This window comes from Pseudomonas sp. YL2 (assembly GCF_023063025.1).
In the GTDB taxonomy this organism is placed as follows: Bacteria; Pseudomonadota; Gammaproteobacteria; order Pseudomonadales; family Pseudomonadaceae; genus Aquipseudomonas; species Aquipseudomonas putida_A.
The window spans coordinates 1-41,784 of the sequence record NZ_JAJSLU010000017.1 but is presented as its reverse complement, the minus strand read 5'-3'; the positions used below and the strand labels follow the sequence as shown (position 1 = coordinate 41,784).

The window sequence follows — 41,784 nt, the reverse complement described above, 5'->3', positions numbered from 1 at the left end:
GGGCGTCCGCGGGGGGGCGTGTGGCGACGCCATTCTTTTAATTTCCCCCCCCCAGCTTCTCCCCGGCATATCCCTCTCCCACAGGGATATAGGTTTTGGTTCAATTACCGCGCTTGCTGTTGATTTGCCGCAGGCGATTGCCTTCAAAGCGCAGGTATTGATACATGCCGTTGCTCGGGCCGTATGTCCATTCCTCGACCTGAAATTCTTCGCGGCGGTTGGCGCTGCGCTTGTAGCCGAGGACATCGCGGCTCACCGGTTCGCCACACTTCTGCAGTACTTCGCTGGCGCGGTCACCGAGGCTGACCAACTGACTGCCACAACGCAGCGTGTCAGAGGCCAGAGCCGGGCTGGCGGCGAGCACCAGCATCAGCGCAAGCAGCCACTTGTGGTTCATCATTCGGCGTCCAGGTGCATTTGCGTCACCACTCGGCCATCGCTCTCGGCTTCGCCCAGATTGGCATCGATGAAGTACACCCGATCATCGGCCAGTTGACCTTTGTCGACCAGATAGTCCTTGATGCTGCTGGCGCGTTCCTGACCCAGCTGCCGCAGCAGTACATCGCTGGAACTCCAGAACTTGATCACGCCATCACGCATTTTCGCCGTGCGTTCTTCCTTGCCCAGATCCTTCCATTCGGACGGTGGCTGGGTTTTCAGACGGGTGCGGTAGATGCCTTCGAGCAGCGGGCCTTTCTCGCTGTCCGGCACTTGCAGCAGTGAAGCCTGGGCCGGCACCTTGTCGCCACGGCGCTGGAGCATCTTGTAGTAGTTGTACTGGTATTCGCGTTCCAGACGCTGCTCGGCAATCAACGGGCCGTCGCTGCTCTGTGCGGCAGTGCCTTCGATTTCCAGGCGCAGGGCTGGACGTTCCTTAAGGGCTTGGGACAGTTTATCCAGCGCTGCTTCGGCATCCTTGCTCAAATCGCTTGAGCCCGCAGCAAAGGACACGGTACCGAGGTCTTCGGAGCCGCCACCGTTGATCAGCCCGCCAATCATCTTGAACGGTGCGGCGGCGGCCTTGACGATCAGGTTGCGCAGGGTCTGCCAGACAATCGGCATCACGCTGAACTGCGGGTTGTTGAGGTCGCCGGTCACTGGCAGTTCGATGGAGATCTTGCCGTCTACGTCCTTGAGCAGGGCAATCGCCAGTTTCAGCGGCAGGCTCACGGCATCCGGGCTGTCGACTTTTTCACCGAGTTGCAGTTGCTCGACCACCACTTTGTTTTCAGCCTTCAACTGGCCCTTGGTGATCAGGTAATGCAGGTCGAGGTTGAGCCGGCCCTTGCGGATGCGGTAACCGGCGAACTTGCCGGAATACGGGGTCAGGGTAGTCAGCTCGACGCGTTTGAAACTGGTGGCGATGTCGAGGCTGGCCATCGGGTCGAATGGATTGACCGCGCCTTTGATGGTCACCGGGGCATAGCGGTCGACCTTGCCCTTGATGTCGACGCTGGCCGGTTTCGCCTGACGACTGTCGATGGTGCCGATCTGGCCGTTGAGCTGTTGGACCGCCGTAGCGAAATTCGGCGTCAGGCTGAAGTCGGCGAAGTTGGCCGAGCCGTCGTTGATCGCAATCGCGCCGATGTGAATGCCCAGTGGTTTGTCTTTACTGGCCGGTTTCGCCGCTGCGGTTTTCGCACCATTGTCGACGGGCTGCGGGATCAGCAGATCGTCGATGTTGGTGGTGCGGTCGTCGTTGATCATGAACCGCGCGTACGGCTGGAACAGGTTGACCTTGTCGATCGACAGGCTGTCACCGTGTTGATAGTTGATGCCTTCAACCACCACTTGCTGCCACTTGAGGAAGTCGCGGGTTTTCAGGGTGTCGAGAGTGTGCAGTTGATCGATCTGCGCGCGCCCGGTCACGCCGAGTGCGAGCGGTTCGGTGCTCTTGAGGTTGACCTTGAGGTCGCTGCCGAGCATGCCGCTGCGCAGCTCAAGGCGAATGAACGGATTGATGTAGGACTGTGCAACGCGCAGGTCGATGTCCTGGGTTTTCACATTGAGCTGGGCGGTGACCGGCGCGAGGTTGACCACCCCGTCAGCGTTGATCTTGCCTTGTTTGCCCAAGCCGCTGTCGAGCCTGACCTTGAAGGGCGAACCGTTGAGGCTGTCGAAATCCTGCAGATCAATGTTCAGCGGCGTTACATCCAGCGCCACCGGCGGGTTGGCCGAACGGTCGGCGAGATGCACGGTGTAGTTGCGTAACTGGACGTCTTTGAGCAGCACTTGCCAGGGCTTGCTCGGCGCGGCCGGCTCTTTCGGCGAGTCGGCGGCGGCCGGAGTGGTCTTGGGTTCGGCGGCGGCCTTGGCGGCAGGTTTCGATGGCTGGCTGGCGAACAGCTTCTGCCAGTCGAGCTGGCCGTCGGCTTCGAGCGCGGCCCAGGTTTCCAGTTTGTTGCTGCGGATCTTGCCGACCACTACTTGCTGTTTGGCCAGGTCCAGTGAGGTCTCGCTGACGTCGAGACGTTCAAGTTTCGCCAATGGGCGTCCGTCCGGCGCCTTGATCGCGAATGGCGCAATGCTCACCGCGACGTTGTTCAACAGCAGTTCGGTTTCTTTCGACAGATTCAGTTTGTACTCGGTGCTGAGATTCAGCACGCCGTCTTCGAGTACTAGCGGCAGCGCGTCACGCACGTAAGGCCAGAATGATTTCATCTTGCCGTCGGTGACTTTCAAGGTGCCTTCGGAGGTGAACGGGATCAGGCTGAAGTTGCCTTTCCAGTCGATCTGCCCACCGGCGGGCCCGGCGGCCACCAGCGTCATGTCGGCATTGTCTTCGGGCAGAGTGCTGAGGTTTTTCAGCTCGAAATCGAGCTTGTCGTAGAGAAACTCGATGGGTTCGCTCGGCCGGGCGTCCTGGAAATGTACGTTGCCACCGGCCAGCTGGATGCGATCGATGCGCAGCGGGAACGGCTTGGCATTCGGATCGGCCGGGGTCGGTTCGCTGGCGGGAATCTTGAACAGGCCCAGCAGATTGAGCTGGCCGTCCTTGGCGAAGAGGATTTCGGTCTTGGGCTTGTCCAGCTCGATATCGGCCAGGTGCAGCGCTTTGGTCCACAGGCTGTCGAGTTGCAGGTTGGCGTACAGCCGCTCGAAGCCGACTTGCTCCTTGCCCGGCTCACCGACGACCAGCCCCCACAGGGTGACTTCAAGGCTGAACGGATTGAGTTCGATGCGCTGGATATGCGCGGGCACCGTGGCGTAGTTCGCCAGTTGCTGGTTGGCGATGCGCAGGGCGATGCCCGGCAAAATCAGAAACCCCAGCAGGCTGTAGAGAGCCAGAGCAGTCAACAAGGCGCCAATCGCGCGAATCAATCCTTTGGGCATGTGCGGCGTCATCTCTGAATCGGAGTGCCTTGGAGTATGGCACGCGATTCTGGTTCCGAAGTACCTCGTGGGGGGCAGGATTGTTCAGATTGTTCTGCAGCAACACAAAACCCTGTGGGAGCGAGCCTGCTCGCGAAGGCGTTCTATCAGTCACCCTATCTGGTGGCTGATACACCGCTTTCGCGAGCAGGCTCGCTCCCACAGTGGGCAGCTGTCAGCCGCAGAGGAGGGTTACAACTGCAGGATCAGGGTTTTCAGCGGTGGCTGTTGATCCAGCGACGGGAAGTCCGCGCCCGGGGTCATCACGCTCCATTCGCGGACCGGTCGCCCGGCTTTCTCGGCGCAACGCAGAACCTGTTCGCGCCAGTCGTCCATGCTGACTTTTGCCAGGTTGTTGCAGCAGATCAGCACGCCGTTGTCAGCGGTGGTCAGCAGCGCCGGCTTGAGCAGGCTCTGATAGTCGCGCAGCAGGTCGACGGTGCCGAAGGCGCTCTTGGCCCAAGCGGGCGGGTCGAGCAGCACCAGATCGTATTGGCGCTGTTCGAGGCGCTGATAGCTCGGCAGTTTCTGCCCGCGCCGCTGGCTGATCGGCAGGCCGGCGAGCTGACGGATCGCCGGGAAGTAATCGGACTGGATGAATTGCATCTCGGGCAATTGCGGGTTGAGCAGGCCGTTTTCTCGGCCGACTGCCAGATTGCCTTCGGCGAAGTCGAGGTTACACACCTCACGCGCACCACCGGCAGCGGCGCTCAGGCCGACGCCACAGGTGTAGGCAAACAGGTTGAGCACGCTTTTGCCCTTGGCGTGGTCCTTGACCCAGCCACGGGTGTTGCGCAGGTCGAGGAACAGCAGCGGATCCTGCCCGGCATGCCGCCCGCGCACGCGATAGTTCAGGCCCCATTCGTGGCCGACCAGATCCGCCAGCGCGGCGTCGTCGGCCTTGTAGACGCTGTCTTCGCGATCGATGCGCGAGTTGCCGCGGGAGCGGTCGTTGTAGACCAGCAGAGTTTCAAAGCCCAGGGTCTGATTGACCATGGTGTGCAGTTGCAGCAGGTCGTCACGCTCCAGGGTCTGGTGAAAACTCTGCACCAGCAATTGCGGGCCGTAGCGGTCAACGGTCAGGCCACCGGCGCCTTCCTGGCTGCCGTGGAACAGCCGATAGCAATCGGTGCCCTGGCTGTGCAGCTCAGCGAGCAGGTTCTGGCGTTTATCGAGGGCGGCGCGCAGCGCCTGATTCAAGGAAGACATGCGTGCGCCTTGCTGGTGAGAATGGGGGCGCGGGAGTTTAGCAGTTTGGCGGGCAACCGAGTTAAGCCCTTCGCGAGCAAGCCCGCTCCCACAAGGGGGCTGATTTACACCATGGATTCCCTGTGGGAGCGGGCTTGCTCGCGAAGCTTTTCAGGTCAGCACTCCCATCCGCCGCTTGGCCCGCTGCACCGAACCGTTGCGCATCGCCCAGCGCAGCATCGGCGCGCTGCGCTTGACGCTGGCACGGATCAACTGGCGTTGCAGTGGGTTCTGCCGTATGCCGAACATGGCGCTGGCCCACTCCGGCAACAGGTCGATGCCGGCCTTCATCATCAGGTCGCCAAACGGCCGCGCGAGAACGCTCGGAGCCGGGGCGTCGAGCAGCAGGCGCAGAACTTCGCGGCTGCGTTCATCACAGAGCAATTGCGGGCGCATGCGTTGCAGATAGTCGGCCACGGCCTGCCGCGATTTCGGCACGTCCCGCGCACCCAGGCGCTCGGCGACCACGGCGATTTCCGCGTAGTAACGATCCTGATCCGCCGCTGACAAATGCGGGTTGCGGTAACGCAGATGCGCGGCAAGAAAGTGACTGACCTCGGCCACATGCACCCAGGTCAGCAGGTCCGGATCGCTGGCGGCATACGGCCGGCCATCCGGTGCGGTACCGACCACTTGCAGGTGAATGGTGCGCACTTTGTCGATCAGCCATTCGGCGTCGCGGCGCGAGCCGAAGGTGGTGCCGGAGACAAACTGACTGGTGCGGCGCAAACGTCCGAGCATGTCCTGACGAAAATTCGAATGGTCCCAGACCCCGGCCAGCGCCAGCGGATGCAGGGCTTGCAGCAACAACGCGCTGATGCCGCCGATCAGCATGCTGCTGAAATCGCCATGCACTTGCCAACTGACCGAGTTCGGCCCGAACAGCCCGGGATCGCCCTTGGGATTTTCCAGGTCGAGCTGACCGAGGGACAGCCCGGTCAGGCTCATGAGTTGGTTTTCGATGCGGCTGCGGATGAATTCCATGACAACTCATTGGTGGTGGACGGGCGCGGCCGGTTGACCGCGCCACGAATGTTACTGATTCAGGCGCTTGTCGATCAGGCCCTGGACTACGCTCGGGTCGGCCAGGGTCGAGGTGTCGCCGAGGCTGTCGAGTTCGTTGCAGGCGATCTTGCGCAAGATGCGGCGCATGATCTTGCCTGAACGGGTTTTCGGCAAGGCCGGCGCCCACTGGATCAGGTCCGGTTTGGCGAAGCTGCCGATTTCCTTGCTGACGTGGGCCAGCAGTTCTTTCTTCAGCTCATCGCTCGGTTCGACGCCGTTCATGGGGGTGACGAAGGCGTAGATGCCCTGGCCTTTGACGTCGTGCGGGTAACCGACCACGGCGGCTTCGGCGATGCTGTCGTGCAGCACCAGCGCGCTTTCCACTTCGGCGGTGCCGATGCGGTGGCCGGAGACGTTGATCACGTCGTCGATGCGCCCGGTGATCCAGTAATCGCCGTCCTCGTCGCGGCGTGCGCCGTCACCGGTGAAATAATAGCCGGGGTAGGGTTTGAAATAGGTGTCAACCATTCTTTGCGGATCGCCGTAGACGCTGCGGATTTGCGCCGGCCAACTCGACTTGATCGCCAGCACGCCGCTGCCGGCGCCTTTGATTTCCTTGCCGTGCTCGTCGAGCAGCACTGGTTGCACACCGAACATCGGCTGCGTGGCGCAACCCGGCTTGATTCGTTGCGCACTGACCAGCGGGCTGAGCATGATGCCGCCGGTTTCGGTCTGCCACCAGGTATCGACAATCGGGCAGCGCTGTTCGCCGACCACATTGAAATACCATTCCCACGCTTCCGGGTTGATTGGCTCACCGACACTGCCGAGTAATCTGAGGCTTTGGCGCGACGTTTCCTGCAGCGGCCCGGCACCTTCGCGCATCAGCGCACGCAGGGCGGTCGGTGCGGTGTAGAAGATGTTCACTTTGTGTTTGTCGATCACCTGCCAAAAGCGCGAAGTGCTCGGATAACTTGGCACGCCTTCGAAGATCAGCGTGGTCGCGCCGTTGGCCAGCGGGCCGTAGACGATGTAGCTGTGGCCGGTCACCCAGCCGACGTCGGCGGTGCACCAGAACACTTCGCCATCGCGGTAATCGAGCACGTATTTGAAGGTCATCGCCGCCTGCAGCAGGTAGCCGCCGGTGGTGTGCAGCACGCCTTTGGGTTTGCCGGTGCTGCCGGAGGTGTAGAGGATGAACAGCGGATCTTCGGCGTCCATCGGCTCCGGTGGGCAGTCATCATTGACGTCACGCACGGCCTGGTGATACCAGAGGTCACGGCCTTCGACCCAATCGACTTTGCCTTGGCTGCGCTCGACTACGACGACGGTGCTGACGTCCGGACAACTTTGCAGGGCCTTGTCGACGTTGTGCTTGAGCGGCACGAACTTGCCGCCGCGTACGCCTTCATCGGCGGTGATCACCGTGCGGCAGTCGGCGTCGAGAATGCGGTCACGCAATGAGTCCGGGGAGAAGCCGCCAAAAACCACCGAGTGAATCGCGCCGATTCGCGCGCAGGCGAGCATGGCGTAGGCCGCCTCGGGGATCATCGGCATGTAGATGCACACCCGGTCGCCTTTTTTCACTCCACGGCTTTTCAGCACATTGGCCAGGCGGCAGACATGATGGTGAAGTTTTTTGTAAGTGATCTGTGCCGATTCGGCAGGGTCGTCGCCTTCCCAGAGAATCGCGGTCTGCTCACCGCGCTGGGCAAGGTGGCGGTCGATGCAGTTGTAACTGACGTTCAGTTGGCCGCCGGTAAACCAGGACGCTTCACCGGTTTTCAGGTCGTAGCGCTGGACGGTCTGCCACGGGGTGCTCCAGTCGAGGAAGCGCGTGGCCTGTTCGGCCCAGAAGGTGCTGGGGTGTTCAATCGATTCGCGGTACAGGCGCTTATAGTCGTCCTGACTCAACTGCGCAGCCCGGCGGACGGCATCGGCTTTGGGGAACGTGCTGATATCGAACATGACGGTTCCTTATTCTTGTTGTGCGAAGAATAAAGATGCGCCGAGAGGGCCAAGGGTTCAAGCCGCATCAGGAATCTGATGGCTGGTATTGAATTCAGGTGTACCCAAAACAACTGTAGGAGTGAGCCTGCTCGCGGTAGCGGGGTGTCAGTCAACATCAATGCTTAAAGACATACCGCTATCGCGAGCAGGCTCACTCCTACAAGGGAATTTGCTTGCCCACAGGATTCTGGTTGATCCAAATCCTGTGGGTTTTGCTTTCAAATCACCCGCGGTGACGACCGCGGAAGTAGTTGATCAGGCCCTGGGTAGAAGCATCGTCAGCAACGGTTTCATCGCTGCCGACCAGACGGTTGTAAACGCCTTTGCCCAGTTCCTTGCCCAGTTCCACGCCCCACTGGTCGAAGGCGTTGATGCCCCAGACCACGCTTTGCACGAACACTTTGTGCTCATACATGGCGACCAGCGCGCCCAGACGACGCGGGCTGATGCGCTCGACCACAATGGTGTTGCTCGGACGGTTGCCCGGGATCACCTTGTGCGGTGCGAGTTTGTGCACCTGTTCTTCGCTCATGCCTTTGTCGCGCAGTTCGGCTTCGGCTTCCGGCAGGGTCTTGCCGAGCATCAGCGCCTGGCTTTGCGACAGGCAGTTGGCGTACAGCCACTGATGGTGATCGGAGACCGGGTTGAAGCTGACGATCGGCACGATGAAATCGGCCGGGATCAGTTGGGTGCCCTGGTGCAGCAACTGGTGATACGCATGTTGACCGTTGCAGCCGACGCCACCCCAGATCACCGGGCCGGTATCGGTCGACACCGAGGTGCCGTCCTGACGCACGCTCTTGCCGTTGGATTCCATGTCCAGCTGTTGCAAGTGCTTGGTGATGTTACGCAGGTAGTGGTCGTACGGCAGGATCGCGTGGCTTTGCGCACCCCAGAAGTTGCCGTACCAGACGCCGAGCAGGGCCAGCAGCACCGGCATGTTCTGTTCGAACGGCGCGCTCTGGAAATGCTGGTCCATGGTGTAGGCACCGGACAGCAGTTCCTTGAAGTTGGACATGCCGATGGCCAGGGCAATCGGCAGACCGATGGCCGACCACAGCGAGTAACGACCGCCTACCCAGTCCCACATCGGGAAGATGTTTTCTTCACGGATGCCGAACGCGACGGCCGCAGCATTGTTGCTCGATACCGCGATGAAGTGGCGATACAGCTCGGCTTCCGAACCACCCTGAGCCAGATACCAGGCGCGGGCGGCCTGAGCGTTCTTCAGGGTTTCGAGGGTGTTGAAGGATTTCGACGAAACAATGAACAGTGTGGTTTCGGCGCGCAACTTTTGCGTCAGTTCGTGGAACTCACTGCCGTCGATGTTCGCCAGGTAGTGGCAACGCACGCCTTTCTGCGCGTAGGACAACAGCGCTTCGGAGACCAGCTCCGGGCCGAGGAAAGAGCCACCGATGCCGATGTTGACCACGTCAGTGATCGGCTTCTCGGTGTAACCGCGCCACAGGCCATCGTGGATACGGCCGACCAGATCCGTGATCTGGTTCAGCACCTTGTGCACTTCCGGCATCACGTTGACGCCGTTGACCGATAGCTTGTCGCCCACCGGGCGGCGCAGAGCGGTGTGCAGCGCCGGGCGGCCTTCGGAGGCGTTGACGATTTCGCCGTCGAACAGCGCTTTGATCGCGCTTTTCAGATCGACTTCATTGGCCAGACCCACCAGCAGATTGCGGGTCTCGGCGTTGATCAGGTTCTTCGAATAATCGAGAAACAGTCCGCAGCTGCTGAGCGTGAATTGATTGAAGCGCTGCGGATCGGCGTTGAAGGCTTCGCGCATGCTGAAATCCTGCATGGCTTGGCGGTGATCTTTCAACGCTTGCCAGGCAGGCAGAGCGGTAACGTCATGAGGAGTGCGGTAGTACGCCATCGCTGCGGTTTTCCTTTTTACTTGAACGGCCTTTTGAACACAGAACAGACCGATACGCCATGTTTGGGCGAGGGTCAAATGCGTCGACACGATTTTTCAACGCAGGGCGAATACAGTAAACCTCGCGCTGCGATCTGTCTTGACTTCTTCTGACCTGTTCCCTGTACTTTTTTAACATCAATACCGGGAACGGGCCGACCAACGGAAGGGGAGTGACGCGTCGAAGCGGCTCAGGCCACCTGAACCGGAATGGCGTTGCTGGTGTGGCTGAGCTCATTGCCCGGTGCCATGTACAGCATGCGCGGCTTGAAATTGAGCAGTTCCGCTTCGCTGTAATGGGCGTAGGCGCAAATGATCACGCGGTCGCCGACCTTGGCTTTGTGCGCGGCTGCGCCATTGACCGAAATCATCCGCGAACCTTCTTCGCCACGAATCGCGTAGGTGGTGAAGCGCTCGCCGTTGTCGACGTTGTAAATCTGGATCTGCTCGTACTCACGGATGCCGGACAAGTCCAGCCACTCGCCATCAATGGCGCAGGAACCTTCGTAATCGAGTACCGCGTGAGTGACTTCGGCGCGGTGCAGTTTGGCCTTGAGCATGATGGCGTGCATGAGGGATTTCCCGGGTTGGAAGCAAACGGCGGGCAGTGTGCCCGAAGGCTTTGGGGGCGGCAATATGGCTTGAAATGCAAATTTCAGAACACTGAAAAACACTGTAGGAGTGAGCCTGCTCGCGATAGCGGACTGTCATTCAACAAAGGTGTCGAAAGTCAGGCCCTCATCGCGAGCAGGCTCACTCCTACAGGGGTATTGCGCTGTTTTTTAAGCCGGGGTATCGAGGTTCAGGTGCAGGTTGTCGATCAACCGTGTGGTGCCGAGGAACGCGGCCACCAGAATCACCAGATCGCGGTCTTCAGCCGTTGCCGGACGCAAGGTCAGGGCATGACGGATTTCCAGGTAATCCGGACGCAGGCCGGCGGCTTCCAGCTGTTGCACCTGAGCGGCGATCAGCGCCGGAAAATCACGCTTGCCTTGTTTGATCGACTCGGCAATCGCGCTCAGGGTGCGATAGACCACCGGGGCCACGGCACGTTGATCTTCGCTGAGGAAGCCATTACGCGACGACAGCGCCAGGCCGTCGGCCGCACGCACGGTGGGTTCGCCGATGATCTGGATTGGCATGTTCAGGTCATGCACCAGCGCGCGGATTACCGCCAGTTGCTGGAAGTCTTTCTGACCGAAGATCGCCAGATCCGGCTGAACCATATTGAACAGCTTGCTGACCACCGTCGCCACACCTTCGAAGTGCCCCGGACGGCTGGCGCCACACAGGCCTTCAGACAGTTGCGGAACGCTGACCCGGGTCTGCCCGGCCATGCCGTCGGGGTACATTTCTTCGACGGTCGGGGCGAACAGCAAATGACAGCCGGCTTGCAGCAGTTTCTCCTGATCTGCCGCCAGGGTGCGCGGGTACTTGTCGAGGTCTTCGCCGGCGCCGAACTGCAGCGGGTTGACGAAAATGCTCGCGACTACGAAATCCACGCGCTGGGTGGCCTTGGTGATCAGCGCGATATGGCCGCTGTGCAGGTTGCCCATGGTCGGCACGAAGCCGATGCGCTTGCCTTCACTGCGGGCGCGCGCCACGGCAGCGCGCAATTCGCGTACGGTTTTGACAGTGTTCATGCAGAGAATCCGTGTTCGATCCCAGGGAAAGTAACGCCTTTGACTTCGTTGACGTAGGCCTTCAGTGCGGACTGGATGCTGTCCTGACCCTGCATGAAGTTCTTGACGAATTTCGGCACGCGGCCGGTGATCGACAGGCCGAGCATGTCGTGCAGCACCAGTACCTGGCCGTCGGTATCGCTACCGGCGCCGATGCCGATGACCGGAATCTTCACGGCCTGGCTGATTTCGGCGGCCAGTTCGCTCGGCACGCACTCGAGCAGCAGCATGGCTGCGCCAGCCTGTTCCAGCGAGATCGCGTCGGCACGCATCTGCCGCGCCTGGTTCTCGTTGCGGCCCTGCACTTTATAGCCGCCAAGAATGTTCACCGCTTGTGGGGTCAGGCCCATGTGCGCGCAGACCGGCACACCGCGTTCGGCCAGCAGGCGGATCGACTCCGCCAGCCACAGCGCGCCTTCGACCTTGATCATGTGCGCGCCGGCCTGCATCAGCGTGGCGCTGTTGGTCAGGGTTTGTTCGATAGTGGCGTTGGCCATGAACGGCAGGTCAGCCAGGATCAGGGCGTCGGTGTTGCCGCGTTTGACGCAGGCGGTGTGGTAGGCCATTTCTGCGATGGTCACCGGCAAGGTGCTGTCGTGCCCTTGCAGAACCATGCCGAGGGAGTCGCCCACCAGCAGCACTTCGACACCGGCCTCGTTGCAGGCGTGGGCGAAGGTCGCGTCATAGCAGGTCAGCATGGTGATCTTTTCACCTTTCTGCTTGAGGCTCTGGAGCGTGGTCAGGGTGATGGCTGGCATGTAAAAAATCCTCGTTCAGGCGCTCTGGAAACTACTGCGAGTAACGCGCGTGATTCTTCGTCTACTCAGGCGCACGCTCTTTTGTCGTGCTTATAAGGCCTGGATTGCGCCCGTATGTGCCGGGTTGGCGGCAGCGGGACGCCTATAGTCGTGAGGAGCCAAGCGGAAGTCAATTGCGTGTGTTACCGCATTGTTACGAGGGGAGTGTTACCGGCGTTACTGATGCGATTCAGCGGCGCGGCGGGGCTGATTGGCGGGTTTTTTGTCCGACAAAAAACCTTGTGGCGGCAGAGCTTTGTGGTGAGGGGATTCATCCCCGATGGGCTGCGAAGCGGCCCCGAAACCCTAGAATGCAACAATGCTGTTACAGCGCATTTGCCGGTTTTGCGACTGCTGCGCAGCCGATCGGGGATGAATCCCCTCGCCACAGAGGTCCTCATCCACAGGGGGGATTTTTGTCAGGCGTGTGGGAAGCGTTCGAGGCCGACGAAGGGGCAGGCGGCGAGCAGATCGGACAGCGCGCGGCCATCGGCCAGGCGCAGGTCTGCGGGAGCCAGTTCGGCCAGCGGATACAGAACGAACGCCCGTTCCTGAATCTGATAATGCGGGACTTTCAGCCGCGGCTCGTCGATCAGGCGATCGCCGAACAACAGGATGTCCAGATCGAGCGTGCGCGGGCCCCAACGTTCCAAACGCTCGCGACCCTGATCGTTTTCGATCGATTGCAGCGCATCGAGCAGGTCCAGCGGCGCGAGATCACTGTCGAGGGCGGCGACCGCGTTGGTGTAACGCGGTTGCCCTGGCAGCAGTGAATCGCTCTGATAGAACGCCGAAACACCAGCAAGGGAAGTCTGCGGCAATTGCCCCAGCGCGTTGAGCGCGCTGCGCAATTGTTCGGCCGGGTCAGCGAGGTTGCTGCCCAGGCCGATATAGATGCGTTCCATGCCTTATTCGCCCGATGCGCTCGGTGCCCCGGCGCGCTTGCGCTTGGAGCCGCTGCTGCGGCGACGTTTGCGCGGCGCGCCGCTGGCGTCATCACCCTTGCCGCTGAGTTCGCGAATCATCTCGCGACGCTCGCTGTCGTTGGCGTCCTGATAATCCGTCCACCATTCGCCCAAGCCATCGGTCTGCTCGCCAGCGCTTTCACGCAACAGCAGGAAGTCGTAACCGGCGCGGAAACGTGGATTGTCCAGCAGCAGGTCGGCGCGTTTGCCGCTGCGGCGTGGCAGGCGTTCCTGCATGTCCCAGATCTCGCGGATCGGCATGGTGAAGCGCTTTGGAATAGCGATGCGCTGGCACTGTTCGGCGATCAGCTCGTGCGCACCTTCCTGCATCGCCGGAATCGGCGGCATACCACGTTCCTGCAGACGCAAGACACGGGCCGGCAGGGCAGGCCAGAGCAGGGCGGCAAACAGGAATGCCGGGGTTACCGGTTTGTTCTGCTTGATGCGCAGGTCGGTGTTGGTCAGCGCTTCGCTGATCAGCGTGTGGGTGTATTCCGGGTTGTGCTCCAGTGCGTCGGCACTGGCCGGGAACAACGGGGCAAACAGCTGCAGATCGACCAGCATCTCGAACGTGATTGCGCCATGGCCGGAGAGGAACAGCTTGAGCACTTCCTCGAACAGGCGGGCCGACGGGATCTCGCGCAGCATCGGCGCCAGTTCGCGAATCGGTTGCACGGTGTGTTTTTCGATGCCGAAATTCAGCTTGGCGGCGAAACGCACGGCACGCAGCATGCGCACCGGGTCTTCCTGGTAACGCTGCTTCGGATCGCCGATCAGGCGGATCAGGTGATTGCGGATGTCGTGTACACCGTTGGCGTAATCGAGAATGCGCTCGCTGACCGGATCGTAATACAGGGCGTTGATGGTGAAGTCGCGGCGTTGCGCGTCTTCTTCCAGGGTGCCGTAGACGTTGTCGCGCAGAATCCGCCCGCTCTCGTTGCGCGAAGACTGGTTGCTGTCCTCGTCGTCTTCATTGACCGGGTGATTGGCGCGGAAGGTCGCGACTTCGATGATTTCGCGACCGAAATGAATGTGCACCAGTTTGAAGCGGCGACCGATGATCCGCGCATTGCGGAATTCGGCACGGACTTGCTCGGGGGTGGCGCTGGTGGCGACGTCGAAGTCCTTGGGCGTGATGCCCAACAGCATGTCACGCACGCAACCACCGACCAGATAGGCCTGGTAGCCGGCGCCCTGCAAGCGTTCGACGATATTGACCGCATAGCGGCTGAATTGCCCCTTCTGCAGCGAATGTTGGCCGCTGTTGAGCACTTCAGGAGTGCTGCGGATGTGTTGCGTACGACGCACGGGAGTTCGGAATGACTGGAACAGCTTCTTCAGCATGGGATGCACTGTTTGAAGGAATGTTCGGCCATACCAAAGAATGACCGCATGATGGGCGCAGATTCTAGCATTTAGTCGGGGGATGGTGTAGGACGCAGCGGATTTGCGCTGTAAGTCGCAGGCTAAAGGCTTTGGAGGCGGGTTTTTGCGGCGGGGAAGAAACTACAAGGGGAGCCGAAGCTCCCCCAGAAGTAGTTGCGTGCTCTTTTTATTATTGATTCGGGCTTCTTGTTTTTGTTGAGTGCCCTCGCCATGAAGCTTTTCCTTCATGACCCTCCCAATCGGGAGCCAAGAGCAAACGGATTGCTTTGGTCGCTGTGTTGCAGTGATCTTGCGATCCAACCAGTACAGGCTCTGTCTTAGGACAGTTTTTGTTGTTCTCGGCCTGGTCGTGGGGCTAGCCCCAAATACAACGCCTCTCCAAAAGAATCAGTTAGCTGCGCCTCTCGCCGTCTTGTTTTTATTGTGCGTGAGTCGATTCGTCTTATTTTTATTGTCTTGTGCATTGCTTGTTATTGTTCTTGTACCAAACATATAGCAGGTGCCGTGCCAACTTTTGCGAAGCCCAATAAAACAAGGGGTTAGGTCGATATAACGGTTTTCTCGGGGCGAAAAAAAGCCGGGGTTTCGTTACCGATAACCCCGGCTTCTGTTACGTGAAAGGACTGAGGTAACAGTTTTTTCACATCTTCAAGCGTTACGCGCACACTCGACAGGTAACGTTCAGCTCTCGCTGGCGACCCCGGTCTTGCGCCGTGGAATGCCCAGGCGCTGACGGCGTTCCCACAGGCACTTGCGGCTGACGCCCAGTTTGCGCGCCAGTTCGGTTTCGGTCATGTGGTCCTGATGCTCAAGAACGAAGTGCTGGAAGTAATCTTCCAGCGACAGGTCTTCCGTCGGCTCATGGCTGCTGTTGCTGGTGTTACCTGCGGTTTGCGCAGGCAAGCCGATGAACTCGTCGTCTTCCAGATCGCTCAACTCGATGTCGATGCCCAGCAGGTCGGCAGAGATTTCCGGGCTTTCGCTCAGGATCACTGCGCGCTCGACTGCGTTTTCCAGCTCGCGCACGTTACCCGGCCAGGAATAGTGCCGGATGGCCTGTTCGGCATCGGCGGCAAATTTCAGGTCGGTACGGTTGATGCGCGCACTCTGGCGAGCGAGGAACGCGGTGGCGATTTCGTTGACGTCGGCGCCACGTTCACGCAGGGCCGGCAATTTCAGGGCAATCACGTGCAGGCGGTAATACAGGTCTTCACGGAACTGGCCGATTTTCGCCAGGCTCTTGAGGTCACGGTGGGTCGCGGCGATCAAACGCACATCGACCTTTTGCGACTGCACCGACCCCACGCGGCGAATCTCGCCTTCCTGCAGCACGCGCAGCAGACGGGCCTGGGCTTCGAGCGGCAGTTCGCCGATCTCGTCGAGGAACAGCGTGCCGCCGTCCGCCGCTTCCACCAGACCGGCGCGACCGGCGCTGGCGCCAGTGAACGCGCCTTTTTCGTGGCCGAACAGTTCGGACTCGATCAGGCTTTCCGGAATGGCAGCGCAGTTCACCGAAATCATCGGTGCCTTGGCACGCTTGGACAGGTTATGCAGGGCGCGGGCCACCAGCTCTTTACCGGTGCCGGACTCGCCCTGGATCAGGACATTGGAATCGGTCGGTGCGACCTTGCGGATCTTGCTGTACAGATCCTGCATCGGCGGGCACGAGCCAATGATGCCGATCTCGCCGTTGCTGTTGTCGACAGACGACTTGCCGCTGCCATTGGCTGCTTTGCCGGCAGGCACTTCGCCGGCGGCAGGCGTCGACTGGTGATCACGCAGGATCCGCGCGACCGCCTGAAGCATTTCATCGTGATCGAAAGGCTTGGCGATGTAGTCCACCGCGCCCATCTTCATCGAGTCGACCGCCGAGCGCAGGCTGGCGTAGCTGGTCATGATCAGCACCGGTTTGCCCTGGCCAAGCTTGATCAGCTCGGTGCCGGGGGCGCCAGGCAGGCGCAGGTCGCTGACGATCAGATCGAATGTGGGAATACTGAAGCGTTCTTGTGCTTCCTGCACAGAACCGGCTTCGCTGACCTGATACTGGTTACGTTCCAGCAGGCGGCGCAAGGCGGAGCGGATAATGGTTTCGTCTTCGACGATCAAAATGTGCGGCATTGATTCGATACTCTCGACGGTCTCAGTTCACAGCGGACGTCGCTTCGACATGACGCGGTAAGGTCACCCGGATACGGGTGCCGCGCTGGCTTTGTACATCAGCCGGGCTGTCGATGGTGATTTGTCCATAATGCTCTTCAACGATGGAATAGACCAGTGCAAGGCCCAGACCGGTACCTTCACCCGGATCCTTGGTGGTGAAGAAAGGTTCGAACAATCGGTCCATGATGTTCTGCGGAATACCACTGCCTTCGTCTTCGACGATCAGATCGACCGTGTGTTCGCCGGCTTCACTCTTGACCCGTACGGCACTGTGCGGCGGCGAGGCGTCGCGGGCATTGGAGAGCAGATTGATCAGCACCTGGGCGAGGCGCTGCGGATCGCCTTCGACCCAGTGATCGGGGTCGCACAGGTTGTAGAACTGCACTTCGAAGTTGCGCCGGTTTAGCGCCAGCAGGCCAATTGCATCCTGCGCGACTTCGGCCAGACAGACGGGTTCGTCGCTGTGCTGGTGGCTGCCGGCATGGGCGAAGCTCATCAGCGACTGCACGATGCGTGACACGCGCTTGGTCTGTTCGAGAATCTGCCCGCTGATTTCCGTCAGTTCGCCATCTTCTTCACGCTCTTCGCGCAGGTTCTGCGCCAGACAGGCGATACCGGTGATCGGGTTGCCGATTTCATGAGCCACACCTGCCGCCAGTCGACCGATGCTCGCCAGACGTTCTGAGTGCACCAGTTTGTCTTCGAGCATCTGCGTTTCGGTCAGGTCTTCCACCAGCAGCACCAGGCCGCTGTTGCCCGGGGCCAACGGTTCATCGATCGCCGCTTTGTGCAGATTGAGCCAGCGGGTCTGGCCGTCGAGGGCCAGGTGCTGCTTGTGCAAATGTTCATCGGGCAGGTTGATGAAGCCTTGCAGCAATTGCTTCCACGGATTGGCGATGGTGCTCAGGCGCGAACCCACCACCCGTTGCGCGGCGATGCCGGTGAGTTCTTCCATGGCCTTGTTCCACATCAGGATCTCTTGATCCTTGGCCAGCGAGCAGACACCCATCGGCAGCTCCTGCAGGGTCTGGCGGTGGTAGCGGCGCAAGGCGTCGAGCTCGGCGGCCAGCCCGGTGAGGCGCGAGTGGTAGTCCTCGAGGCGGCTTTCGATGAAGTGGATGTCTTCGGTTACGTAGTTCTCGCCGCCAGCCTTATACGGCAGGAAGGTTTCGACCATGTCCTGCGCCACGCTCGGGCCCATCAGGCCGGAGAGGTTGGCTTCGATGCGGTCGCGCAAGCGGCGCAAAGCATAAGGACGGCGTTCGTCGAACGGCAGATAGAGGTCGCGCAGGGCCTGCTCGACTTCTTTCTGCGCCGCCTTGGCGCCCAGCGGTTTGGCCAGTTGCGTGGCGAACTCCTGGGGCGAGGCGGCGTGCAGTTCGCGGCGTTGCGGACGGCGCACGTTATCCACCGCGCAGGCTTCGGCGGCGCTGGCTTCTTCAGGGCTGGCGTTGGTGAACAGCGAGATCAGGGTGAACATCAGCACGTTGGCCGCCAGCGAGGCAATGGCCGCCATGTGCCAACTGGTGTCGTCCAGCACGTAGATCATGTTCAGCAGTGGAATGTAGAAACCCTGCAGGTTGCCGACCAGCGGCAACAGCATGGTCACCACCCACACCAGAATCCCCGCCAGCAAGCCGGCGATAAAGCCGCGACGGTTGGCGGTCGGCCAGTACAGCACCGAGAGCACGCCGGGCAGGAATTGCAGGGTCGCGACGAAGGCGACGATGCCAAGGTTGGCCAGGTCCTGTCCGGCGCCGAGCATCAGGTAAAAGCAGAAACCGGCCATGATGATCGCGACGATCAGCGCCCGGCGGGTCCACTTCAGCCAGCGGTAGATGTTGCCTTCGGCCGGCGGCTGATAGAGCGGCAGCACCAGATGGTTCAGCGCCATGCCCGACAGCGCCAGGGTGGTGACGATGATCAGGCCACTGGCGGCCGACAGTCCGCCGACGTACGCCAGCAAGGCCAGCGGTTTGCTGTTGGCGGCAATGCCGATGCCGAGGGTGAAGTATTCCGGGTCAGTGGTGGCGCCGAGTTTCAGGCCAGCCCAGAGAATCAGCGGCACCGCCAGACTCATCAGCAACAGGAACAGCGGCAGGCCCCAGCTGGCACTGACCAGCGAGCGCGGATTGAGGTTTTCGGTGAAGGTCATGTGGTACATGTGCGGCATCACGATCGCCGAGGCGAAGAACACCAGCAACAGTGTGCGCCACGGCCCTTCCTGCAGCGGCGTGTGCAACGCGGCGAGGGCGGTCTGGTTTTGCAGCAGCCACAGTTCAAGCTGTTGCGGGCCGTCGAACACGCCGTACAGCGCATAGAGGCCGACACCGCCGAGGGCTATCAGTTTGATCACCGATTCGAAGGCAATCGCGAACACCAGCCCTTCGTGTTTCTCGCGGGTGGCGATATGCCGGGAGCCGAAAAAGATCGTGAACAGAATGATCAGCGCACAGAACGCCAGCGCGACGCGGCTCTGGATCGGCTCGCCGGTCAGGATGCCGATGGAGTCGGCCACGGCCTGAATCTGCAACGCCAGCAGCGGCAGTACGCCGATCAGCATGAAGATCGTGGTCAGCGCGCCGGCCCAGGTGCTGCGGAAGCGGAAGGCGAACAGATCCGCCAGCGACGACAATTGATAAGTGCGGGTGATTTTCAGGATCGGATACAGCAGCACCGGCGCCAGCAGAAACGCGCCGGACACCCCGAGGTAGCTGGAGAGAAAGCCGTAGCCGTACTGATAGGCCAGGCCCACGGTGCCGTAAAATGCCCACGCACTGGCGTAGACCCCCAGCGACAGGGTGTAGGTCAACGGGTGGCGAATGATCGCTCGCGGGATCATGCCCCGTTCGCTGATCCAGGCGACGCCGAACAGCACCGTCAGGTACGCGGCGCTGACCAGGATCATCTGGGTCAGGCTAAAGCTCATCGGCATCTTTTTGGCTCTGCAGGATGAAGGTCACGACAATCAGGATCAACCAGAGCAGATACGGCCGATACCAGGCGCCCGTGGCGTCGATCCACCAATCCATGATGGCTGGTGAAAACAGATAGATTCCCACGACCAGAAGCAGGACCAAGCGATAGATGTACATCCCGGCCTCTCTTTTTTATGCGCGTGCCCGAAAACGTGCGGCGATGGTAACGGATGGGCGCGCCACTGCAAGTGTCGTCATTGCAGTTGCGCTTCGGGCAGGGTCAGTGTGCGCGGGATCTTCGATGCATCCCAGTGGGCTGCGCCCCATTTCAGCAATTCCTCGGGTGTGGCATGGGCCAGCTCTGCACCGGGGTTTTGTCCCAGCGCTCGCAGGGCCCGCAGCAGCAAAGGAGTGGCCTGATCCGCCTCAAGCGGCGGCGAACGGTAGGATTTGCCGAGTTTGTTGCCGTCCGGCTGCGTGATCAATGGCAAGTGCAGATAGCGCGGCTGACGCAGGCCCAACAGTTCTTGCAGGTAGAGCTGGCGTGGCGTGGAGTCGAGCAGGTCGGCACCGCGCACGATGTCGGTGATGCCTTGCCAGGCGTCATCCAGCACCACCGCCAGTTGATAGGCGTAGAGGCCGTCGCGGCGGCGAATCACGAAATCGCCGACGTCGCGCCCCAGATGCTGGCGGAACTCGCCCTGCACGCGGTCGATGAAGTGGTATTCCAGTTCCGGCACGCGCAGGCGGATCGCCGCGTCTTGCTGCTCATGCCCGGCATTGCGGCACAAGCCTGGATAAATCCCGTGGTACGGCTCCAGTTGCTTGCGCGAACAGGTGCAGGCGTAGGCCAGGCCGTGATTGAACAGACTGTTGAGGACTTCGGCGTAGGCGTCGTGCCGGTCACTCTGGCGCACCATCTCGCCGTCCCATTCGAACCCGTAGCTTTCCAGCGCTTTGAGAATGGCCGCCTGCGCGCCGGGCTCTTCCCGGGGCGGATCGAGATCTTCCATGCGCACCAGCCAGCGCCCGCCGACCGCGCGCGCGTCGAGATAAGAGGCGAGGGCGGCAACCAGCGAGCCGAAGTGCAGATGGCCACTGGGGGTCGGGGCGAAGCGGCCGATGTAGGCGGGGGCGGTTTTGGCAGTCATGTGGACAATATAACTTTTCAGGATCCGCGCAGATTACCCCTGTGGGAGCGGGCTTGCTCGCGAAAGCGTCGGCTCAGACATCTTTGATGTTGAATGACACACCGAGTTCGGGAGCAAGCCCCCTCCCACAAAAGCAAGGCATAAAGGGCAAAGGCAAAAGGCAGAAACAAAAACGGAGCGTTCGCACGCTCCGTTTTTCATTCAGGTCGAGATTACTTGCCGACCTGCTTTTCCTTGATTTCCGCCAGGGTCTTGCAGTCGATGCACAGATCGGCGGTAGGACGGGCCTCGAGGCGCTTGACGCCGATCTCGATGCCGCAGGACTCGCACCAGCCGTACTCTTCGTCCTGGATCAGTTCGAGGGTCTTGTCGATCTTCTTGATCAGTTTGCGCTCGCGATCGCGGGCGCGCAGCTCGAGGGCGAATTCTTCTTCCTGGCTGGCACGGTCGGCCGGGTCAGGGAAGTTGGCCGCTTCGTCTTTCATGTGATCAACAGTACGGTCGACTTCCTGCATCAAGTCCTGTTTCCACTTGTTCAGGATCTTGGTGAAGTGCGCGCGCATCGGGGCGCCCATGTACTCCTCGCCTTCCTTCGGAACGTAAGGTTCGAAGCCGCTGATCGTCACTTGCTGCTGTTGCTTTGCTTGGGTGGGCATGAAATGGACCGCCTCTACTCTTGTAATCCATTGCGCAGGATTGCTCCATCACCGACACCTGCCGGCCCTGCGGCTGCAAGCGGGCGAACTTACCAGATCAATTCGGCCCGCGCTACTCCCGGATGTCGAGGCCCCGGCGGGTGGCGCTTGCAGAAGTCTGGCAAGCCATGTCTGACAGTGATGGAGACCTGATCAATCTCTGATTTTAGTCAATCCTGGAGCGTACGCGCATATCGTTACAGTCCAGCGTTCTTGAGGCTGTGACCGCGACGGGTTCTCGCTCGTTCCGGCAGATGGGTAGAATCGTCTCTTTTTCCCCGTCGAAGGAAAACCAATGGCTCAGCCTTACAGTGCGCGCAGTCGTGCGATCGAACCGTTCCATGTGATGGCGCTGCTGGCGCGGGCCAACGAACTGCAGGCCGAAGGTCACGACGTGATCCACCTGGAAATCGGCGAGCCGGACTTCACCACGGCCGAGCCGATCATCCGTGCCGGGCAGGCTGCGCTGACGGCGGGCAAGACCCGCTACACCGCGGCGCGCGGTATTCCTGAACTGCGCGAGGCGATTTCCGGGTTCTATCAATCGCGTTACGGTTTGAACATCGATCCGCGGCGGATCCTGATCACCCCCGGTGGCTCCGGTGCGCTGTTGCTGGCCAGTGCCTTGCTGGTGGATCCCGGCAAACACTGGCTGCTTGCAGATCCGGGCTACCCGTGCAACCGGCACTTCCTGCGTCTGGTCGAAGGCGCGGCGCAACTGGTGCCGGTCGGGCCGGAGGTGCGTTACCAACTGACCCCGGATCTGGTGGCACGTCATTGGGATCACGACAGCGTCGGTGCGTTGGTGGCATCGCCAGCCAACCCCACCGGTACCATCCTGACCCGCGATGAACTGGCCGGTTTATCCACCGCAATCAAGGCGCGCCACGGCCACCTGGTGGTGGACGAGATCTACCACGGCCTGACTTATGGCACCGATGCCGCCAGCGTGCTGGAAGTGGATGACAGTGCCTTTGTCCTCAATAGTTTCTCCAAATATTTCGGCATGACCGGTTGGCGTCTCGGCTGGCTGGTGGCGCCGGATGCGGCCGTCAGTGAGCTGGAAAAACTCGCCCAGAACCTGTACATCAGCGCCCCGAGCATGGCGCAGTACGCCGCTTTGGCCTGCTTCGAGCCGGACACCATCAGCATCCTCGAAGAACGCCGCGCCGAATTTGGCCGCCGCCGCGACTTCCTTCTGCCGGCACTGCGCGAATTGGGTTTCAACATCGCCGTCGAGCCTGAAGGTGCGTTCTACTTGTATGCCGATATCAGCCAGTTCGGCGGTGATGCCTTCGCGTTCTGCCGACATTTCCTCGAAACCGAGCATGTTGCCTTTACTCCAGGGCTGGACTTCGGGCGTTATCAGGCCAGCCACCATGTGCGTTTTGCCTACACGCAAAACCTCCCTCGCTTACAGGAGGCAGTGGAACGTATTGCCCGTGGCTTGAAGAGTTGGCAAGGCTGATGCGCTTTTATCCGGCTCTGGAAGAGGCGCGGTTGATTCGCCGCTACAAACGTTTTCTGGCGGATGTTGAAACGGTCGATGGCGAGTTGTTGACCCTGCACTGCCCGAACACCGGCTCGATGCTCAACTGCCAGGTCGAAGGCGGGCAAGTGTGGTTCAGTCGCTCAAACGACCCGAAGCGCAAACTGCCCGGCACCTGGGAAATCGGGGAAACGCCGCAGGGTCGGCTGTTCTGCGTGAACACCGGCCGCGCCAACGCCCTCGTTGAAGAGGCGCTGCAGGCCGGTGTCATCAGCGAGTTGAACGGCTTCACCGCGCTTAAACGCGAAGTGGCATACGGTCAGGAAAAAAGCCGTATCGATTTCCGCCTCGAATACCCGAGTGGTCCGGCCTACGTGGAAGTAAAAAGCGTCACGTTAGGCTTCGATGGAACCAACGTGGCGGCGTTTCCTGACGCGGTCACCCAGCGCGGCGCCAAGCATCTGCGCGAGCTGGCGCATCTGGCCCGTGACGGTATTCGTGCGGTGCAGCTGTATTGCGTCAATCTCAGCGGGATTGAAGCGGTGCGACCGGCCGAAGAAATCGATTCGGCGTACGCGGATGCCCTGCGTGAAGCGGTGGCGTGCGGGGTCGAGGTGTTGGCCTACGGTGTGCGCTTGAGCCACGAAGAGATGGTGATCGACCGGCGGCTGGACGTTTTGCTCCACGGTTAAACATCTATCCACAGCCCCTGTGCGTTTTCGCGGCAGGGGATGGCGGTCAGGGATTGCCCGGCGCAGGGCCCGGCGACGCATTCGCCGTCCTCGATCAGAAACAGTGCGCCGTGGGTGGCGCACTGGATCAGGCTGTTGCTCGGGTCGAGAAACTGGTCGGGGTGCCATTCCAGACCGACGCCGCGATGCGGGCAACGATTGAGATAAACATAGACCTGGCCATTGCGGCGCACGGCAAACAGTTTGTTGCCGTCGATGTCGAACCCACGGCTGCCGGCCTCAGCGAGATCGGTACCGGCGCACAAAAACTTCATGGCTATCCTCAAATGTCAGCTCGTTTCAGGAAATGTCCGAGCTTGACGTTTAAATGCAAACAATTATCAAATGGCCGCCTTCGCCCACTGCGCGCAACCGCGGTCAAGGATACTTGGCCCGCCGGTTCGCTGCCCGGGAAAACTTTTCAAGGAAAGCTGCGTATGCGCCTGATTACCCGCGTTGCCGTGCTGTGTGTCGGACTGCTCGCCAGCCTTCAGGCGACAGCTGCCGATTTGCCACAACGTTGGGTCAGCGCCGGTGGGGCGCTTTCGGAGTGGGTGAGTGCATTGGGTGGCGAATCTAAACTGGTCGGCGTCGACACCACCAGCCAGCATCCGCAATCGCTGAAGAAGCTGCCCAGCATCGGCTATCAACGCAGTCTCTCGGCAGAAGGCATTCTCAGTCTGCGCCCGGACATCCTCATTGGCACCGAAGAAATGGGCCCGCCACCGGTTATTGCTCAGGTGAAGAGCGCCAAGGTGCAGGTCGAACTGTTCTCGGCGCAGCCGGATCTGCCGACCCTGGAAAAAAACGTTACGCATCTCGGACAGTTGCTGGGCGCGCAAGCGCAGGCGACTCGGTTGCTGGAAAGTTATCAACAGCAGCTTACCGAGCAGAAAGCGCGAGTCGCTGAGTTGCAGACCAGGCATAAAGCGCCCGGTGTGCTAGTGCTGATCGGGCATGCCGGCGGCAAACCTTTGATTGCCGGCAAGGACACTGCCGCCGACTGGCTGCTGCAACGGGCCGGGGGACATAACCTGGCGACGCATACCGGTTACAAACCGTTCTCCGTGGAGTCGCTGGCCGGGCTCGATCCTGAGGTGCTGGTGTTTGCTGATCGCGCGTTGAGCGGCGAGGCGGCAAAAGCGGCATTGTTCAAGGAAAACCCCATTCTCAATTCAAGCCGCGCGGCCAAGGCCGGACGGGTGCTGGAGCTGGATCCGACGCTGCTGGTCGGCGGGCTCGGGCCGCGTTTACCGGCGGCACTGAAGAATTTGTCTGACGGCTTCTACCCGACCGCGAGCGGCCAATGACCGTACTGGTCAAACCACGAAGCCTGTTTATCGGCCTGACGCTCCTGTGTTTGCTGGCCATCTGGCTGTCGTTGGCGCTGGGGCCGGTGAGCCTGCCGCTGTTCGATACGTTACGCGCCGCATTGCGCATGGTCGGTGTGCCGTTGGCGCCGGACGGTCTGGAGCAGGCCGAGCTGATCCTCGGGCAGATCCGTCTGCCGCGCACCTTGCTCGGTCTGGCCGTCGGCGGTGTGCTGGCACTGTCGGGTGTGGCGATGCAGGGCTTGTTTCGCAATCCGCTGGCCGATCCCGGGTTGGTCGGGGTTTCCAGTGGGGCAGCGCTGGGTGCGGCGGTGGCGATTGTCGGCGGGTCATTTTTTGGCGGTTTGCCGGAGTGGTTCGGGCCGTACCTGTTGTCGGCGTGCGCGTTTCTCGGTGGACTGGGGGTGACGGCGCTGGTCTATCGGCTCGGTCGGCGCAACGGCCAGACTAACGTCGCGACCATGCTGCTGGCCGGGATCGCCCTGACGGCATTGGCAAGCTCGGCGGTGGGTCTGTTCACCTATCTGGCGGATGACGCGACTTTGCGTACGCTGACTTTCTGGAATCTGGGCAGCCTCAATGGCGCCAGTTACGCGCGTTTGTGGCCGTTGCTGATTATCAGCACTGGCGTCGCGTTGTGGTTGCCGCGGCGTGCCAAGGCGCTGAATGCGTTGTTGCTCGGTGAATCCGAGGCGGGGCATCTGGGGATCGATGTCGAGCGGCTCAAACGTGAATTGGTGTTCTGCACGGCGTTGGGTGTTGGCGCGGCGGTAGCGGCAGCCGGGATGATCGGTTTCGTTGGGCTGGTGGTGCCGCATCTGGTGCGTTTATTGGCCGGGCCCGATCACCGGGTGTTGCTGCCAGCGTCGGTACTGGCGGGGGCGAGCCTGTTGTTGCTGGCGGATCTGGTGGCGCGGTTGGCGCTGGCGCCGGCGGAGTTGCCGATCGGTATCGTCACGGCGTTTATCGGCGCGCCGTTCTTCCTCTACCTGTTGCTGCGAGGTCGTGCCTGATGCTGCGTGCGCACAATCTGCACATCCGTCGCGGACGCAAGACCGTCCTCAGCGACGTCACCCTCCAGCTTGAACCCGGTGAGGTGTTGGGTGTGCTCGGACCGAACGGTGCCGGCAAAAGCACCTTGCTCGGTGCCTTGTGCGGTGAGCTGACGGCCAGTGACGGTGAGGTGTTGCTCGACGACAAGGCGCTGAATCACTGGACAGGTACGCAACGTGCCCAGCGCCTGGCGGTGTTGCCGCAGGTGTCGACGCTGGATTTTGCCTTTCGCGTGGAAGAAGTGGTCGGCATGGGCCGTCTGCCTTATCAGAGCGGTCGGGCGCGCGACGACGAGATCGTTGCGGCAGCGCTGGCCGCTGCGGATGCCGGGCATCTGAGCGGGCGCAGTTATCTGGCATTGTCGGGTGGCGAGCGCCAGCGCGTGCATCTGGCGCGGGTGCTGGCGCAGTTATGGCCGGGGCAGGCCGGGCAAACGCTGTTGCTGGATGAGCCGACCTCGATGCTTGATCCACTGCATCAGCATACGACGCTGCAAGCGGTGCGTGAATTTGCCGACCGTGGCGCGGCAGTGCTGGTCATCCTGCATGATCTGAATCTGGCGGCGCGCTATTGTGACCGGGTGTTGCTGCTTGAGGGCGGGCGCCCGGTGGCGCTGGGTACACCGCAGCAGGTCTTGCGACCGGACGCGCTCAAAGCCGTGTTCGGTCTCGAAGTATTGGTGCAGCCGCACCCGGAGCGTGGGCATCCGCTGATCATCGCCCGCTGATTTCTCATCGAGGTGATGGTATGCGCGGGATCTGGTTGTTAGCGGTGTTGTGGCTGACGGGGTGTCAGCATGTTGCTGCGCCACCACCAGTCAGTGGTGAGATACGCGATCTGCACAGCGGCCAGGTGTTGACGGCGCAGGAACTGCTGGCGCGTCTGGCCAAGCCGCAACAGCTGATCATTGGCGAGCAACATGACAACGCCGATCATCACGCTGTGCAGTTATGGCTGATGCAGGCGCTGGGTGAGCAGCGGCCCCAAGGCAGCCTGCTTTTGGAGATGCTCACGCCGGACCAACAGCCGAAGGTTGATCAGGTTCGTCATGCGGCAACGCCGCCCAGCGATCTTGCCGCCGCACTGGCCTGGCAGGATGGCTGGGACTGGAATCTTTATGGACCGATCGTTCGGTTCGCCCTCACGCAACCCTATCCGCTGTTGGCGGCCAATCTGGATGACGGCGAAATCCGCGCTGTCTATCGCCAGTCGCCCGCCCTGAGCGGTGTTCGCAGCAATGCGGCATTGGTGAAAGCCACGCTGCTCGAACAGATCAGCGACTCACATTGCGGCTTGCTGCCCAAATCACAGATGCCGGCGATGCTTGCTGTTCAACAACAGCGGGATCGGCGTATGGCCGAACGCTTGATGGCTGCGCCGACGCCAGCGTTACTGTTGGCGGGTGCCTGGCATGCGCGCAAGGATGTTGGCGTGCCGCTGCATGTTCTGGATTTGGGCGCAGCCCAAGCGCCAACGGTGCTGATGCTGGCCGAGCAGGGCGCCGAGGTGACTGCGGCGATGGCCGATTACGTCTGGTACACCCCGGCCACGCCCGCGCAGGATTACTGCGCACAGATGCGCAAACAATTTGGCCAATGACTTTTCCACAGGCAAAAAAAGACCCGGTAAAAACCGGGTCAAATAACCGTGATTAGCCTGATGAGGAGATAATCTGAGAGTCCGAACCAAGGGCTTTTCAGAATATCGACTGATCTCGCGACCAGTTGTGATAATCATAGCGATTCTCATTAGCGAGTCAACCACTGTTTTTCCATTTGCTTGATTTAGTCGTGCAAATGGCCGGAATGTCCCGGAAACAAGGGACTTAACGCGCAGCTTTCACCGCGCTCAGTTGCGTGATCTGCTGGTTGAGCTGGCCGATGCGGCGGGCCATGCTCTCAATCAGGCTGTGCGCGATCTTCGGATTGTTGCGGGTCATGCTCAGAAACTGTTCGCCTGGAATCAGCATCACCGTACTTGGCTCGCGAGCGATGACAGTGGCATTGCGCGGTTCACCGGTGAACACCGCCATGGCGCCGAAAATCTCGTCCTTGGGCACTTCGCCGACCTTGTGCCCATCAACAAACGCTTCGGCATGCCCCTCGATGATCACGAAGACGTGATCAGCGGCATCGCCCTGCTGGATCAACACCTCACCGCTTTCGACCCGTTTGAAGCCATTGGTGCTGCGAAACTCCCGTGGCTTCAGTTCGGCCACCGCGTGAGCCAGCAGCGCCATCTGCCCCAGCAGATACTCAAGCCATTGCTCGGCCCGATCCGGTTCGGCATAAAAATGCTGGAACAGATCGGTTCGCCGATAGGGCAACAAGCGCGATGGTCCGTCGCTGCGCAGTCGGCAATCGGCCCAGGCGTCACCTTGCTGCAGACCGATCAGATCGCCTTCCTGCCAGTAAAACAGCGCACGGCCACCGATGTAGCCGTTGATTACGCCTTCTGTCAGCAGAAACAGCTGATCGTGTGGGAGCTGCTCCATCAGGTTGTCAGAGATTTCTGGCTCAAAGGCTGGCCCGCACGGCGCAAGGCCTTCCAGCCAACGCGCGGGCAAGCTCTGCAAGCGATTGATCAGTGCATCGACCGGTGCCGATTGTTCCCCGAGCAGATACATGGCCGTCAGCGCCTGTTCAGTTCTTGTGACGCGAGGAGATGGCTTCGAGCTGCTTGTTCAAGGCGTCTTTGCGTTCGGCCGGGATGTCGTTCCAGTGCACATCCATCAGCGCCCCTTCGATCGCGTACAACAACACCTTTGATGCGCGAAACCCGCGGGTACGCACGGCCCGATAGGCGTCCACCGCCCCCAGGCGACGCAAGTCCGAGGCGCTGTGGATGCCCACGGCATGCAGCCATTGCGCCGACGTCTTGCCAAGATTCTTCAGGTGTTGCAGTTCATCATTCATCAAGCCTCCTTGCGACGGCCGAATGGTGCGTGGGCGATCTTCTCAGGAGTGTAGCCATCAGTAGGAAAAGCGTGGTTGTTTGGTCGGATTAGACGCAAACGCTTCTAAGAAAGGCGATGAGATCTGGCGAATGCAATAGTAAGGAGTGTGACGCATACAACTGTAGGAGTGAGCCTGCTCGCGATAGCGGCGTAACAGCCGACATCCATTTTGAATGTCAGTCGGCTATCGCGAGCAGGCTCACTCCTACAAGGGGAGGGTGTTGTGTCAGGGGCTGCCGATGGTGCTCAGCGTGTGCGATAACGCAACCGTGTACCAAAATTCATCGACATCAAAATCTCGTCAGCACTCAGCTCTGGCGGGAAGTACGCTCCGGAAATCTGTGCATGCGCCAGGCTCGCGCCTTCGAGTGATGCATTACGGAAGTCGATGCCACGCAAATCGGCAGAACGAAAGTACGCGTCCCGGAAATCCACGCCATCGGCGTTCAGTTCACGCAAGTCGAGACCACGAAAGTCGCCACCAACCATGTCGATCGGGCCGTCGTTCGGGCGTTCCTTGTTGAAGCCTGTGATGTCGTCTTTGTGCAGCAAGGCAAAAAGCGGGGTGTCGAGAAGTTTCGGCTGGCTCATGTCACATCACCTGTTGGTTTTATGACGCCAGTATAGTGCCACTATTTGACGGCCGTGAAGCAAGCGAGGGCTTCACGGCCGAAATAGTTTCTTACAGGCCTGGCAGACGCTGACGGATCTGTGCGACTACGGTGTCGAGGGTCCCGCTTTCATTGGTCTGCACGCGTTTGCTGCGCAGAATCTCTTCTGGCGTCAGCGCCTCGCGGCTGGCCTGCTGGGCCTCGATCACGGCCAGCGTGGCGTCGGAAGGGTCCTTCTTGTCAGCCTGACGAATCGCCAGCCAGCTTTCGATCACCGCCTGAGGCGCGTTGCAGTCGAGGATCAGGAACGGCGTGCCGGTGGCTTCGGCCACCTGAGCGGCGTTGTCGCGTTGCTCGCGCTTGAGGTAGGTCGCATCGATCACCACCGGGAAACCGGCGTGCAGGATCACTCCGGCAATCTCATGCAGGCGGGCATAGGTGGCAACGCTGGCGTCGGCGCTGTAAATCCCCGCCTGCACGTCGTTGGCTACGGTCTGCTCGCCGAACAGGCGCTTGCGCTCGACATCGGAACGCAGGCGAATCGCGCCCAGCGCTTCGACCAGACGCATCGCCACGTGGCTCTTGCCGACAGCCGATACGCCGTGGGTGATGGCCATGAAGCGCGATGGGATGGTGCTGTAGCTTTCTGCCAGGTTGGCGTAGTTGCGGTACTGGCGCAGGGTGGTTGCGCGCTGCACCGGGGTGGCATCCGCCGGCATGCTGAACAGCGCGACTTTGGCGCGAACCAGTGCGCGGTAGGCTTTATAGAAGTTCAGCACTTCCAGGCCTTGATAGTCGCCGGTCAGCTCCAGGTACTGGCTGATGAAGCGGCGGGCGAGGGATTTCAGGCCACGGTCTTCTAGGTCCATCGCCAGGAAACCGGTGTCGGCCCAGACGTCAGTGAAGCGGAACGGTTCGTTGAACTCGATGCAGTCGAAGATCACCACTTTGCCATTGATGACAGTCGCGTTGCCCAGGTGAATGTCACCGTGGCATTCGCGAGTGAAACCCTCGGCCTTGCGCTGGCTGAACAGTGCCTTGAGACGATCGAAGCTGCTTTCGGCCCAGGCTTGCAGGGCTTCGAGTTGCAGCAGATCGTTTTTGTCGCTGAGGAACGGCAGGATCTGCTCGAAGTTCTGGCGCACCGGGGCCATCACGCTGTCCGGGGTACCGGCCTCGTGGTCGGCCGGGACTTTTGGCGCACTGAGGTGGAATTTGGCGATCTGCTCGGCCATTTCATCAATGTGCTGGGTGGTCAGCTCACCGTTGGCCTGCAGGGTGCTGAGCAGGCCGGTCTGCGGGAATTGACGCATCTTCAGCACATATTCGATCACCGGGCCGTCGCCACCCAGTTGTGGCGCATCAACGCTGCCGGTCACTGGCAACACGTCCAGATACAAATCATCGGTCAGACGTTGGTTCAGACGCAGTTCTTCAGCGCAGAAATGTGCGCGGGATTCGAGGCCGGTGAAGTCAAGGAAGCCGAAATTCACTGGCTTCTTCACTTTATAAGCAAACGGGCCGGTGAGGATCACCCACGAGATATGGGTTTCGATGACCTGGAACCCTTCGACGGGGTGCGGGTAGAGGGCCGGGTTTTGCAGGGCAGCGATCAGGGACTGGCTCACGGGCGATCCTTCAGAGACTGGGAAATTCGAGGTCGCCATTATGGCCGCTCGCCAGCCTGACGCAAACCTCGGAGCGCTCCTGTTGAGTATGAATAAAGTGCGTATAATCCGCCGCCATGACTCGAACTCGATCCCCCCGTACCAAGAAAAAACCAGTCTCCAAGGGCCTCAGCCCGTGGTTGAGCTGGGCCATTAAACTCAGCCTGGTCGGCCTTGTGGTGCTGGCCGGCTTCGCCGTTTACCTCGATGCCGTGGTGCAGGAGAAGTTCTCCGGCAAGCGCTGGACCATCCCGGCCAAGGTATACGCGCGTCCGCTTGAGCTGTTCGTCGGACAAAAGCTGAGCAAGGAAGATTTCCTCACCGAGCTCGATGCCTTGGGCTATCGCCGCGAAGCCGTGAGCAATGGCCCCGGCGCTGCCGCCGTCAACGGCAATACCGTTGATCTGAATACCCGCGGCTTCCAGTTCTATGAAGGCCTGGAAAAAGCCCAGCCAGTACGCGTGCGTTTCTCTGGCGACTATGTGGCCGAGCTCTCCGGGCTCAATGGCGGAAAATTGTCCGTGGTGCGGCTCGAGCCGCTGATGATCGGCGGCATTTACCCGAAAAACCTTGAAGACCGCATCCTGATCAAGCTCGATCAGGTGCCACCGTACCTGCTGGAAACCCTGGTAGCAGTGGAAGACCGCGACTATTACAGCCACTGGGGCGTGTCGCCGAAGTCGATTGCCCGGGCCATCTGGGTCAACACCTCTGGCGGCAAGATGACCCAGGGCGGCAGTACGCTGACCCAGCAACTGGTGAAGAACTTCTACCTGACCAACGAGCGCAGCCTGAGCCGCAAGCTCACCGAAGCGATGATGGCGATGCTGCTGGAACTGCACTACGACAAAAAGGAAATTCTTGAGGCCTACCTCAATGAAGTCTTTGTCGGCCAGGATGGTCAGCGTGCCGTGCACGGTTTTGGTCTGGCCAGCCAGTTCTTCTTTGGTCAGCCACTGTCCGAGCTGAAGCTGCATCAGGTCGCGCTGCTGGTCGGCATGGTCAAGGGCCCGTCCTATTACAACCCGCGCCGCAATCCCGAGCGTGCGCTGGAACGGCGTAACCTGGTGCTCGACGTGCTTGAGCAGCAAGGCGTGGCGACTGCCGAACAGGTCGAAGCGGCGAAGAAAATGCCACTGGGTGTGACCACGCGCGGCAAGCTTGCCGACAGCTCGTTCCCGGGCTTTATCGATCTGGTCAAACGCCAGTTGCGCGAAGACTATCGCGACGAGGACTTGACCGAAGAAGGCTTGCGGATCTTCACCAGTTTCGACCCGATTCTGCAGATGAAGGCCGAAGCGTCGGTGAATGACACCTTCAAACGGCTGGCTGGACGCAAGGGCTCCGATGACGTGGAAGCGGCGATGGTCGTGACCAACCCGGAAACCGGCGAAGTGCAGGCGATGATCGGTAGCCGTCAGGCCAGTTACGCCGGTTTCAACCGGGCGCTGGACGCCGTGCGGCCGATCGGTTCCCTGGTCAAGCCAGCGGTGTATCTGACCGCACTGGAAAAACCGAGCCGTTACACGCTGACCAGTTGGCTGTCGGATGATCCGCTGTCGATCAAAGGCGCGGACGGCCAGGTGTGGAAGCCACAGAACTACGACCGTCGCTCCCACGGCACAGTCTTCCTCTATCAAGGGCTGGCGCATTCGTACAACCTGTCGACCTCGCGCCTGGGTCTGGAAGTCGGTGTGCCGAATGTGCTCAAGACCCTTGCGCGTCTGGGCGTGACCCGGGAATTCCCGGCGTTCCCGTCGATGTTGCTGGGTGCTGGCGGTATGACCCCGATCGAAGTGGCGACCATGTATCAGACCCTCGCCAACGGTGGTTTCAATACACCGATGCGCGGGATTCGCAGTGTGCTGACCGCCGAGGGCGAACCACTCAAGCGTTATCCGTTCCAGATCGAGCAGCGTTTCGATCCGGCGTCCATCTACCTGATCCAGAACGCCATGCAGCGGGTGATGCGTGAAGGCACCGGCAGCTCGGTTTACAACGTGCTGCCCAAGACCCTGACGCTGGCCGGCAAGACCGGTACCAGTAACGATTCGCGTGACAGCTGGTTCGCCGGTTTCAGTCAGGATCTGCTGGCGGTGGTCTGGCTGGGTCGCGACGACAACGGCAAGACCCCGTTCACCGGGGCGACCGGTGCATTGCAGGTCTGGACCAGTTTCATGCGCAAGGCCGATCCGCTGCCGCTGGACATGCCGCAGCCGGACAACATTGTGCAGGCGTGGGTCGATTCGCGTACCGGGCAAGGCTCCGATGCCAACTGTCCGGGGGCGGTGCAGATGCCGTATATTCGCGGCAGCGAACCGCCACCCGGCGCCGCGTGTGCAAGCGAAACGCCTGCCTCGCCGGAGTCGGTGATGGATTGGGTCAAGGGCTGGATGAATTAAGCAAAGAGGGTTTCAAGTGAACAAGTGGTTGATTCCAGCGGTGACTGCCGTGGCTTTGCTCAGTGGCTGCTCTACCGTACAGCGTGGTTCGATCCCGGTGGTGGATTCCGGCACGGCCGTGTCCAATAGCGAACGGCTGTCGGCCAACGGCAGTTTCCGCAAGACGACGGTCACGCGCCCAGTCCAGGGCCAGGCGCAATCCCAGGCCATCCCGCAAGGCGATACCGGCGTGGTGGTGATGGTGCCGGGTGGTGGCGCCACAACATCGGCGCCGATCAGCTCCTCGCCGATCGTGCCGGGCCCGGCCTCCGGCGGAATCACCGCAGGGCCGTACAACCCGTCGCCGGTCGAGTCGGCACCGATCAACTCCGGCAGCTACAGCATGCCTTCGACGCCAAGCGGGATTCCTTCGGCCAGCAGTGGCGGTGGTCTGTCGGCGGACGAACAGCTCGATGGCCCGGTGCTCGCCTTGCTGACCACTGCGCAACAGCAGCAGGCCGGTGGGGACCTCAACGGTGCGTCTTCCAGCCTGGAGCGTGCTCAACGCGTTGCCCCGCGTGAACCGCAAGTGCTCTATCGTCTGGCGCAAGTACGCATGGCTCAAGGCGACGCGCCGCAGGCCGAGCAGTTCGCCCGTCGTGCACTGACCATGGCCAACGGTCGTCCGGACTTGCAGGCCAACCTGTGGGAGATCATCGCGCAGTCCCGTGAGAAACAAGGCGATTCCGCCGGCGCAGCGCTGGCTCGTCAGAAGGCCAAGGTTTCGCTGTGATGGATTCCCGTTTCCCGAAAATCGCCGATCAGTTGCTGCTGATCGAGCGTGAACTGCGCGCGCAGGGTTGGTGGGACGAGGTCCAGCCGTCCCCCGAGGCTTTGAGCAGTGTGGAGCCGTTTTCGGTCGACACGCTGGATTTCGAGCAATGGCTGCAGTGGATCTTCCTGCCACGGATGAAGATGATCCTTGAGCAGGATCTGCCGTTGCCCAATGCCTCGGGCATTCAGGAAATGGCCGAAATGGTCTTTGCCCAGCGTAATCTGCAGGGCAAGGATCGACAGCTGCAGGTGCTGCTCAAAGAGTTCGACCTGCTGATTACCGCCTCGCGCTAGTGCCGATCTCCCTGTAGGAGCTGCCGCAGGCTGCGATCTTTTGATCTGCTCTTGGAAGCAAGATCAAAAGATCGTCCGATCGCGGCCCGAGCCTGCGGCAGCTACTACAGGTGACTATTCGCAGTTCTGCGCAATCTGCTTCTGCGCTTCGACAATGCGCTCCTGACGCTGCGCATCATCCAGCCGCCTTAATTGTCCTTCCACTTCCTCCCTCAACCGCGGATTGTTCTGCAATTGCGCCAGGTTCGTCCGTGCCTGTTCGCAAAATGCCTTGAGCTGCGCCTGCTGCTGGCTCACCTGTTTCTTCACCTTGTCGTCGATGGCTTTCTGATCGCCCAGTGCACCGCTGCCAGGCATGGCGGCAGGTTTCGGTGGGGGCGAGGAGGGCGTCTGCACGGTCGTCGCCGGCAGACCTTGCGGTGGCTGCGCATCGAAGTGCGTGACGCCTTGGGCATCGACCCATTTGTAGATCTGAGCAGCCGAGCACCATGGGCTGAGGCCGATCAGCAGAGTTAACAGAAGCGTTCGCATGCTGATTCCTTGGCAAAATTGCGCAATTGACGCTAACAGAGTAGCTGTTTTCAGGTTTTTTCTTGCGTTCTCATGTGCTTACCCACAATTAAGCACATTGACGGCTTGACTTGGAGAGGGCGAAACAGAAGAATCCAAAGTCCGCTGTAGAGGGACTGCCAGAAGCAGACCCACTCGGTAGATCATGAGGCGCATATCCGCGTCGACCTGTTACACCCGCAACGCGTTACCTCGCGCTGGGTGGGAAAGGCCCGCAACACTTGGGACGATCCCAATACTTGCTCAGTCAGTGCTGACGTAGTCGGCGACCACCGTCGCTCATGCTCTGCCGAGAAGTAAACCTATTAAGACCCGCCCCTTTTGTGTGGACGGTATTCTGGCGTTTTAGAGGTGAACAACGTGGAGCTTTTATCTGGCGGTGAGATGCTCGTCCGCTTCTTGCGTGACGAAGGCGTCAAATATATCTACGGGTACCCGGGTGGTGCTCTTCTTCATGTTTACGATGCCCTGTTCAAAGAACCGGAAGTGACCCACATCCTGGTTCGTCACGAACAAGCGGCTACCCATATGGCTGACGGCTATGCCCGTGCCACCGGTAAAGCCGGCGTGGTATTGGTGACATCAGGTCCTGGCGCCACAAACGCCATCACCGGTATCGCCACCGCCTATATGGATTCGATTCCAATGGTGATCATTTCCGGTCAGGTGCCAAGCACCATGGTCGGCACCGACGCGTTCCAGGAAACCGACATGATCGGTATCTCCCGGCCGATCGTGAAGCACAGTTTCATGATCAAGCACGCCTCGGAAATCCCGGAAGTCATGAAGAAAGCGTTCTACCTGGCGCAATCCGGTCGTCCGGGCCCGGTCGTGGTCGATATCCCGAAAGACATGACCAACCCGGCCGAGAAGTTCGAATACGTCTTCCCGAAAAAAGCCAAGCTGCGTTCCTACAGCCCGGCCGTTCGCGGCCACTCCGGGCAGATCCGCAAAGCGGCAGAAATGCTCCTGGCGGCCAAACGCCCAGTGCTTTATTCCGGTGGCGGCGTGATCCTCGGCAACGGTTCCGCACCGCTGACCGAACTGGCGAAAATGCTCAACCTGCCAGTGACCAACACCTTGATGGGCCTGGGTGGCTTCCCGGGTACCGACCGGCAGTTCATCGGCATGCTCGGCATGCACGGCAGCTACACCGCCAACCTGGCGATGCACCATGCCGACGTGATCCTGGCTGTCGGCGCACGTTTCGATGACCGTGTAATCAACGGCGCGGCGAAGTTCTGCCCGAACGCCAAGATCATCCACATCGACATCGACCCGGCTTCGATCTCCAAGACCATCAAGGCCGACGTGCCAATCGTTGGCCCGGTGGAGAGCGTCCTGACCGAAATGGTCGCGATCCTCAAGGAAATCGGCGAGACCCCGAACAAGGAGTCCGTCGCCAGTTGGTGGAAGCAAGTCGATGAGTGGCGCGGTGATCGCGGCCTGTTCCCTTATGAAAAGGGCGACGGCAGCCTGATCAAGCCGCAGACCGTGATCGAGACCCTGTGCGAAGTGACCAAGGGCGATGCCTTCATCACTTCCGACGTGGGCCAGCACCAGATGTTCGCTGCGCAGTACTACAAGTTCAACAAGCCTAACCGCTGGATCAACTCCGGTGGTCTGGGCACCATGGGCTTCGGTTTCCCGGCGGCAATGGGCATCAAGTTGAGCTTCCCGGATGACGACGTTGCCTGCGTCACCGGTGAAGGCAGCATCCAGATGAACATCCAGGAGCTGTCGACCTGCCTGCAATATGGCTTGCCGGTGAAAATCGTCATCCTGAACAACGGTGTTCTGGGGATGGTTCGTCAGTGGCAGGACATGAGCTATGGCAGCCGTCACTCGCACTCTTATATGGAGTCGCTGCCTGACTTCGTCAAACTGGCTGAAGCCTACGGTCACGTCGGCGTGCGCATCACCGATTCGAAAGACTTGAAGTCGAAGATGGAAGAGGCGTTCGCCATGAAAGATCGTCTGGTGGTGATCGATATTTCGGTCGATACCAGCGAGCACGTCTATCCGATGCAGATCAAAGACGGCTCCATGCGCGATATGTGGCTGAGCAAGACGGAGCGTACTTAATCATGCGGCACATTATTTCCCTGCTTCTGGAAAACGAACCCGGCGCTTTGTCTCGCGTAGTCGGCCTGTTCTCGCAGCGCAACTACAACATTGAAAGCCTGACGGTGGCGCCAACCGAAGACCCGACTCTGTCGCGTCTGACGCTGACCACTGTTGGCCACGATGAAATCATCGAGCAGATCACCAAAAACCTGAACAAGCTGATCGAAGTGGTCAAGCTGGTGGACCTGTCGGAAAGCGCTCACATCGAGCGCGAGCTGATGCTGGTCAAGGTCAAGGCCACTGGCGCCCAGCGCGCCGAGATCAAACGCACCACCGATATTTACCGTGGACAGATCGTCGACGTCAGCGCCAGCGTGTATACCGTTCAACTGACCGGTACCAGCGACAAGCTCGACAGCTTCATTCAGTCCATCGGCACCGCATCGATTCTGGAAACCGTCCGTAGCGGCGTGACCGGCATTGCCCGCGGCGACAAAGTACTCAGCATCTAAACCAAATTAGCGAATGGCCTGAACGGCCTGGATATATAGGGGAAATTCATGAAAGTTTTCTACGATAAAGACTGCGACCTGTCGATCATCCAGGGCAAGAAAGTTGCCATCATCGGTTACGGTTCCCAGGGCCACGCCCAAGCGTGCAACCTGAAAGACTCCGGTGTCGACGTAACCGTCGGTCTGCGTAAGGGTTCGGCTACCGTTGCCAAAGCCGAAGCTCACGGCCTGAAAGTGACCGACGTGGCCGCCGCTGTTGCCGGTGCCGACCTGGTCATGATCCTGACCCCGGACGAATTCCAGTCCCAGCTGTACAAGAACGAAATCGAGCCGAACATCAAGAAAGGTGCCACCCTGGCCTTCTCCCACGGCTTCGCGATCCACTACAACCAGGTTGTTCCGCGTGCCGACCTCGACGTGATCATGATCGCGCCGAAAGCCCCGGGTCACACCGTGCGTTCCGAGTTCGTGAAGGGCGGCGGTATCCCTGACCTGATTGCGATCTACCAGGACGCTTCGGGCAACGCCAAAAACGTTGCACTGTCCTACGCAGCTGGCGTGGGTGGCGGTCGTACCGGCATCATCGAAACTACCTTCAAGGACGAGACCGAAACCGACCTGTTCGGCGAACAAGCCGTACTGTGCGGCGGTACCGTTGAGCTGGTGAAAGCCGGTTTCGAAACTCTGGTTGAAGCTGGCTATGCGCCGGAAATGGCCTACTTCGAGTGCCTGCACGAACTGAAGCTGATCGTAGACCTCATGTACGAAGGCGGTATCGCCAACATGAACTACTCGATCTCCAACAACGCTGAATACGGCGAGTACGTGACCGGTCCGGAAGTGATCAACGCCGAATCCCGTCAGGCCATGCGCAATGCCCTGAAACGTATTCAGGACGGCGAATACGCCAAAATGTTCATCAGCGAAGGCGCTACCGGCTACCCTTCGATGACCGCCAAGCGTCGTAACAACGCCGCTCACGGTATCGAAATCATCGGCGAGCAACTGCGCTCCATGATGCCGTGGATCGGTGCCAACAAGATCGTCGACAAAGCCAAAAACTAAGTCGTCATTCTTGTACGAAAAACGCGGCCTCGGCCGCGTTTTTTCGTTTGAAACCGATGGTTCTGGTATAAAGCTGCATCGTTTGTGGCCGAACCGTCGTCACAGGCACCTGTCGAAACTTTCCAAACCGTTGCAAGGTAATGTCCATGAGCGAACGTCCCGAAGAGCCGAACCAGGCTTCTGACGCCGAAAGCCTGCTGCCCATCGATGAACATGTCGAGGAAGGGCACGACGCAGAAGGTCGTAAAGTCCGGCATCGTGGTATCTATCTGCTGCCGAATCTGTTCACCACTGCGAACCTGTTCGCAGGGTTTTATTCCATCATCAACTCGATGAGTGCCCAGGCTGCCTTGAGCGCCGGGGACTCTGCGAATGCGAGCAAGTATTTCGCCTTTGCCGCGATCGCAATCTTTGTAGCCATGGTGCTCGACGGTCTCGATGGTCGCGTAGCGCGCATGACCAATACGCAAAGTGCCTTCGGCGCCGAATATGACTCGCTGTCCGACATGGTCGCTTTTGGTGTCGCACCGGCGCTATTGGCCTTTGGCTGGGCATTGGGTGACATGGGCAAGGTCGGCTGGATGGTTGCCTTCATCTATGTCGCCGGCGCGGCATTGCGTCTGGCGCGTTTCAATACCCAGGTCGGAACTGCGGACAAGCGCTATTTCATTGGTCTGGCCAGCCCGGCAGCTGCCGGCGTGGTCGCGGGAATCGTCTGGGCGTTCAGCGATTACGGCATTCAGGGTTCGAAGATGTCGTTCCTGGTCGCCTTGATGGTGGCGGCTGCCGGCATGCTGATGGTCAGCAACATCAAGTACAACAGCTTCAAGGAGCTGGACTTGAAGGGGCGCGTGCCGTTCGTGGCGATCCTCGCCGTGGTGCTGGTGTTCGCCGTGGTGTTCAGCGATCCACCGCGAATTCTACTGCTGGTGTTCCTCGGTTACGCCGCTTCCGGCCCTGTGCAATACCTGTTGCGTCTTCGTCGTCACAAAAACGCCGAATGATGTAATTTCCCGCATACTCCGCAGTCTATGGGTGCATCTGTCCTCCAAAGCTGCGGAGTTGCCATGCTGATCAAAATCCCCAAAGCGTCCGACTGCCATGAGTCGGATGTCACGCCTGAATCCATTTATCTTTCTCGTCGCCAATTGCTCGGAGCTACCGCTGCCGGTATCGCCGTGAGCAGCCTGCCGCGTTGGGCCAGTGCCGGGGATGCGGCGCGTTATGCCGATGTCGAGCCGGGCAAGGCGCCTGCCTGGTTTGCTGAGAAGCTCCCTTCTACCAAGTGGGGCGCCGTCAACGTCAAGGATGAGGCGATCACGCCTTATAAAGACGCGACCCATTACAACAACTTCTATGAGTTCGGCACCGACAAGGGTGATCCGGCGGCCAATGCCGGTTCGCTGAAAACCGAGCCGTGGAGCGTGGTCGTGGACGGGGAGGTGGGTAAGCCAGGGCGTTACGAGCTGGAAGACTTCATGAAGCCGTACCAGTTGGAGGAGCGTATCTATCGCCTTCGCTGTGTTGAGGCGTGGTCGATGGTCATCCCGTGGATTGGCTTTCCGATTTCTGCGCTGCTCAAACAGGTCGAACCCACCTCCAACGCCAAGTACATTCGCTTTGAGACTCTGCAGGATCCCAAAAGCATGCCGGGTCAGCGCTCAGGTTTCGCCCTGATCGACTGGCCATATGTAGAAGGCTTGCGCCTGGACGAGGCGATGAGTCCGCTGGCGATTCTGGCGGTTGGCATGTATGGCCGTGAGTTGCCGAATCAGAACGGTGCGCCGCTGCGCCTGGTAGTGCCGTGGAAGTACGGCTTCAAGAGTGTGAAGTCCATTGTGCGGATCAGTCTGGTCAGCGAGCAACCGAAAACTACCTGGCAGAGCATCGCGGCAGATGAGTACGGGTTTTATGCCAACGTGAATCCGACGGTTGATCACCCGCGCTGGACTCAGGCACGGGAGCGGCGTCTGCCGAACAGTCTGTTCAAGCCGAATGTGCGTGATACACAGATGTTCAACGGCTATGCGGATGAAGTCGCTTCTTTATATACAGGGCTCGATCTGCGGAAGAACTACTGATGCGATATCCGTTCTGGCGTGTAGGCGTGTTCATTGCGGCGGCGATCTGGCCATTGCTTTGGTTTTATCAGGCGTTCGCCGATTTGCTCGGGCCGGATCCTGGCAAAGTCCTGGTTGATCGATTGGGGCTGGGGACGCTGGTATTGCTGCTGATCACTTTGAGCATGACGCCGCTGCAGAAATTGACGGGGTGGGCGGGCTGGGTTGCTGTGCGCCGTCAGTTGGGACTTTGGTGTTTTGCCTATGTGGGTCTGCATTTGTTCAGCTATATGGCGTTTATCCTCGGCTTCGACTGGTCACAGTTGGGCGTGGAGTTGCGTAAGCGGCCGTACATTATTGTGGGGGCGCTGGGTTTCCTTGGTCTGTTGGCGTTGGCGGTTACGTCCAATCGCTACAGCCAGCGCCGCTTGGGTGTGCGCTGGAAGAAACTGCATCGGGTGGTCTACGTGATTCTGGGGCTGGGATTACTGCATATGTTGTGGATCGTGCGTGCTGATCTCAAGGAGTGGGCGATCTATGCCTTTATAGGTGCATTGCTTTTACTGCTGCGTGTGCCTTCCGTTGCCCGTCGAATCCCGCGTTTATTGGCTAAAAAGCAGGTTTTGCAATAAAACTGAAATTAACGGTTGACGGCAGATTCAAGAGGTCTATAATTCGCCCCACTTCCGGCGCAGTCGAAACGGAAAACTCCTTGAGATTCAACGAGTTATGCAGTTTTCGGCAGCGGCTTGCTTCAGTTCATCGAAGCCTGGAACGAGTTGAAAGAGCGGTGATGTTTGGCTCTTTTGACGGTTCGATCTTCTCGGTCGAAAGCGGAGAAAAAGAG

At 60.2% G+C, this 41,784-nt stretch carries 37 protein-coding genes; 15 read left to right on the top strand and 22 right to left on the bottom strand.

The window, feature by feature from the left end:
- Nucleotides 1-100: 100 nt before the first annotated feature.
- From LVD08_RS21545 to dksA, 16 genes are all read right to left on the bottom strand, one after another.
- The gene (locus tag LVD08_RS21545; protein WP_027614107.1) at nucleotides 101-397 is read right to left on the bottom strand and encodes a DUF2845 domain-containing protein; all 297 of its coding nucleotides are present in this window, start codon (nucleotides 395-397) and stop codon (nucleotides 101-103) included.
- Nucleotides 397-3,345: a DUF748 domain-containing protein gene (locus tag LVD08_RS21540; RefSeq protein WP_247269214.1), complete on the bottom strand. Its 2,949-nt coding sequence runs from the start codon at nucleotides 3,343-3,345 to the stop codon at nucleotides 397-399. Before LVD08_RS21540 ends, LVD08_RS21545 begins: the two co-directional genes overlap by 1 nt.
- 219 nt (nucleotides 3,346-3,564) lie before the next feature.
- Nucleotides 3,565-4,581, bottom strand: a complete 1,017-nt coding sequence (locus LVD08_RS21535; RefSeq protein ID WP_247269213.1) for a class I SAM-dependent rRNA methyltransferase — start codon at nucleotides 4,579-4,581, stop codon at nucleotides 3,565-3,567.
- Nucleotides 4,582-4,731: 150 nt separating this feature from the next.
- Nucleotides 4,732-5,604: an oxygenase MpaB family protein gene (locus LVD08_RS21530; RefSeq protein WP_247269212.1), complete on the bottom strand. Its 873-nt coding sequence runs from the start codon at nucleotides 5,602-5,604 to the stop codon at nucleotides 4,732-4,734.
- Between the two features lie 51 nt (nucleotides 5,605-5,655).
- Nucleotides 5,656-7,593 (bottom strand): acetate--CoA ligase, encoded by a 1,938-nt coding sequence (gene acs / locus LVD08_RS21525; protein ID WP_247269211.1) that lies wholly within the window; start codon nucleotides 7,591-7,593, stop codon nucleotides 5,656-5,658.
- Nucleotides 7,594-7,858: 265 nt separating this feature from the next.
- On the bottom strand, nucleotides 7,859-9,523 hold the full coding sequence (gene pgi / locus LVD08_RS21520; protein ID WP_247269210.1) for a glucose-6-phosphate isomerase: 1,665 nt from the start codon (nucleotides 9,521-9,523) through the stop codon (nucleotides 7,859-7,861).
- Between the two features lie 230 nt (nucleotides 9,524-9,753).
- Nucleotides 9,754-10,134: an aspartate 1-decarboxylase gene (gene panD / locus LVD08_RS21515; protein WP_003228271.1), complete on the bottom strand. Its 381-nt coding sequence runs from the start codon at nucleotides 10,132-10,134 to the stop codon at nucleotides 9,754-9,756.
- A gap of 210 nt (nucleotides 10,135-10,344) precedes the next feature.
- Entirely contained in the window at nucleotides 10,345-11,205 is an 861-nt protein-coding gene (gene panC / locus LVD08_RS21510) for a pantoate--beta-alanine ligase (protein ID WP_247269209.1), read from the bottom strand.
- The gene (gene panB / locus LVD08_RS21505; RefSeq protein ID WP_095668303.1) at nucleotides 11,202-12,002 is read right to left on the bottom strand and encodes a 3-methyl-2-oxobutanoate hydroxymethyltransferase; all 801 of its coding nucleotides are present in this window, start codon (nucleotides 12,000-12,002) and stop codon (nucleotides 11,202-11,204) included. Before panB ends, panC begins: the two co-directional genes overlap by 4 nt.
- Nucleotides 12,003-12,460: 458 nt before the next feature.
- Complete coding sequence (gene folK / locus LVD08_RS21500; RefSeq protein ID WP_247269208.1) at nucleotides 12,461-12,946, bottom strand: 2-amino-4-hydroxy-6-hydroxymethyldihydropteridine diphosphokinase; 486 nt, start codon at nucleotides 12,944-12,946, stop codon at nucleotides 12,461-12,463.
- 3 nt (nucleotides 12,947-12,949) lie between these two features.
- A complete protein-coding gene (locus LVD08_RS21495; protein ID WP_007963895.1) occupies nucleotides 12,950-14,350 on the bottom strand; it encodes a polynucleotide adenylyltransferase PcnB in 1,401 nt (466 codons plus the stop codon).
- 723 nt (nucleotides 14,351-15,073) lie between these two features.
- Nucleotides 15,074-16,510: a sigma-54-dependent transcriptional regulator gene (locus LVD08_RS21490; RefSeq protein WP_103367311.1), complete on the bottom strand. Its 1,437-nt coding sequence runs from the start codon at nucleotides 16,508-16,510 to the stop codon at nucleotides 15,074-15,076.
- A gap of 22 nt (nucleotides 16,511-16,532) precedes the next feature.
- On the bottom strand, nucleotides 16,533-19,487 hold the full coding sequence (locus LVD08_RS21485) for a sensor histidine kinase (protein ID WP_027614096.1): 2,955 nt from the start codon (nucleotides 19,485-19,487) through the stop codon (nucleotides 16,533-16,535).
- Nucleotides 19,471-19,647, bottom strand: a complete 177-nt coding sequence (locus LVD08_RS21480) for a hypothetical protein (protein ID WP_003176118.1) — start codon at nucleotides 19,645-19,647, stop codon at nucleotides 19,471-19,473. Before LVD08_RS21480 ends, LVD08_RS21485 begins: the two co-directional genes overlap by 17 nt.
- 77 nt (nucleotides 19,648-19,724) lie before the next feature.
- Complete coding sequence (gene gluQRS, locus LVD08_RS21475) at nucleotides 19,725-20,621, bottom strand: tRNA glutamyl-Q(34) synthetase GluQRS (RefSeq protein ID WP_115988886.1); 897 nt, start codon at nucleotides 20,619-20,621, stop codon at nucleotides 19,725-19,727.
- 212 nt (nucleotides 20,622-20,833) lie between these two features.
- Nucleotides 20,834-21,277, bottom strand: a complete 444-nt coding sequence (gene dksA, locus LVD08_RS21470; RefSeq protein WP_027614094.1) for an RNA polymerase-binding protein DksA — start codon at nucleotides 21,275-21,277, stop codon at nucleotides 20,834-20,836.
- A gap of 334 nt (nucleotides 21,278-21,611) precedes the next feature.
- On the opposite strand from dksA, the gene LVD08_RS21465 reads away from it, so the two are divergent.
- Together LVD08_RS21465 and sfsA are read left to right on the top strand one after the other, a co-directional pair.
- A complete protein-coding gene (locus LVD08_RS21465; protein WP_135296576.1) occupies nucleotides 21,612-22,784 on the top strand; it encodes a pyridoxal phosphate-dependent aminotransferase in 1,173 nt (390 codons plus the stop codon).
- Nucleotides 22,784-23,497 (top strand): DNA/RNA nuclease SfsA, encoded by a 714-nt coding sequence (sfsA, locus tag LVD08_RS21460; RefSeq protein WP_247269207.1) that lies wholly within the window; start codon nucleotides 22,784-22,786, stop codon nucleotides 23,495-23,497. The genes LVD08_RS21465 and sfsA overlap by 1 nt, the downstream gene beginning before the upstream one ends.
- Here sfsA and LVD08_RS21455 read toward each other — a convergent pair.
- Nucleotides 23,494-23,811 (bottom strand): Rieske (2Fe-2S) protein, encoded by a 318-nt coding sequence (locus LVD08_RS21455; protein ID WP_247269206.1) that lies wholly within the window; start codon nucleotides 23,809-23,811, stop codon nucleotides 23,494-23,496. The two genes, sfsA and LVD08_RS21455, sit on opposite strands and share 4 nt — an antisense overlap.
- A gap of 162 nt (nucleotides 23,812-23,973) precedes the next feature.
- Here LVD08_RS21455 and LVD08_RS21450 point away from each other — a divergent pair, with 162 nt between their 5' ends.
- Genes LVD08_RS21450 through LVD08_RS21435 form a run of 4 tightly spaced genes read left to right on the top strand, consistent with a single transcriptional unit; the run spans nucleotide 23,974 to nucleotide 27,519 of the window.
- Nucleotides 23,974-24,846 carry a heme/hemin ABC transporter substrate-binding protein gene (locus tag LVD08_RS21450; RefSeq protein ID WP_247269205.1) on the top strand — a complete coding sequence of 291 codons (873 nt, stop codon included), beginning with the start codon at nucleotides 23,974-23,976 and terminating at the stop codon, nucleotides 24,844-24,846.
- Between the two features lie 50 nt (nucleotides 24,847-24,896).
- Nucleotides 24,897-25,880, top strand: a complete 984-nt coding sequence (locus LVD08_RS21445) for a FecCD family ABC transporter permease (protein ID WP_177325663.1) — start codon at nucleotides 24,897-24,899, stop codon at nucleotides 25,878-25,880.
- A complete protein-coding gene (locus LVD08_RS21440; protein ID WP_247269204.1) occupies nucleotides 25,880-26,647 on the top strand; it encodes a heme ABC transporter ATP-binding protein in 768 nt (255 codons plus the stop codon). The genes LVD08_RS21445 and LVD08_RS21440 overlap by 1 nt, the downstream gene beginning before the upstream one ends.
- Before the next feature lie 20 nt (nucleotides 26,648-26,667).
- A complete protein-coding gene (locus tag LVD08_RS21435; protein WP_247269203.1) occupies nucleotides 26,668-27,519 on the top strand; it encodes a ChaN family lipoprotein in 852 nt (283 codons plus the stop codon).
- Between the two features lie 226 nt (nucleotides 27,520-27,745).
- On the opposite strand, the gene LVD08_RS21430 is transcribed toward LVD08_RS21435, so the two are convergent.
- The 4 genes from LVD08_RS21430 to LVD08_RS21415 all read right to left on the bottom strand — a co-directional run bounded on the left by LVD08_RS21430 (nucleotide 27,746) and on the right by LVD08_RS21415 (nucleotide 31,115).
- Nucleotides 27,746-28,546: a Crp/Fnr family transcriptional regulator gene (locus LVD08_RS21430; RefSeq protein ID WP_247269202.1), complete on the bottom strand. Its 801-nt coding sequence runs from the start codon at nucleotides 28,544-28,546 to the stop codon at nucleotides 27,746-27,748.
- Nucleotides 28,547-28,562: 16 nt separating this feature from the next.
- Nucleotides 28,563-28,835 carry a TfoX/Sxy family protein gene (locus LVD08_RS21425; RefSeq protein WP_003228231.1) on the bottom strand — a complete coding sequence of 91 codons (273 nt, stop codon included), beginning with the start codon at nucleotides 28,833-28,835 and terminating at the stop codon, nucleotides 28,563-28,565.
- Between the two features lie 287 nt (nucleotides 28,836-29,122).
- Nucleotides 29,123-29,467, bottom strand: a complete 345-nt coding sequence (locus LVD08_RS21420) for a pentapeptide repeat-containing protein (RefSeq protein WP_139054376.1) — start codon at nucleotides 29,465-29,467, stop codon at nucleotides 29,123-29,125.
- Nucleotides 29,468-29,558: 91 nt separating this feature from the next.
- A complete protein-coding gene (locus tag LVD08_RS21415; RefSeq protein ID WP_247269201.1) occupies nucleotides 29,559-31,115 on the bottom strand; it encodes a bifunctional aminoglycoside phosphotransferase/ATP-binding protein in 1,557 nt (518 codons plus the stop codon).
- A gap of 116 nt (nucleotides 31,116-31,231) precedes the next feature.
- Here LVD08_RS21415 and mrcB point away from each other — a divergent pair, with 116 nt between their 5' ends.
- Genes mrcB through LVD08_RS21400 form a run of 3 tightly spaced genes read left to right on the top strand, consistent with a single transcriptional unit; the run spans nucleotide 31,232 to nucleotide 34,663 of the window.
- A complete protein-coding gene (gene mrcB / locus LVD08_RS21410) occupies nucleotides 31,232-33,556 on the top strand; it encodes a penicillin-binding protein 1B (RefSeq protein ID WP_103367322.1) in 2,325 nt (774 codons plus the stop codon).
- A 16-nt stretch (nucleotides 33,557-33,572) separates the two neighbouring features.
- Entirely contained in the window at nucleotides 33,573-34,328 is a 756-nt protein-coding gene (locus LVD08_RS21405) for a hypothetical protein (RefSeq protein ID WP_247269200.1), read from the top strand.
- Nucleotides 34,328-34,663, top strand: a complete 336-nt coding sequence (locus LVD08_RS21400) for a YqcC family protein (RefSeq protein ID WP_183785999.1) — start codon at nucleotides 34,328-34,330, stop codon at nucleotides 34,661-34,663. Before LVD08_RS21405 ends, LVD08_RS21400 begins: the two co-directional genes overlap by 1 nt.
- Nucleotides 34,664-34,777: 114 nt before the next feature.
- Here the strand turns inward: LVD08_RS21400 and LVD08_RS21395 are convergent, their stop codons facing one another.
- A complete protein-coding gene (locus tag LVD08_RS21395; RefSeq protein ID WP_247269199.1) occupies nucleotides 34,778-35,194 on the bottom strand; it encodes a DUF4124 domain-containing protein in 417 nt (138 codons plus the stop codon).
- Nucleotides 35,195-35,593: 399 nt separating this feature from the next.
- On the opposite strand from LVD08_RS21395, the gene LVD08_RS21390 reads away from it, so the two are divergent.
- The 6 genes from LVD08_RS21390 (at nucleotide 35,594) to msrQ (ending at nucleotide 41,569) form a co-directional block, all read left to right on the top strand.
- Nucleotides 35,594-37,318, top strand: a complete 1,725-nt coding sequence (locus LVD08_RS21390; RefSeq protein ID WP_041065497.1) for an acetolactate synthase 3 large subunit — start codon at nucleotides 35,594-35,596, stop codon at nucleotides 37,316-37,318.
- 2 nt (nucleotides 37,319-37,320) lie between these two features.
- Nucleotides 37,321-37,812, top strand: a complete 492-nt coding sequence (ilvN, locus tag LVD08_RS21385) for an acetolactate synthase small subunit (protein WP_003205610.1) — start codon at nucleotides 37,321-37,323, stop codon at nucleotides 37,810-37,812.
- Between the two features lie 48 nt (nucleotides 37,813-37,860).
- A complete protein-coding gene (gene ilvC, locus LVD08_RS21380; protein WP_007959661.1) occupies nucleotides 37,861-38,877 on the top strand; it encodes a ketol-acid reductoisomerase in 1,017 nt (338 codons plus the stop codon).
- 146 nt (nucleotides 38,878-39,023) lie between these two features.
- Nucleotides 39,024-39,881 carry a CDP-diacylglycerol--serine O-phosphatidyltransferase gene (gene pssA / locus LVD08_RS21375; RefSeq protein ID WP_027614080.1) on the top strand — a complete coding sequence of 286 codons (858 nt, stop codon included), beginning with the start codon at nucleotides 39,024-39,026 and terminating at the stop codon, nucleotides 39,879-39,881.
- Nucleotides 39,882-39,944: 63 nt separating this feature from the next.
- On the top strand, nucleotides 39,945-40,958 hold the full coding sequence (gene msrP, locus LVD08_RS21370) for a protein-methionine-sulfoxide reductase catalytic subunit MsrP (protein WP_247269198.1): 1,014 nt from the start codon (nucleotides 39,945-39,947) through the stop codon (nucleotides 40,956-40,958).
- The gene (msrQ, locus tag LVD08_RS21365; protein WP_247269197.1) at nucleotides 40,958-41,569 is read left to right on the top strand and encodes a protein-methionine-sulfoxide reductase heme-binding subunit MsrQ; all 612 of its coding nucleotides are present in this window, start codon (nucleotides 40,958-40,960) and stop codon (nucleotides 41,567-41,569) included. Before msrP ends, msrQ begins: the two co-directional genes overlap by 1 nt.
- Nucleotides 41,570-41,784 lie beyond the last annotated feature (215 nt).

Bases quoted from the DNA above. Each gene is read 5' to 3' on its own strand.
- LVD08_RS21545 (WP_027614107.1), bottom strand. From the start codon at position 397: ATGAACCACAAGTGGCTGCTTGCGCTGATGCTGGTGCTCGCCGCCAGC.
- LVD08_RS21540 (WP_247269214.1), bottom strand. From the start codon at position 3,345: ATGACGCCGCACATGCCCAAAGGATTGATTCGCGCGATTGGCGCCTTG.
- LVD08_RS21535 (WP_247269213.1), bottom strand. From the start codon at position 4,581: ATGTCTTCCTTGAATCAGGCGCTGCGCGCCGCCCTCGATAAACGCCAG.
- LVD08_RS21530 (WP_247269212.1), bottom strand. From the start codon at position 5,604: ATGGAATTCATCCGCAGCCGCATCGAAAACCAACTCATGAGCCTGACC.
- acs (WP_247269211.1), bottom strand. From the start codon at position 7,593: ATGTTCGATATCAGCACGTTCCCCAAAGCCGATGCCGTCCGCCGGGCT.
- pgi (WP_247269210.1), bottom strand. From the start codon at position 9,523: ATGGCGTACTACCGCACTCCTCATGACGTTACCGCTCTGCCTGCCTGG.
- panD (WP_003228271.1), bottom strand. From the start codon at position 10,134: ATGCACGCCATCATGCTCAAGGCCAAACTGCACCGCGCCGAAGTCACT.
- panC (WP_247269209.1), bottom strand. From the start codon at position 11,205: ATGAACACTGTCAAAACCGTACGCGAATTGCGCGCTGCCGTGGCGCGC.
- panB (WP_095668303.1), bottom strand. From the start codon at position 12,002: ATGCCAGCCATCACCCTGACCACGCTCCAGAGCCTCAAGCAGAAAGGT.
- folK (WP_247269208.1), bottom strand. From the start codon at position 12,946: ATGGAACGCATCTATATCGGCCTGGGCAGCAACCTCGCTGACCCGGCC.
- LVD08_RS21495 (WP_007963895.1), bottom strand. From the start codon at position 14,350: ATGCTGAAGAAGCTGTTCCAGTCATTCCGAACTCCCGTGCGTCGTACG.
- LVD08_RS21490 (WP_103367311.1), bottom strand. From the start codon at position 16,510: ATGCCGCACATTTTGATCGTCGAAGACGAAACCATTATCCGCTCCGCC.
- LVD08_RS21485 (WP_027614096.1), bottom strand. From the start codon at position 19,487: ATGCCGATGAGCTTTAGCCTGACCCAGATGATCCTGGTCAGCGCCGCG.
- LVD08_RS21480 (WP_003176118.1), bottom strand. From the start codon at position 19,647: ATGTACATCTATCGCTTGGTCCTGCTTCTGGTCGTGGGAATCTATCTG.
- gluQRS (WP_115988886.1), bottom strand. From the start codon at position 20,621: ATGACTGCCAAAACCGCCCCCGCCTACATCGGCCGCTTCGCCCCGACC.
- dksA (WP_027614094.1), bottom strand. From the start codon at position 21,277: ATGCCCACCCAAGCAAAGCAACAGCAGCAAGTGACGATCAGCGGCTTC.
- LVD08_RS21465 (WP_135296576.1), top strand. From the start codon at position 21,612: ATGGCTCAGCCTTACAGTGCGCGCAGTCGTGCGATCGAACCGTTCCAT.
- sfsA (WP_247269207.1), top strand. From the start codon at position 22,784: ATGCGCTTTTATCCGGCTCTGGAAGAGGCGCGGTTGATTCGCCGCTAC.
- LVD08_RS21455 (WP_247269206.1), bottom strand. From the start codon at position 23,811: ATGAAGTTTTTGTGCGCCGGTACCGATCTCGCTGAGGCCGGCAGCCGT.
- LVD08_RS21450 (WP_247269205.1), top strand. From the start codon at position 23,974: ATGCGCCTGATTACCCGCGTTGCCGTGCTGTGTGTCGGACTGCTCGCC.
- LVD08_RS21440 (WP_247269204.1), top strand. From the start codon at position 25,880: ATGCTGCGTGCGCACAATCTGCACATCCGTCGCGGACGCAAGACCGTC.
- LVD08_RS21435 (WP_247269203.1), top strand. From the start codon at position 26,668: ATGCGCGGGATCTGGTTGTTAGCGGTGTTGTGGCTGACGGGGTGTCAG.
- LVD08_RS21430 (WP_247269202.1), bottom strand. From the start codon at position 28,546: ATGTATCTGCTCGGGGAACAATCGGCACCGGTCGATGCACTGATCAAT.
- LVD08_RS21425 (WP_003228231.1), bottom strand. From the start codon at position 28,835: ATGAATGATGAACTGCAACACCTGAAGAATCTTGGCAAGACGTCGGCG.
- LVD08_RS21420 (WP_139054376.1), bottom strand. From the start codon at position 29,467: ATGAGCCAGCCGAAACTTCTCGACACCCCGCTTTTTGCCTTGCTGCAC.
- mrcB (WP_103367322.1), top strand. From the start codon at position 31,232: ATGACTCGAACTCGATCCCCCCGTACCAAGAAAAAACCAGTCTCCAAG.
- LVD08_RS21400 (WP_183785999.1), top strand. From the start codon at position 34,328: ATGGATTCCCGTTTCCCGAAAATCGCCGATCAGTTGCTGCTGATCGAG.
- LVD08_RS21395 (WP_247269199.1), bottom strand. From the start codon at position 35,194: ATGCGAACGCTTCTGTTAACTCTGCTGATCGGCCTCAGCCCATGGTGC.
- ilvN (WP_003205610.1), top strand. From the start codon at position 37,321: ATGCGGCACATTATTTCCCTGCTTCTGGAAAACGAACCCGGCGCTTTG.
- ilvC (WP_007959661.1), top strand. From the start codon at position 37,861: ATGAAAGTTTTCTACGATAAAGACTGCGACCTGTCGATCATCCAGGGC.
- pssA (WP_027614080.1), top strand. From the start codon at position 39,024: ATGAGCGAACGTCCCGAAGAGCCGAACCAGGCTTCTGACGCCGAAAGC.
- msrP (WP_247269198.1), top strand. From the start codon at position 39,945: ATGCTGATCAAAATCCCCAAAGCGTCCGACTGCCATGAGTCGGATGTC.
- msrQ (WP_247269197.1), top strand. From the start codon at position 40,958: ATGCGATATCCGTTCTGGCGTGTAGGCGTGTTCATTGCGGCGGCGATC.